This is a genomic window from uncultured Methylibium sp. (assembly GCF_902826655.1).
Taxonomy (GTDB): Bacteria; Pseudomonadota; Gammaproteobacteria; order Burkholderiales; family Burkholderiaceae_C; genus Methylibium.
This window is the reverse complement of record NZ_CADEFR010000023.1, coordinates 5,308-53,171: the sequence shown is the minus strand read 5'-3', so window position 1 is coordinate 53,171 and position 47,864 is coordinate 5,308. Positions and strand designations below refer to the sequence as shown.

47 protein-coding genes and 2 tRNA genes are annotated in these 47,864 nt (G+C 69.9%); 29 read left to right on the top strand and 20 right to left on the bottom strand.

Annotated elements, in window-relative coordinates; genetic code table 11:
* The coding region (locus QZV97_RS11515; RefSeq protein WP_295642007.1) for a hypothetical protein at nt 1–183 on the top strand (183 nt) is incomplete at its 5' end.
* Nucleotides 184–186: 3 nt separating this feature from the next.
* On the opposite strand, the gene QZV97_RS11510 is transcribed toward QZV97_RS11515, so the two are convergent.
* The 4 genes from QZV97_RS11510 to QZV97_RS11495 are packed head-to-tail and all read right to left on the bottom strand — an operon-like array spanning nt 187 to nt 2,870.
* On the bottom strand, nt 187–966 hold the full coding sequence (locus QZV97_RS11510) for a M90 family metallopeptidase (RefSeq protein ID WP_295642005.1): 780 nt from the start codon (nt 964–966) through the stop codon (nt 187–189).
* Nucleotides 963–1,784, bottom strand: a complete 822-nt coding sequence (locus tag QZV97_RS11505; RefSeq protein WP_295642003.1) for a UDP-2,3-diacylglucosamine diphosphatase — start codon at nt 1,782–1,784, stop codon at nt 963–965. The genes QZV97_RS11510 and QZV97_RS11505 overlap by 4 nt, the downstream gene beginning before the upstream one ends.
* A gap of 14 nt (nt 1,785–1,798) precedes the next feature.
* Complete coding sequence (locus QZV97_RS11500; RefSeq protein ID WP_295642001.1) at nt 1,799–2,302, bottom strand: peptidylprolyl isomerase; 504 nt, start codon at nt 2,300–2,302, stop codon at nt 1,799–1,801.
* 1 nt (nt 2,303) lies between these two features.
* On the bottom strand, nt 2,304–2,870 hold the full coding sequence (locus QZV97_RS11495; protein WP_295641999.1) for a peptidylprolyl isomerase: 567 nt from the start codon (nt 2,868–2,870) through the stop codon (nt 2,304–2,306).
* 157 nt (nt 2,871–3,027) lie between these two features.
* Between QZV97_RS11495 and cysS the strand changes: the two genes are divergently transcribed.
* The 8 genes from cysS (at nt 3,028) to QZV97_RS11455 (ending at nt 9,923) form a co-directional block, all read left to right on the top strand.
* Nucleotides 3,028–4,413 (top strand): cysteine--tRNA ligase, encoded by a 1,386-nt coding sequence (gene cysS / locus QZV97_RS11490; RefSeq protein ID WP_295641997.1) that lies wholly within the window; start codon nt 3,028–3,030, stop codon nt 4,411–4,413.
* Between the two features lie 35 nt (nt 4,414–4,448).
* Complete coding sequence (locus tag QZV97_RS11485; RefSeq protein WP_295641995.1) at nt 4,449–5,102, top strand: DNA-3-methyladenine glycosylase; 654 nt, start codon at nt 4,449–4,451, stop codon at nt 5,100–5,102.
* Nucleotides 5,103–5,158: 56 nt separating this feature from the next.
* Nucleotides 5,159–6,133: an acetyl-CoA carboxylase carboxyltransferase subunit alpha gene (locus tag QZV97_RS11480; RefSeq protein ID WP_295641993.1), complete on the top strand. Its 975-nt coding sequence runs from the start codon at nt 5,159–5,161 to the stop codon at nt 6,131–6,133.
* 25 nt (nt 6,134–6,158) lie between these two features.
* A complete protein-coding gene (tilS, locus tag QZV97_RS11475) occupies nt 6,159–7,436 on the top strand; it encodes a tRNA lysidine(34) synthetase TilS (RefSeq protein WP_295641992.1) in 1,278 nt (425 codons plus the stop codon).
* A gap of 89 nt (nt 7,437–7,525) precedes the next feature.
* Nucleotides 7,526–8,797 carry an aspartate kinase gene (locus tag QZV97_RS11470; RefSeq protein WP_295641990.1) on the top strand — a complete coding sequence of 424 codons (1,272 nt, stop codon included), beginning with the start codon at nt 7,526–7,528 and terminating at the stop codon, nt 8,795–8,797.
* A 17-nt stretch (nt 8,798–8,814) separates the two neighbouring features.
* Nucleotides 8,815–8,907: transfer RNA gene (locus QZV97_RS11465), tRNA-Ser, on the top strand.
* An 8-nt stretch (nt 8,908–8,915) separates the two neighbouring features.
* Nucleotides 8,916–8,989: transfer RNA gene (locus tag QZV97_RS11460), tRNA-Gly, on the top strand.
* Between the two features lie 37 nt (nt 8,990–9,026).
* Entirely contained in the window at nt 9,027–9,923 is an 897-nt protein-coding gene (locus QZV97_RS11455; protein WP_295641988.1) for a GGDEF domain-containing protein, read from the top strand.
* A gap of 4 nt (nt 9,924–9,927) precedes the next feature.
* Here QZV97_RS11455 and QZV97_RS11450 read toward each other — a convergent pair whose 3' ends face one another.
* Together QZV97_RS11450 and QZV97_RS11445 are read right to left on the bottom strand one after the other, a co-directional pair.
* Nucleotides 9,928–10,842: an aspartyl/asparaginyl beta-hydroxylase domain-containing protein gene (locus tag QZV97_RS11450; protein ID WP_295641986.1), complete on the bottom strand. Its 915-nt coding sequence runs from the start codon at nt 10,840–10,842 to the stop codon at nt 9,928–9,930.
* Entirely contained in the window at nt 10,839–12,317 is a 1,479-nt protein-coding gene (locus tag QZV97_RS11445) for an NAD-dependent succinate-semialdehyde dehydrogenase (RefSeq protein WP_295641984.1), read from the bottom strand. The genes QZV97_RS11450 and QZV97_RS11445 overlap by 4 nt, the downstream gene beginning before the upstream one ends.
* A 154-nt stretch (nt 12,318–12,471) precedes the next feature.
* Here QZV97_RS11445 and alaS point away from each other — a divergent pair, with 154 nt between their 5' ends.
* The 4 genes from alaS to QZV97_RS11425 all read left to right on the top strand — a co-directional run bounded on the left by alaS (nt 12,472) and on the right by QZV97_RS11425 (nt 16,444).
* Nucleotides 12,472–15,099, top strand: a complete 2,628-nt coding sequence (gene alaS / locus QZV97_RS11440; RefSeq protein ID WP_295641982.1) for an alanine--tRNA ligase — start codon at nt 12,472–12,474, stop codon at nt 15,097–15,099.
* A gap of 2 nt (nt 15,100–15,101) precedes the next feature.
* Nucleotides 15,102–15,644, top strand: coding sequence for a GNAT family N-acetyltransferase (locus QZV97_RS11435; RefSeq protein ID WP_295641980.1), 543 nt, complete (start codon nt 15,102–15,104; stop codon nt 15,642–15,644).
* A 5-nt stretch (nt 15,645–15,649) separates the two neighbouring features.
* Nucleotides 15,650–16,003 carry an HNH endonuclease signature motif containing protein gene (locus tag QZV97_RS11430; protein ID WP_295641978.1) on the top strand — a complete coding sequence of 118 codons (354 nt, stop codon included), beginning with the start codon at nt 15,650–15,652 and terminating at the stop codon, nt 16,001–16,003.
* A gap of 144 nt (nt 16,004–16,147) precedes the next feature.
* Entirely contained in the window at nt 16,148–16,444 is a 297-nt protein-coding gene (locus QZV97_RS11425; protein WP_295641976.1) for a hypothetical protein, read from the top strand.
* Between the two features lie 19 nt (nt 16,445–16,463).
* Here the strand turns inward: QZV97_RS11425 and mltB are convergent, their stop codons facing one another.
* The 4 genes from mltB to QZV97_RS11405 are packed head-to-tail and all read right to left on the bottom strand — an operon-like array spanning nt 16,464 to nt 21,617.
* The gene (mltB, locus tag QZV97_RS11420; RefSeq protein ID WP_295641974.1) at nt 16,464–17,555 is read right to left on the bottom strand and encodes a lytic murein transglycosylase B; all 1,092 of its coding nucleotides are present in this window, start codon (nt 17,553–17,555) and stop codon (nt 16,464–16,466) included.
* On the bottom strand, nt 17,552–19,642 hold the full coding sequence (locus tag QZV97_RS11415) for a DUF3488 and transglutaminase-like domain-containing protein (RefSeq protein WP_295641972.1): 2,091 nt from the start codon (nt 19,640–19,642) through the stop codon (nt 17,552–17,554). The genes mltB and QZV97_RS11415 overlap by 4 nt, the downstream gene beginning before the upstream one ends.
* Nucleotides 19,633–20,637 (bottom strand): DUF58 domain-containing protein, encoded by a 1,005-nt coding sequence (locus tag QZV97_RS11410; protein WP_295641970.1) that lies wholly within the window; start codon nt 20,635–20,637, stop codon nt 19,633–19,635. The genes QZV97_RS11415 and QZV97_RS11410 overlap by 10 nt, the downstream gene beginning before the upstream one ends.
* Before the next feature lie 59 nt (nt 20,638–20,696).
* Nucleotides 20,697–21,617 carry a MoxR family ATPase gene (locus tag QZV97_RS11405; RefSeq protein ID WP_295641968.1) on the bottom strand — a complete coding sequence of 307 codons (921 nt, stop codon included), beginning with the start codon at nt 21,615–21,617 and terminating at the stop codon, nt 20,697–20,699.
* A 55-nt stretch (nt 21,618–21,672) separates the two neighbouring features.
* Between QZV97_RS11405 and QZV97_RS11400 the strand changes: the two genes are divergently transcribed.
* Together QZV97_RS11400 and QZV97_RS11395 are read left to right on the top strand one after the other, a co-directional pair.
* Complete coding sequence (locus QZV97_RS11400; protein ID WP_295641966.1) at nt 21,673–22,614, top strand: histone deacetylase family protein; 942 nt, start codon at nt 21,673–21,675, stop codon at nt 22,612–22,614.
* Nucleotides 22,615–22,622: 8 nt separating this feature from the next.
* On the top strand, nt 22,623–23,957 hold the full coding sequence (locus QZV97_RS11395; protein WP_295641964.1) for a mechanosensitive ion channel domain-containing protein: 1,335 nt from the start codon (nt 22,623–22,625) through the stop codon (nt 23,955–23,957).
* 6 nt (nt 23,958–23,963) lie between these two features.
* Here the strand turns inward: QZV97_RS11395 and QZV97_RS11390 are convergent, their stop codons facing one another.
* The 4 genes from QZV97_RS11390 to QZV97_RS11375 form a co-directional block, all read right to left on the bottom strand.
* Nucleotides 23,964–26,273, bottom strand: a complete 2,310-nt coding sequence (locus QZV97_RS11390) for an ATP-binding protein (protein WP_295641962.1) — start codon at nt 26,271–26,273, stop codon at nt 23,964–23,966.
* Nucleotides 26,274–26,295: 22 nt separating this feature from the next.
* Nucleotides 26,296–27,033: a response regulator transcription factor gene (locus QZV97_RS11385; protein ID WP_295641960.1), complete on the bottom strand. Its 738-nt coding sequence runs from the start codon at nt 27,031–27,033 to the stop codon at nt 26,296–26,298.
* Between the two features lie 29 nt (nt 27,034–27,062).
* The gene (phnD, locus tag QZV97_RS11380) at nt 27,063–28,052 is read right to left on the bottom strand and encodes a phosphate/phosphite/phosphonate ABC transporter substrate-binding protein (RefSeq protein ID WP_295641958.1); all 990 of its coding nucleotides are present in this window, start codon (nt 28,050–28,052) and stop codon (nt 27,063–27,065) included.
* A 94-nt stretch (nt 28,053–28,146) separates the two neighbouring features.
* Entirely contained in the window at nt 28,147–29,124 is a 978-nt protein-coding gene (locus QZV97_RS11375) for an NADPH:quinone oxidoreductase family protein (RefSeq protein ID WP_295641956.1), read from the bottom strand.
* Between the two features lie 97 nt (nt 29,125–29,221).
* Here QZV97_RS11375 and surE point away from each other — a divergent pair, with 97 nt between their 5' ends.
* The 4 genes from surE to rpoS are packed head-to-tail and all read left to right on the top strand — an operon-like array spanning nt 29,222 to nt 32,782.
* The gene (gene surE / locus QZV97_RS11370) at nt 29,222–29,986 is read left to right on the top strand and encodes a 5'/3'-nucleotidase SurE (protein ID WP_295641954.1); all 765 of its coding nucleotides are present in this window, start codon (nt 29,222–29,224) and stop codon (nt 29,984–29,986) included.
* Entirely contained in the window at nt 29,983–30,792 is an 810-nt protein-coding gene (locus QZV97_RS11365; protein ID WP_295641952.1) for a protein-L-isoaspartate(D-aspartate) O-methyltransferase, read from the top strand. The genes surE and QZV97_RS11365 overlap by 4 nt, the downstream gene beginning before the upstream one ends.
* A 13-nt stretch (nt 30,793–30,805) precedes the next feature.
* The gene (locus tag QZV97_RS11360) at nt 30,806–31,732 is read left to right on the top strand and encodes a peptidoglycan DD-metalloendopeptidase family protein (protein WP_295641950.1); all 927 of its coding nucleotides are present in this window, start codon (nt 30,806–30,808) and stop codon (nt 31,730–31,732) included.
* Nucleotides 31,733–31,750: 18 nt separating this feature from the next.
* Nucleotides 31,751–32,782, top strand: coding sequence for an RNA polymerase sigma factor RpoS (gene rpoS / locus QZV97_RS11355; protein WP_295641948.1), 1,032 nt, complete (start codon nt 31,751–31,753; stop codon nt 32,780–32,782).
* Nucleotides 32,783–32,800: 18 nt separating this feature from the next.
* On the opposite strand, the gene QZV97_RS11350 is transcribed toward rpoS, so the two are convergent.
* The gene (locus QZV97_RS11350; RefSeq protein ID WP_295641946.1) at nt 32,801–33,472 is read right to left on the bottom strand and encodes a glutathione S-transferase; all 672 of its coding nucleotides are present in this window, start codon (nt 33,470–33,472) and stop codon (nt 32,801–32,803) included.
* A 53-nt stretch (nt 33,473–33,525) separates the two neighbouring features.
* Between QZV97_RS11350 and rlmD the strand changes: the two genes are divergently transcribed.
* Nucleotides 33,526–34,881, top strand: a complete 1,356-nt coding sequence (gene rlmD / locus QZV97_RS11345; protein WP_295641944.1) for a 23S rRNA (uracil(1939)-C(5))-methyltransferase RlmD — start codon at nt 33,526–33,528, stop codon at nt 34,879–34,881.
* A gap of 60 nt (nt 34,882–34,941) precedes the next feature.
* On the opposite strand, the gene QZV97_RS11340 is transcribed toward rlmD, so the two are convergent.
* On the bottom strand, nt 34,942–35,634 hold the full coding sequence (locus QZV97_RS11340; RefSeq protein ID WP_295641942.1) for a Bax inhibitor-1/YccA family protein: 693 nt from the start codon (nt 35,632–35,634) through the stop codon (nt 34,942–34,944).
* 131 nt (nt 35,635–35,765) lie between these two features.
* Here QZV97_RS11340 and QZV97_RS11335 point away from each other — a divergent pair, with 131 nt between their 5' ends.
* Nucleotides 35,766–36,170, top strand: coding sequence for a heme-binding protein (locus tag QZV97_RS11335; RefSeq protein WP_295641940.1), 405 nt, complete (start codon nt 35,766–35,768; stop codon nt 36,168–36,170).
* 2 nt (nt 36,171–36,172) lie between these two features.
* On the opposite strand, the gene QZV97_RS11330 is transcribed toward QZV97_RS11335, so the two are convergent.
* From QZV97_RS11330 to bfr, 3 genes are all read right to left on the bottom strand, one after another.
* Nucleotides 36,173–36,385 (bottom strand): hemin uptake protein HemP, encoded by a 213-nt coding sequence (locus QZV97_RS11330; protein ID WP_295641938.1) that lies wholly within the window; start codon nt 36,383–36,385, stop codon nt 36,173–36,175.
* A gap of 79 nt (nt 36,386–36,464) precedes the next feature.
* Nucleotides 36,465–36,686, bottom strand: a complete 222-nt coding sequence (locus QZV97_RS11325) for a (2Fe-2S)-binding protein (protein ID WP_295641936.1) — start codon at nt 36,684–36,686, stop codon at nt 36,465–36,467.
* Between the two features lie 100 nt (nt 36,687–36,786).
* Nucleotides 36,787–37,266 carry a bacterioferritin gene (bfr, locus tag QZV97_RS11320; RefSeq protein ID WP_295641935.1) on the bottom strand — a complete coding sequence of 160 codons (480 nt, stop codon included), beginning with the start codon at nt 37,264–37,266 and terminating at the stop codon, nt 36,787–36,789.
* Nucleotides 37,267–37,488: 222 nt separating this feature from the next.
* Here bfr and carA point away from each other — a divergent pair, with 222 nt between their 5' ends.
* The 5 genes from carA to QZV97_RS11295 all read left to right on the top strand — a co-directional run bounded on the left by carA (nt 37,489) and on the right by QZV97_RS11295 (nt 43,622).
* The gene (gene carA, locus QZV97_RS11315; protein ID WP_295641934.1) at nt 37,489–38,640 is read left to right on the top strand and encodes a glutamine-hydrolyzing carbamoyl-phosphate synthase small subunit; all 1,152 of its coding nucleotides are present in this window, start codon (nt 37,489–37,491) and stop codon (nt 38,638–38,640) included.
* A gap of 1 nt (nt 38,641) precedes the next feature.
* Nucleotides 38,642–41,896 carry a carbamoyl-phosphate synthase large subunit gene (gene carB, locus QZV97_RS11310; RefSeq protein ID WP_295641933.1) on the top strand — a complete coding sequence of 1,085 codons (3,255 nt, stop codon included), beginning with the start codon at nt 38,642–38,644 and terminating at the stop codon, nt 41,894–41,896.
* A gap of 74 nt (nt 41,897–41,970) precedes the next feature.
* Nucleotides 41,971–42,447: a transcription elongation factor GreA gene (gene greA / locus QZV97_RS11305; protein ID WP_295641932.1), complete on the top strand. Its 477-nt coding sequence runs from the start codon at nt 41,971–41,973 to the stop codon at nt 42,445–42,447.
* Nucleotides 42,444–42,899 (top strand): DUF4149 domain-containing protein, encoded by a 456-nt coding sequence (locus tag QZV97_RS11300; protein WP_295641931.1) that lies wholly within the window; start codon nt 42,444–42,446, stop codon nt 42,897–42,899. Before greA ends, QZV97_RS11300 begins: the two co-directional genes overlap by 4 nt.
* Before the next feature lie 36 nt (nt 42,900–42,935).
* Nucleotides 42,936–43,622, top strand: a complete 687-nt coding sequence (locus QZV97_RS11295) for a DUF502 domain-containing protein (protein ID WP_295641930.1) — start codon at nt 42,936–42,938, stop codon at nt 43,620–43,622.
* A 1-nt stretch (nt 43,623) separates the two neighbouring features.
* Here QZV97_RS11295 and QZV97_RS11290 read toward each other — a convergent pair whose 3' ends face one another.
* Nucleotides 43,624–44,094, bottom strand: coding sequence for a YhbY family RNA-binding protein (locus QZV97_RS11290; RefSeq protein WP_295641929.1), 471 nt, complete (start codon nt 44,092–44,094; stop codon nt 43,624–43,626).
* 32 nt (nt 44,095–44,126) lie between these two features.
* On the opposite strand from QZV97_RS11290, the gene QZV97_RS11285 reads away from it, so the two are divergent.
* From QZV97_RS11285 to folP, 3 genes are all read left to right on the top strand, one after another.
* Entirely contained in the window at nt 44,127–44,780 is a 654-nt protein-coding gene (locus QZV97_RS11285) for an RlmE family RNA methyltransferase (RefSeq protein WP_295641928.1), read from the top strand.
* Nucleotides 44,781–44,957: 177 nt separating this feature from the next.
* Nucleotides 44,958–46,877: an ATP-dependent zinc metalloprotease FtsH gene (gene ftsH, locus QZV97_RS11280; RefSeq protein WP_295641927.1), complete on the top strand. Its 1,920-nt coding sequence runs from the start codon at nt 44,958–44,960 to the stop codon at nt 46,875–46,877.
* A gap of 64 nt (nt 46,878–46,941) precedes the next feature.
* A partial coding sequence (folP, locus tag QZV97_RS11275) for a dihydropteroate synthase (RefSeq protein ID WP_295641926.1) occupies nt 46,942–47,864 on the top strand: 923 nt, incomplete at its 3' end.

Here is a 47,864-nt window from a genome sequence, read left to right as displayed (position 1 = left end):
CCGATGCAGCGCCTGATCCAGGACACGATCCGCCGCGCGCTGGCCGACGAGCTGCTGTTCGGTCGCCTGGTCGACGGCGGCCGCCTCACGGTGGACATCGACGCCGAGGGCCAGCCCGTGCTCGACATCACGCCCAGCAAGAAGAGCGACAAGCCCAAGGCCGAGCCGGCCACCGCCGACTGACGCCTAGGGCCGGGCCGCGGGGTCCTGCCTGAAGTAGCCGACGAACAGCTCGTACAACGCGGGCTGCTCGTCGCGCAGTGCGGCCGGTGCGACGAAGAAGGCCTCGGCCGCGACGGGGAAGAACTCCTCGATCGCTTCGGCGCCGTAGGGGTCGAGGAAGCTGTCCCGACCCTCGTCGAGGGCCAGGCAGAAGCGCCGGTAGGCGGCGTCCATGACCTGGCGCCAGTGCGCACGGGCCCCGCGATCGCGCAGCGGAGGCACGCCGTCGATCGCGCCATCGGCCATGTCGAGCACGTGCACGAACTCGTGGATCACCACGTTGTAGCCCTGCTCCGCGGTCAGGCCCGCGTCGGCGACGTCGCGCCAGGACAGCATCACCGGCCCGCCCTCCATCGCCTCGCCGGCCAGCACCTCCTCGTAGCGGTGCACGACGCCGTCCTCGTCGATGTGCTCGCGTTGCGCAAGCACCTCGTCCGGATGGACGACGATGCCGACGAAGCCGTCGTAGGCCGACAGGCCCAGCTCCAATTCCAGGATCGGCAGGCAGGCCTGCGCGGCGATCGCGACGGCGATCTCGTCGCTGAGCTCGAGCTCGCCGGTGGTGGAGAACCGCTTGCCGTCCAGGAAGAGGGTCGCCATGCGATGCAGCCGCTCGCGGCGGTCGGCGTCCAGGCGCTGGAGGAAGGGATACCGCAGCAACGTGGCATCCCACAGGCTCGGCGGGATGGCCCGCGTGCGCAGCGCGCGCGCCTCGCGGCGCCGGTGCCACCAGCGGGCGATCACGCGCGGTCCGCGAGCGCGCGGCCGGCCGGCGCGAGGCGTTGCAAACCGCGCGCGCTGAGGCGCAACACGCCGGCTCGCGGCGGGCCGTTGCCGTCGAGTTCCCAGTCGGTCAGGACCTCGCGCTGGTAGCCGGGAGCCAGTTGCTGCGAGCCCGGGCGGTGTGTGTGGCCATGCACCATCAGCGGCGTTCCCGCCTCGTGCATCCACTGGACCGTGGTGCCGGTGTCCAGTTCGGCCCAGGTCTCGGGCCGTTGCGCGCTCTGGTGCTGCATGCTGGCCTCGCGCATCTGCGCTGCCAGCGCGTGGCGCGCCGCCAGCGGACGCGCGAGGAAGGCGCTGCGCCACGCCTCGGTGCGCACCTCGGCGCGAAAGCGCTGGTAGTCGATGTCCTCGAGGCAGAGCGCGTCGCCGTGGGTCAACAGGACGCGCTCGCCGAAGGCGCGCAGCACCGTCGGATCGGACAGCGCCATGATGCCGCAGGCGCGCAGCAGATCGGCACCAACCAGGAAGTCGCGGTTGCCCGCCATGAAGGCCAGGCTGCGCCGCGCTGCGGCGTCCTGCAGGACCTCGGTGACTTCGGCCTCGAAGCCGCCGTGCCGGGCGTCGTCGCCGACCCAGGCCTCGAACAGATCGCCGAGGATGAAGACCGCATCGGCCTTCGTCTCGCGCAGATGCGTGGCGAAGGCCGCGAAGGTGCGCGGATGCGAGGCCTGCAGGTGCAGGTCGGAGATGAAGTCGATGGCCCGCCATTCGTCCGGGGCCTCGAACTCCCAGAACTGCGGCAGCACGCTGCCCGGCGGCGCGGCGAACTGCGGCACGGCGCCGGACCCGCTCAGCCGACTTCGACGGCGCGCGTGATCAGCACGTCCTCGACCGGCACGTCGTCGTACCCCCCCTGGCGACCGGTGCGCACCGCCTCGATCTTGTCGACCACGTCGGCGCCGTCGACGACCTTGCCGAACACCGCATAGCCCCAGCCTTGCGGGCTCTCGGACCGGAAGTTCAGGAAGTCGTTGTTGGTCGCGTTGATGAAGAACTGCGCTGTCGCCGAGTGCGGCGCGTTGGTGCGCGCCATCGCCAGCGTGTACTTGTCGTTCTTCAGGCCGTTGCCGGCCTCGTTGGCGATCGGCGCCTGGGTGGGCTTCTGGTTCAGGCCGGGCTCGAAGCCGCCGCCCTGGACCATGAAGCCCTTGATGACCCGGTGGAACACCGTGCCGTCGTAGTGGCCGGCCTTCACGTACGACAGGAAGTTGGCCACCGTGGCCGGCGCCTTGGCGTCGTCGAGTTCGGCGCGGATGAGGCCCAGCGTGGTGTGCAGTTCGACGGTCTTGGTCATGTCATTTCTCCAACGATGCCTTCTTGATGGTGATGGGGGTGAGCGGCACGTTCTGGTGCATGCCCTTGTTGCCGGTCGGTACGGCCTTGATCTTGTCGACGACGTCCATGCCGGCGACCACCTTGCCGAAGACCGCGTAGCCGTTACCGTCGCGCGAGGTCGGCTGGTCGAGGAAGACGTTGTCCTGCACGTTGATGAAGAACTGCGAGGTCGCCGAGTCCGGGTCGGACGTGCGTGCCATCGCGACGGTACCGCGCTCGTTCTTCAGGCCGTTGCGACTCTCCAGCGGGATCGGCGGTCGCGTCTTCTTCTCGTTCAGCTCCTTGTCCATGCCGCCGCCCTGCACCATGAAGGTCGGGATCACGCGGTGGAACACGGTGCCGTCGTAGTGGCCGGCCTTGACGTAGGTGATGAAGTTGTCGACGGTCTTCGGCGCTTTCTCGCGATCGAGTTGCAGCACGATGTCGCCCTCGGTGGTGGCGAGCTTCACCTTCTGCGCGAAGGCGGCGAATGGCACCGCCAGTGCCATTGCGACGGCGGCCGCGACGGGCCAGATTCGACGGTTCATGCGTGGGTCTCCAGCGGTCCTGCGTCGTGCGGCAACGACGCGCTGCCGCTATTGTCCACCGATCCAAACCCGGGGTGCTGCGCAGGGGCTGCTGGCTATACTGCGTCGCTCCGACCGTCGGCTGCCGCCTGACGCCACCGCCTCGCCGCCCCGATCGATGAGCCTGCGACTGCACAACACCCTGACCCGCACCGTCGAGGCCTTCGAGCCCGTCGTGCCCGGCGAGGTCCGCATGTACGTGTGCGGCATCACGGTCTACGACCTGTGCCACGTCGGGCACGCGCGCATGAACATCGTGTTCGACATGGTGCAGCGCTGGCTCAGGATCAGCGGCTACCGCGTCACCTATGTGCGCAACATCACCGACATCGACGACAAGATCATCAGGCGCGCCCTCGACCGTGGCATCACGATCCGCGCGCTGACCGACGAGATGACGGCGGCGATGCACCAGGACTTCGCGGCGCTCGGCATCGAGAAGCCCGACCACGAGCCGCGCGCGACCGATCACGTCGGCGGCATGATCGGACTGATCGAGACGCTGCAGCGCAAAGGCCTGGCCTACCGCGGCGACAGCGGCGACATGAACTACGCGGTGCGCAAGTTCCCCGGCTATGGCCGCCTGTCCGGCAAGTCGATCGACCAGCTGCGTGCCGGCGAACGCGTGGCCGTGCTGGAGGGCAAGGACGATCCGCTGGACTTCGTGTTGTGGAAGGCCGCCAAGCCCGAGGAGCCGGCCGACGCGAAGTACGACGCGCCCTTCGGCGCCGGTCGACCGGGCTGGCACATCGAATGCTCGGCGATGAGCCACGCGCTCCTCGGCGAGCGCTTCGACATCCACGGCGGCGGCATGGACCTGCAGTTCCCGCACCACGAGAACGAGATCGCGCAGAGCGACGGCGCCTTCCATCTGGGCACGGGCCACAGCTTCGTCAAGTACTGGCTGCACAACGGCTTCCTCAATGTCGACGACGAGAAGATGTCCAAGTCGCTGGGCAACTTCTTCACCATCCGCGATGTGCTGAAGCGCTACGACGGCGAGACGATCCGCTTCTTCATGCTGCGCGTGCACTACCGGAGTCCGTTCAACTTCAGCGATGCCGGACTCGACGATGCCCGCAACGGCCTGCGGCGGCTCTACACGGCGCTCGAGGGTGCGGATGCCGCCGGCGTGGCGGTCGACTGGAGCGAGCCTTACGCCGCGCGCTTCAAGGCGGCGATGGACGACGACTTCAACACGCCGATCGCCGTGTCGGTCCTGTTCGACCTGGCCGGCGAAGTGAACCGCACGCGGTCGGCGCCGGCGGCCGCCCTGTTGCGGGCGCTCGGCGGCACGCTCGGCCTGCTGCAGCAGTCGGCGGCGCAGTACCTGCAGGGTGGCGCCGCTGTCGACGAGGCACGCATCGCCGCGCAGATCGCCGCGCGGGCGGCCGCCAAGGCGGCCCGGGACTTCATCGAGTCCGACCGCATCCGCGACGCGCTGGCGGCCGAAGGCATCGTGTTGAAGGACACGCCCGCCGGCACGACCTGGGTCAAGGCCTGAGGCCGACCGCGTCCGAGCGCTTCACGCCCATCGCCATGTCGCCCCGCGGTTCCGGCCTCGTCACGCCCGCCTACTGGGACGAGGCGTGCAAGCACCTCGCCAAGCGCGACCGCGTGATGCGCAAGCTGATCCCGCAGTTCGGCGAGGGCCGGCTCGAAAGCCGCGGCGACGCGTTCACGACACTGGCGCGCTCGATCGTCGGCCAGCAGATCTCGGTGCCTGCCGCGCAGTCGGTGTGGGACCGCTTCGCCGCGCTGATGGGCGGCGCGCTGGCGCGCGTGTCGCCGACCGACGTGCTGGCGCTGGACACCCAGGCGATGCGCACGGCCGGGCTGTCGACGCGCAAGGTCGAGTACCTGCGCGACCTGGCCGGGCACTTCGACGCCGGCACGGTGCATGTCAGGGCCTGGGATTCGATGGATGACGAGGCCATCGTCGACGAACTGGTGGCGATCCGCGGCATCGGCCGCTGGACCGCCGAGATGTTCCTGATCTTCCACCTGATGCGGCCCAACGTGCTGCCGCTCGACGACCTGGGCCTGATGAAGGGCATCAGCCTCAACTACTTCAGCGGCGAGCCGGTGACGCGCAACGAGGCGCGCGAGGTCGGTGACGCCTGGGCACCGTTCCGCTCGGTGGCCACCTGGTATCTCTGGCGCAGCCTGGACCCGCTGCCGGTGGCCTACTGAGCGCGTGCCGCTTGGGCCACAATGCGCCCACCTTTCCAGCGAAAGGATCGTTCGGGATGAGCATCAAGAAGCACTTTCTCGAGTTCGAGCAGCCGATCGCCGAACTCGAAACCAAGATCGACGAGCTGCGCTATGTGCAGAGCGAGTCGGCCGTCGACATCTCCGAGGAGATCGACCGCCTGTCCAAGAAGAGTCAGCAGCTCACCAAGGACATCTACTCGAGCCTGAACCCCTGGCAGGTGACGCAGATCGCGCGCCATCCGCAGCGGCCCTACACGCTCGACTACATCGGCCAGGTCTTCACCGACTTCCAGGAGCTGCACGGCGACCGCGCCTTCGCCGACGACCAGAGCATCGTCGGCGGCCTGGCGCGCTTCAACGGCCAGGCCTGCATGGTGCTGGGGCACCAGAAGGGCCGCGACACCAAGGAGCGCGCGGCGCGCAACTTCGGCATGAGCCGGCCCGAGGGCTACCGCAAGGCGCTGCGCCTGATGAAGCTGGCGCAGAAGTTCGGGCTGCCGCTCTTCACCTTCGTCGACACGCCGGGCGCCTACCCCGGCATCGGCGCCGAGGAACGCGGCCAGTCCGAGGCCATCGGGCACAACATCTTCGAGATGGCGCAACTCGAGGTGCCGATCATCGCCACCATCATCGGCGAGGGCGGTTCGGGCGGCGCGCTGGCCATCGGCGTCGGCGACCAGGTGCTGATGCTGCAGTACTCGGTCTACTCGGTGATCTCGCCCGAGGGCTGCGCATCGATCCTGTGGAAGACTGCCGAGCGCGCCAGCGAGGCCGCCGAGGCGATGGGCATCACCGCGCACCGCCTCAAGGCCCTGGGCCTGGTCGACAAGATCGTCAACGAGCCGGTCGGCGGTGCGCATCGCGATCCCGCGCAGATGGCGGTCTACCTGAAGAGGGCGTTGAACGACGCGCTGCGCCAGGTCGCCGACCTCAAGCCGCGCGAGCTGCTGAACCAGCGCTACGAGCGCCTGAAGAGCTACGGCCGCTTCACCGACACCAAGGAGCGCTGAGGCGCCTCCGGCCCGGTCCGTCGCGGTGGCCTACAGCGGCGGCCGCGACTCGACCGCGCTGCTGCACGCGACGCTGAAGGCCGCGGCCGAACTCGGCCTGCAGGTGCACGCGCTGCACGTGCATCACGGCCTGAGCACCCACGCCGACGAGTGGCTCGCTCATTGCGCGACCCAGTGCGAACGATGGGCGCAACGGGGTCTGCCGGTCAGCTTCCACGCCGCCCATGTCCAGCTGATGCCGCGCCGCGGCGACAGCCTCGAGGCGCTGGCCCGACGTGCCCGCTACGCCGCCCTGCGCACCATGGCGCTGGAGCAGGGCACGCGGCTGGTGCTGCTGGCGCACCACCGGCGCGACCAGGCCGAGACGCTGCTGTTGCAGGGACTGCGTGGCGCGGGCGTCGCCGGACTGGCCGGCATGCCGGCGCAGGTCGAGCGCGACGGCATCACCTGGGCTCGCCCCTGGCTGGCCCGGCCGCGAGCCGCCATCGAGGGCTACCTGAAGCGCCACCGGCTGCGCCACATCGACGACGACAGCAACGACGACCCGCGCTTCGCCCGCAATCGCCTGCGCCTGCAGGTCTGGCCGGCGCTCGCGGCCGCGTTCCCGCAGGCCGAGGCAACACTGGCCGACGCGGCCACCTGGGCAGCGCAGGCCGCGGCCGGCATCGCCGACCTGGCGATCGAGGACCTGGGGCGCTGCGCCGATGCGAAGGGGCTCGACCTGGCGGCCTGGCGAAGCTTGCCGCCGCACCGTGCGGTGCACGCCTTGCGGGCCTGGCTGAGGGCGGCTGGCGCCCGGACCGTGAAGGCCAGCGACGTCGAGCGGCTGATGGCCGAGCTGCCGGCGCCGGGTGCCGCCCGGTGGGCGCTCCAGGGCGGCGAGTTGCGGCGCTACCGCGGCCGCCTGCGCTTCGAGCGCGCGTCGATGGCGAACACGCAGACGCAGGAGACGGCGCTGTCGATCGGTCGTGCCGGCCGCTACGCCTTGCCCGGTTGGGGCGGGGTATTGGTCGTGAAGGCCGTCCGCGAGGGCGGCGTCGCGCTGGAACGACTGGCCGCGCTGCAGCTGCTGCCACGCCAGGGCGCCGAGCGCTTCCAGCTGGCCCCGGGCCGGCCACCGCGCAGCTTGAAGAAGCAGTTCCAGGCCCGGGCCGTGCCCGAGTGGTCGCGCCAGGGGCCGCTGCTGCACGACGCGGGGGGGCGGTTGCTGTTCGTGCCCGGCCTGGGCATCGACGCGCGCGCTCTGGCGGCCCCCGGCACGCGCCAGATGGCGCTGAGCTGGCAGGACGCCGACCCGGCCTGAACGGTGCAGGCCCGCACGAGCGGCCCGCTAAAATGCGCGGTTCGCGGCGCGGGACATCCCGTCCAAAGCCAAGGCGCCGCAACCCCCGCATGGCATTGATCGTTCACAAGTACGGCGGCACGTCGATGGGCTCGACCGAGCGCATCCGCAATGTCGCCAAGCGCGTCGCCAAATGGGCGCGCGCCGGCCACCAGATGGTGGTCGTTCCGTCCGCGATGAGCGGCGAGACGAATCGCCTGCTCGGCCTGGCGAAGGAGCTGTCGCCGTCGTCGCACAGCGCTTCGCTGGCGCGCGAGCTGGACATGATCGCCTCGACCGGCGAGCAGGTGTCGGTCGGCCTGCTGGCGATCGCGCTGCAGGCCGAGGGCATGGATGCGGTCAGCTACACCGGCTGGCAGGTCCCGGTGCGCACCGACAGCGCCTACACCAAGGCCCGCATCGAGAGCATCGACGACGTCCGCGTGCGTGCCGACCTGGCCGCCGGCAAGGTGGTCGTCATCACCGGCTTCCAGGGCATCGACGGTGACGGACACATCACGACCCTGGGCCGCGGCGGCTCGGACACCTCGGCGGTCGCGGTCGCGGCCGCGCTGAGGGCCGCCGAGTGCCTGATCTACACCGACGTCGACGGCGTCTACACCACCGATCCGCGCGTCGTCCCCGAGGCGCGGCGCCTGTCGGCCATCAGCTTCGAGGAGATGATGGAGATGGCGAGCCTGGGCTCCAAGGTGCTGCAGATCCGCTCGGTGGAGTTCGCCGGCAAGTACCGCGTGCCGACCCGGGTGCTGTCGAGCTTCACCGACTGGGACATCCCGCTCGAGGTCGAGGCCAAGTCCGGCACCCTGATCACTTTCGAGGAAGACGAGAACATGGAACAAGCCATCGTGTCGGGCATCGCCTTCAACCGCGACGAGGCCAAGATCACCGTGCTGGGCGTGCCCGACAAGCCGGGCATCGCGTACCAGATCCTGGGGCCGGTGGCCGATGCCAACATCGACGTCGACGTGATCATCCAGAACGTCTCGCATGACGGCAAGACGGACTTCAGCTTCACCGTGCATCGCAACGACTACGCGCGCACGCTCGAACTGCTGAAGACCAGCGTGCAGCCGGCCACCCACGCGGCCCAGGTCAGCGGCGACCCGAAGATCTGCAAGGTCAGCATCGTCGGCATCGGCATGAAGAGCCACGCCGGCGTGGCCAGCACGATGTTCCGCACGCTGTCGGAAGAGGGCATCAACATCCAGATGATCTCGACCTCCGAGATCAAGACCTCCGTCGTGATCGACGAGAAGTACATGGAACTCGCGGTGCGCGCCCTGCACAAGGCTTTCGATCTGGACCAGCCCGCTGCGGCATAATCCGCAGCGCTGGCTCAGGAGACGTGACCGAGTGGCCGAAGGTGCTCCCCTGCTAAGGGAGTATGGGGCTTAAAACTCCATCAAGGGTTCGAATCCCTTCGTCTCCGCCACCTGACCTGCGGGCGTCGTTCAATGGCAGGACCTGAGCTTCCCAAGCTCAAGACGTGGGTTCGATTCCCATCGCCCGCTCCAGCATCGAGGCCCCTGTCTTCCCAGCCGTCCGGCCTGCATGTCTGCCGATTCCCCGCTCCTCGTCGTCGGCCCGGTCCCTGCCGGGCTGCAGCCTGAAGCCGTCTGCGCAACGCTGGGCGAAGCCACGGCGCGGCTCGCCGGCACGGTCTTCGACGCGGTGCTGATCGTGCAGGCCGACGCAGCGGCGTCGCTCGCGACCTGGCCGGGCCTGTCGCAGGCGTGTCTCGATGCAGCGGTGCTGCTGGTGACCGACGCGCCGACCCCGGAGCTCGCTGTCGACCTGCTGGCCCGCGGCGTCCAGGCCGTGCTCGCGACGGCCGACGCGAGCCCCGGCGCGCTGCAACGCGCGATCCACCAGGCCGTGCTGCGCAATCGCATCGAGCGCGAGGCGCGCAAGGCCTACGCCACCGACCTGGCGACCGGGCTGCCGAACCAGGCGCAGCTGCTCGAGCACATGAACCACCTGCTCGCGCTGCGCGAACGGGCGCCCGGGCCGATGGCCTTGCTGGTGCTGCGCATCGAGGGTCTGGCCAGTGCCGAGGCGGCGCTCGGTCCGGCGGCGGCCGGCGCCTTGCGCCGCAAGCTGGCGGTGCGCTTGCGAGCATCGCTGCGTGCCAGTGACGTCGTGGCCTCGATCGGGAGCGATGCCTTCGCGGCGCTGCTGGCGTGGATCGACGCGCCGGCCGCCGCCGAGCGGGTCGGTGCCAAGCTCGTGCGGGCCCTGCAGCGTCCGCTGCGCGTGGTCGACCGTGAACTCGCGGTCGCCGCCAGCGTGGGCATCGCGCACTACCCCGAGCAGGGCAAGGATGCGCAGACCCTGCTGCGGCTGGCCTTTGCCGGCGCCGCGGGGGCGGTCGCGATCGGCCGTGCGGGCTTTGCCAACATCGTCGAGCGCGGCCCGGCCAGCGCGGCCAACGACGAGGCCGCCGACTAGCTGTTCAGAAGAACAGCAGCCACAGCAGGCCGACGATCAGCAGCCACTTGCCGGCGTAGTAGACCTGCCGGTGGCTGGCCTTCAGGGCCTTGGCCTTGAGCCGCAGCTGGTAGGCGTAGAAGAAGAACTTGTTGATCGCGCCGACCGGCTGATCGCCTTCTTCGTTCTGCGACGACGCCGCGGCCATCACGTGGGTGGCGAAGAAGCGGTTGAACCAGCGCACCGGTGCGGCGTACAGGGGCCGCTCGACGTCGCAGAACAGCACCACGCGCTGCGACTGGGTCTCGTTGGCCGCGTGGTGGATGAAGGTCTCGTCGAACATCACCGGCTCGCCGTCCTTCCAGTGGTAGCGCTGGCCGTCGACCTCGATGAAGCAGCCGGGGTCGTTGGGCGTCGTCAGGCCGAGGTGGTAGCGCAGCGAGCCGGCGTACGGATCGCGATGCCGCACCAGCGTGGCCCCGGGCGGCAGCGACGCGAACATCGCCGCCTTGATCGTCGGGATGCTCTTGAGCAGCGCCACCGTCTGCGGACACAGCGCGTCGGCGCTGGCGAGGTCCTTGCCGTACCAGGTCAGGTAGAAGCGCTTCCAGCCGGTGCGGAAGAAGGAATTGAAGCCGATGTCGTTGTAGCTCGCCGCGGCGCGGATCTGGCCGTCGTCGTTGAGACGCAGCGCCTCGTCGCGGATCGTCTGCCAGTTCGCCTGCAGCGGCGCCAGCTCGGGAAAGTCGCGCGGGTCGAGGTAGGCCTTGGCCGGCACGCGCGAGAACAGGTACATCAGCGCGTTGACCGGTGCCAGCACGATGGTGAAGTCCAGCGCCCGCTTCAGCGGGAAGCGCACCTTGCCACGGAAGTGGATGAAGAGCGCCGACGCCAGGAAGACGATCAGCACCCAGTGGCGCGGTTCGAGCGAGAAGCTCATTTCTGGATATCGCCCAGGCAGAGGTACTTGATCTCGACGTAGTCGTCGATGCCGTGGTGCGAGCCCTCGCGCCCCAGGCCCGACTGCTTGACGCCGCCGAAGGGCACCTCGGCGGTCGAGATCAGCCCGGTGTTGACGCCGACCATGCCGTACTCCAGCGCCTCGCCGACGCGGAAGATGCGGCCGACGTCGCGGCTGTAGAAGTAGCTGGCCAGCCCGAACTCGGTGGCATTGGCCAGCGCAACGACCTCGGCCTCGGTCTTGAAGCGGAACACCGGCGCGACCGGACCGAAGGTCTCCTCGCGGGCGCACAGCATGTCGCTGGTCGCGTTGGCCAGCACCGTGGGTTCGTAGAAGGCGTCGCCGATCTTCCGGCCGCCAGCCAGCAGCTTCGCACCCTTGGCCAGCGCGTCGGCCACGTGCCGTTCGACCTTGGCGATGGCGGGGCCGTCGATCAGCGGGCCCTGGCTCACGCCGCTCTCGAAGCCGTTGCCGACCTTGATCGTCTTCGCCCTGGCGGCCAGCTTCTCGACGAAGGCGTCGTAGACGCCTTCCTGCACGTAGAGGCGGTTCGCGCACACGCAGGTCTGGCCGGCGTTGCGGTACTTGCTGACCATCGCGCCCTCGACGGCGCTGTCGATGTCGGCGTCGTCGAAGACGATGAAGGGCGCGTTGCCGCCGAGCTCCAGGCTCAGCTTCTTGATCGTCGGCGCGCACTGCGCGGCCAGGATGCGGCCGACCTCGGTGGAGCCGGTGAACGACAGATGCCGCACGGTGTCGCTGCTGCACAGGACCTTGCCGATCGCGATCGAGTTCTCGGCGTCGGCCGTCAGCACGTTGAGCACGCCGGCCGGCATGCCGGCGCGCTGCGCCAGCTCGGCCACCGCCAGCGCCGACAGCGGCGTCTGCTCGGCCGGCTTGATGACCACGGTGCAGCCTGCGGCCAGCGCCGGCGCCACCTTGCGCGTGATCATCGCGATCGGGAAGTTCCACGGCGTGATCGCCGCGCACACGCCCATCGCCTGCTTGATGACGAGGTAGCGCTTGTTGTTGTCGGTGGTCGGCACCGTCTCGCCGTAGACGCGCTTGGCCTCCTCGGCAAACCACTCGAGAAAGCTCGCACCGTAGCCGACCTCGCCCTTGGCCTCGGCCAGCGGCTTGCCCTGCTCGGCGGTCATGATGCGGGCCAGGTCGTCGGCGTGCTGGTGCAGCAGGTGGAACCACTTCATCAGGATCGCACCGCGCTCCCTGGCCGTCTTGCCGCGCCAGGCCGGCCAGGCCTTGTCGGCGGCGGCGATTGCGGCCTCGGCATCGGTGGCACCCAGGTTGGGCACCTGGGCCAGTTCGAGGCCGGTCGCCGGGTCGGTCACGGCGAAGCGGCTGCGACCACCCGCCCAGGCGCCGTCGATCAGCGCGTCGGTCTTCAGCAGCGTCGCATCGGCCAGCAGCGCCAGCGGCGAGGTCTTCATGTCCATGGCGATCTCCTCAGGCGCAAATGATAAGCGCCGACCCTCGACCGCGGCACCCATAAGGACTCCAAACCTATAATGAAAAAACTTGCTGAATCAAGCACTTGGCGCACCTCGCACGACGGCATCGCCGCGCGCTTGAACCCCGAACGAGCCCCGCATGAAAGCCTCCGAGATCCGCACCGCGTTCCTGAAGTATTTCGAGTCCAAGGGCCACACCATCGTGGCCTCGAGCCCGGTCGTGCCGGGCGACGACCCGACGCTGCTGTTCACCAACGCCGGGATGAATCAGTTCAAGGATGTCTTCCTGGGCTTCGACAAGCGCAGCTATGTGCGTGCGACCACCGCGCAGAAGTGCATCCGCGCCGGCGGCAAGCACAACGATCTCGAGAACGTGGGCTACACCGCGCGTCACCACACCTTCTTCGAGATGCTGGGCAACTTCAGCTTCGGCGATTACTTCAAGAAGGATGCGATCGCCTATGCCTGGGAGCTGCTGACCGAGGTCTTCAAGCTGCCCAAGGACAAGCTCTGGGTCACCGTCTACGCCGAGGACGACGAGGCCTACGAGATCTGGAACAAGCAAGTGGGCGTGCCGGCCGAGCGCATCGTGCGCATCGGCGACAACAAGGGCGCGCGCTACGCCTCGGACAACTTCTGGATGATGGGAGACACCGGCCCCTGCGGCCCGTGCACCGAGATCTTCTACGACCATGGCGAGGGCATCCCCGGTGGCCCGCCGGGCAGCCCGGACGAGGACGGCGACCGCTACATCGAGATCTGGAACAACGTCTTCATGCAGTTCAACCGCGACGAGGCGGGGGTGATGCACAAGCTGCCCAAGCCCAGCGTGGACACCGGCATGGGCCTGGAGCGCATCACCGCGGTGCTGCAGCATGTGCACGGCAACTACGAGATCGACCTGTTCGTCGCGCTGCTGGCGGCGGCGAAGAAGGCGGTGGACGGCGCCGGTGCCGGGGACTGCGACAAGGAGTCGCCATCGCTGAAGGTCATCGCCGACCACATCCGCGCCTGCAGCTTCACCATCGTCGACGGCGTGATCCCGGGCAACGAGGGCCGCGGCTACGTGCTGCGCCGTATCACCCGTCGCGCCATCCGCCACGGCTACAAGCTCGGCGCGCGCAAACCCTTCTTCCACAAGCTGGTGGGTGAGCTGGTCGTGCAGATGGGCGAGGCCTACCCCGAGCTGCGGCAGGCCGAGGCGCGCGTGACCGAGGTGCTGCGGCAGGAGGAGGAGCGCTTCTTCCAGACGATTGCCAACGGCATGGAGATCCTGGAAGCCGCGCTTGCCGGCGGGGCCAGGACGATCGACGGCGAGACCGCCTTCAAGCTGCACGACACCTACGGCTTCCCGCTCGACCTGACCGCCGATGTCTGCCGCGAGCGCGGCGTGACGGTCGACCAGGCCGGCTTCGACGCCGCGATGCAGCGCCAGCGCGAGCAGGCGCGCGCCGCCGGCAAGTTCAAGATGGCCGCCGGCCTGGAGTACAGCGGCAGCGCGACCACCTTCCACGGCTACGAGCACCTGGTGCACGAAGGCGCGAAGGTGACCGCGGTCTACGTGGACGGCACGCCGGTGTCCGCTGCCAAGGCCGGCGACGACGCCGTCATCGTGCTCGACCACACGCCCTTCTACGCCGAGAGCGGCGGCCAGGTCGGCGACGCCGGCGAGCTGCGCAACGGCAGCACGCGCGTGGTCGTCGAGGACACGCAGAAGATCCAGGCCGATGTCTTCGGCCACCACGGCCACGTGACCGAGGGCGAGGTCAGGGTCGGCGACGTCTTCACCGCCAAGGTCGACGGCGTGCAGCGCGCGCGCACCGTGCGCAACCACAGCGTCACCCACCTGATGCACAAGGCGCTGCGCGAGGTGCTGGGCGCGCATGTGCAGCAGAAGGGCTCGCTGGTCAACGCCGAGCACACCCGCTTCGATTTCGCGCACAACGCGCCGATGACGGACGCGCAGATCCGCGAGGTCGAGGCCAGGGTCAATACCGAGATCCTGGCGAACGCGCAGACGCAGGCGCGCGTCGTGCCGATGGAAGACGCGCAGAAGCTCGGCGCGATGATGCTGTTCGGCGAGAAGTACGGCGACGTGGTGCGCGTGCTCGACATCGGCACGAGCCGCGAGCTGTGCGGCGGCACGCACGTGCAGCGCACCGGCGACATCGGACTGTTCAAGATCGTGTCCGAGGGCGGCGTGGCCGCCGGCATCCGTCGCGTCGAGGCGATCACCGGCGACAACGCCCTGGCCTGGGTGCAGTCGCTCGAAGGGCAGCTGGGCGGCGTGGCTCAGGCGCTGAAGGCCGCGCCCGCCGAGGTGCCGGCGCGCGTGTCCGCGGTGCTGGAGCAGCTGCGCGGGCTCGAGAAGGAACTCGCCGCGCTGAAGGGCCGGCTCGCGTCCTCGCAGGGCGACGAGCTCCTGGCGAAGGCGGTCGACGTCAAGGGCCTGAAGGTGCTCGCGGCGACGCTCGACGGCGCCGACGCCAAGGCCCTGCGCGAGACCATGGACAAGCTGAAGGACAAGCTCAAGACCGCCGCGATCGTTCTGGCAGCCGTCGAGGGCGGCAAGGTCCAGCTCGCGGCCGGCGTCACCGCCGACAGCGTCGGCAAGCTCAAGGCCGGCGAGCTGGTGAACTTCGTCGCCCAGCAGGTCGGCGGCAAGGGCGGCGGCAAGCCGGACCTCGCCATGGCCGGTGGCACCGACGCGGCCGGCCTGCCGAAGGCCCTGGCCTCGGTCGTCGGCTGGGTGGGCGAGCGGGTCTGAGCATGGCCGCCGCGTCGTCGCCGATCACGGTGCGCCGCGCGACGACCAAGGACGCTGCAGCGTGGGCACGCATCCTGGGTGACCCGGCCGTCTACCCCGGCACGCTGCAGCTGCCCCATCCCAGCGAGGAGCGCTGGGCCACCCAACTGGCCGACATCCAGCAGCCCGGCAAGGCGGACCTGCTGCTGGTCGCCGAATGCGGCGGCGAGGTCGTCGGCAGCGCCGGCCTGCATCCGGTCGGGCCGTCGCTGCGGCGACGCCACGCGATGATGCTGGGCATCAACGTGCTGTCGACCGCGCAGGCACAGGGCGTCGGCACGGCGTTGATGCAGGCGCTGTGCGACTACGCCGACCGCTGGGCGCAGGTGTTGCGGCTGGAGCTGACGGTCTTTGCCGACAACGCGCGCGCGATCGCGCTGTATCGGCGCTTCGGCTTCGAGGTCGAAGGCACGCACCGCGCCTTCGCGCTGCGCGACGGCGTCTATGTCGACGCGCTGGCGATGGCCCGCCTGCACCCGAGTCCGCCGCGCCTGCCCGGCGCCTGATCGCGGTGGTCGCCAAACGCCGGCTGCGGGGCAGCGAGCCCTTCGGCGCCGCACCGGCCGCGGCAGTGCCCGACTGTCCCCTGTGCGGCCGCGCGATCGCCCCCGGCCCGTCGGCCGACCAGCATCACCTGCTGCCGCGCAGCGAGGGTGGGCGCACGGAACCCGGCAACCTGGCGCTGCTGCACCGCATCTGCCACCGCAAGATCCACGCGACCTTCAGCGAGCGCGAGCTGGCCAGCGAGCGCCGCGACTGGACCGCGCTGCGCGCGCACCCGGAGATCGCCACCTTCGTGCACTGGCTGCGCGGCAAGCCGCCGGAGTTCTACGACCGCAACCGCAGGCCGCGCCGACGGCGTTGAGGCCGGCGCGCAGCACCCCTCGCCCCCACTCCGGCGGCTCCTGTCAGCTTCCAGGGGCGCGGCGGATGTCCGCTTTGGCGGCCGCGCTCCGTGATACCGAGAACCCCGCCGAATGGTTCGGTGGGCAGCATCCTGGAGCGGAACATGAACTGGAACTTCCATCTGTGGGGCGCGGCCCCGAGAGAGCGGCGCGGCGCGCACGCGACGCAGCTCTTCGCGTGGTGCGTCACGGCCTCCCTGGTCGGCACGCTGCTGCTGGCGGCGCCGGACGAAGGCGGGCCTTCGATGGCGCAGGCGGACCGCGCGCCGGTCGCCGCACTGCCGGCGAGTGACGGCGTGCGTATCGAGCCGGCCGTGAGCGAGGCGACGATCGCCGTCGTGGCCGACGAGATCGCCGACCGCAACAGCGTCGAGGCCTCGGTCGCCGCCTACCTGAACTGAGCCGTCGTCGGCGACGGGCTCAGCGCGTCGACCTGACCACGGCGGCGACGGCCTGCCCCAGGTCGATCACGGCCATCGCGTAGTAGCTGGACCAGTTGTAGCGCGTGATCGCGTAGAAGTTCTGGGTGCCGGCGACGTAGCTCGGCGCGGCCTCGCCGTTCTGCAGCTCGACCAGCGCCAGCGGGCCGGCATGGTCGCGGCCGGCGGCGTCGAGCACCGCACCGCGTTCCGCGAACTGCGCGGCGCTGAAGCTCGGCAGGATGTCGGGCAGCAGCAGAGCCGCGCGATCACTCACGTCGGTCGGTGCGTTGACGCCGTAGTGGGTGGGCTGGCCCGGCTGCCAGCCGAACACCGCCAGGTAGTTGGCGACCGAGCCGATCACGTCGGCTCCGCTGGTGTCGAGGTCGATGCGCCCGTCGCCGTCGAAGTCGACGGCGTAGCGCAGCTGCGAGCTGGGCATGAACTGCGGCATGCCGCTCGCGCCGGCGTAGCTGCCCCTGGGGGCGAGCGGGTCGTGGTCACGCTGGCGGCACAGCAGCAGGAAGGCCTCGAGCTCGTCGCGGAAGAAGGCGCTGCGGTCGCGTCGGGCGTCCCTGGGGAAGTCGAGGCTCAGCGTGGCCAGCGCGTCGAGCACGCGGTAGTTGCCGGGGTGCCGGCCGTAGATCGTCTCGACGCCGACGATGCCGACGACGACTTCGGCCGGCACGCCGAAGCGCGCCTCGGCCTCGCGCAGCCAGGGCTCGTGCTCGCGCCAGAACGCGACGCCGGCGCGGATGCGCACCGGTTCGACGAAGCGCGCGCGATAGGCGGCCCAGTTCTTGGGCGTGCCGGGCGGCGCCGGCTGCATCAGGCGCACGACGCTGGGCACGTAGCGGGCCTGCGCCAGGGTCGACTCGACCCAGGCGGCGTCGAGCGCGCGGCGCTCGGCGATGCCGGCGGCGAGCGCCATCAGGTCCTCGCGGCGGCCGTAGGCGACGGCTTCGGCGGCCTGCGCATCGTTGACGGAGCTGGTCTTGCGTCCCTTGCCGGCGAACAGCTCGGTGGGCGTCAGGGCAGCGGTCAGCGCCAGCAGCGCGGCAAGCAGGGAGGGCAACGGCAGGCGGGTCGTCATCGGGAAGCTCGGGCAACAAGGGCGGCAGGTGATGGGGGCGGCAGCTCGCGCAGCGCGCCGACGGCGTCGGTGGCCAGTCGCCGTGCGCGGGCCGCGACGGCGCGTGCCGTCCGCGGTGCGCCGTGGGGCGCGTAGCGCAGACCTTCCAGCTCGTGCAGTGCCTGCTCGGCCGTTGCGGCTGCGGCGCCGTAGCGCGCACGCAGGGTCGCGGCCAGCGACCGTGGCGGCAGGGCGTCGCCGGCCGGCAGGCCGAGCGCCGCCGCGGCGCGCCGCACGCGCGCGTAGGCACGCAGCCAGGGGTCGCTGCGGCGCTGGTCCCACCAGGCCCAGGCCGCGCCGACCAGGCCGAAGCCCGCGATCATCGCGGCCAGCAGCAGGGCCACGTCCTCCCAGCGTGGCGACTGGTAGCCGAGCTGCCGCAGCAGGTCGAGCTGCGAGCCGCGCGAGTAGTTCAGGACCCACTGGTTCCAGCGATTGTTCGCCGCTTCCCACAGCACGCGCAGCTGCAGCAGCGCGCCGGGGGCGACACCGCCGAAGGCCGTGGCGACGAAGCCGGGCGCCGGGCGCAGCGGCCGGCTGCGGTCGATGCGCTCCGGCGCGACGGCGGCCGTCGGGTCGGCGCGCAGCCAGCCCACGCCCGGCTGCCAGTACTCGGCCCAGGCGTGCGCATAGCTCTGGCGCACCACCAGGCTGCCGTCGACCGGGTTCCGCTCGGCGCCCTGGTAGCCGGTGACGATGCGCGCCGGCACGTCGAGCGCCCGCATCACCACGACGAACGCGGCGGCGAAGTGCTCGCAGAAGCCGGTCTTGCGATCGAGCCAGAACTCGTCGACGCCGTCGCCGTTGCCGTCCTCGTCGTAGGTGCCGGGGGCGAGGGTGTAGCTGTAGCCCTCGTTGCGGATGCGCTGCATCAGCGCGGCGGCGAGCGTGCTCGCGTCGGCCTCCGCGTAGCGCGGCTCGCGCCTCAGCGCGGCCGCCCACTGCAGCGTACGCGGATTGGCGCCGGGAGGCAGGTCCAGGTCGTCCTGCAGTCCGACGACGGGATCGGTCGGTCCGTGCGCGAAGCGCGGCCAGGATTTCGCGGTGTAGCGGATGCGCTCGACGATCGGCCGCTCGGCGACCCAGTGCAGGTCGTCGCGCAGCAGGGCACGCACGTCGTCGATGGGCGGCAGCTCGGGCGTGGCTTCCAGCGTCGGGATGCTGGCCAGCCGCAGGGGTTCGAGCGTGACCTCGACTTCCACCGGCTCGCCCTCACGCCGCAGGTTCAGCGGCGGCAGCAGGCGTGCCGGGAAGCTCGGTCGGCCGACGCGCCAGGTCGTGCCGTCGAAGGCCGACAGCACCGGCCCGCGGAAGTACAGCGACTCCGGCGCCGGCGGCGAGCCCGACAGCACGCGCACGCGCATCGCGATGCTGTCGTCGGATGCCAGTTCGGCGATCAAGCCCATGCGCATCTCGCCCGACAGCCCCGTCTTCGCGCCGGCATCGCCGGGCACGCCCCACAGCGGGCCGACGCGCGGGAACAGCACGAACAGCAGCACCATCACCGGCGCGCCGAGCAACGCGAAGCGCCCGGCCAGCAGCCCGGCCTGGCGCAGGCCGGGCTGGCCGACCGGCATGTGCGCCAGCACCAGCGCCGTCAGCAGGCCCCAGACCGACACCAGCATCGCCGCGGCGATCGGCAGCGCCTGCGAGTACAGGAAGTGCGTGAGCACCAGGAAGAAGCCGAGGAAGAACACCGCGAAAGCGTCGCGCCGGGCCCGCAGCTCCAGCGTCTTGAGCGCCACCAGCACCACCAGCAGGGTGACGCCGGCCTCCTTGCCGAGCAGGGTGCGATGGCTGGCGAGCGTCAGCGCCAGCGCGACGACCAGCACGCCGGCCAGGACCCAGCGGCCGGGCAGCGGCGCGGCACGCACCGCGAGCGCGGCGCGCCACAGCAGCACCGTCGCCGTCAGCGCGGTGCACCAGACCGGCAGCTGGCCGACATGCGGCAGCACGGTCCACGCGATGACGGCCAGCAGGAACAGCGTGTCGCGCGCCTCGCGCGGCAGGTGCCGCCAACCTGGCCAAGTCCAGCGGTCTAAGCCCATAGCGCGAGCACCTCCAGCCCCTGCCGCTTGTGCGCCTCGCCCTGCGCCGGCGCGAGTTCACGGCCGGGCAGCCGCAGGCCCCAGTCGGCACCGCTGCGTTCGGCGGCCAGCACCCAGGCGCTCAGGCGCGAGAGGCGGTCCTCCGGTGCCAGCGCGCCGGTCGTGGCCCAGTCGAGCCACAGTTCGTGGCGCGCGGCGCTGCTGGTGTCGCGGCTGACGAGTTCGCCGCCGGTGTCGAGCGCGCGTGCAGCCTTCTTCCAGACCACCAGCTTCAACGGGTCGCCACGCCGGTAGCCGCGGATGCCCTCGAGTTCGCCGCCCTCGCTGCGGCGCGCGGTCGTGCTGCCGCTGCCGATCGCGCGTGCCGCGGGCAGCGGCGCCGCGGGTCGCTCGGGTCGCGGCCAGGCGAGCAGCATCGAGGCCGGGCGCCAGTCGCTCCAGGCACGGAACAGGCCGAGCGGGAAGCGCGTCTCGAGCCGGATCGTCGGCAGCACCTGCCGGCCGCGTCGCGGCGCGACGAAGCCGAGGCGGACGGTGGCCTGTCCGCCGGCGGCCACGTCGGTCCAGCTCCAGTGTGGTGCCCGCTCGGACTCGACCAGCCGCAGGCCGATGCCGTGGCGCGCGCGGGGCGCCATGCTGACCAGCACGCACTCGACCGTCGCCGCCTCGCCGGCGAACACCGCCTGCGGCGGGCGCAGGTGCAGGTTCAGGCCGCGCAGCGTGCTGTGCGTGACGTGCATCGCCACCACCGCGCTGCCGGCCAGCAGGAAGGTCAGGACATAGCCCAGGCTCAGCTGGTAGTTGATCGACGCGACCAGCAACACCCCGAGCGTCAACGCGAAGACCCAGCCGGCGCGCGTCGGCAGGATGTAGACGTTGCGCTGCGTCAGCTCCTGGACGTCGCGGCGCGGATGGCGTGCGTCCCACCACGCGCGCCAGCGCGCCTGCGCGCGCTGGCGCGGTGACCCGTGATCGGTGATCCGTGATCCGATCACGCCCGCTCTGCCTTCAACGGATCACCATTCACGGCTCACTGATCACTGATGACCGCCCTTCAAGGCAGCGCCACTGCCTCGACCATCGCCAGCACCTGCTCGCGCCGTCCGCGGCCCGCGCCGGCGACGGGGATCAGGCGGTGCGCGACGGCCTGGGCCAGCACGGCCTGCAGGTCGTCGGGCGCCACGTAGTCGCGGGCGTCGAGCAGGGCATGCGCCTTGGCGGCGCGCAGCAGCGCGATGCCGGCGCGCGGCGACAGGCCTTCGACGAACCACTGGCCGTCGCGGGTTGCGGCGATCAGGGCCTGCAGGTAGTCCAGCAGCGCGTCGCTCGCGTGCACGGCCAGCACGGCCTGCTGGGCCGCCTGCAGCTCGACCGGCGTCATCACCGGCTGCAGCGCGTGGATGATCTCGCGGCGGTCCCGGCCGGCGAGCAGCGCACGTTCGCTGGCGCGGTCGGGGTAGCCGAGGGTGATGCACATCAGGAAGCGGTCGAGCTGGCTCTCGGGCAGCGGGTAGGTGCCGAGCTGGTCGGACGGGTTCTGCGTCGCGATGACGAAGAAGGGCGCCGGCAGCGGGCGCGTCTCGCCCTCGACCGTGACCTGGTGCTCCTCCATCGCCTCGAGCAGCGCACTCTGGGTCTTGGGGCCGGCGCGGTTGATCTCGTCGGCCAGCAGCACCTGGGCGAACACCGGCCCGGCGTGGAAGACGAAGGCCTCCTTGCCGCGCTCGTAGACCGACACGCCCACCAGGTCGGAGGGCATCAGGTCGGCGGTGAACTGCACGCGCGAGAAGCGCAGGCCCAGCGACACCGCCAGCGCGTGGGCCAGCGTGGTCTTGCCGACGCCGGGCACGTCCTCGATCAGCAGGTGGCCGCCGGCCAGCAGGCAGGCCAGGCTGTCTTCGATCTGCGGGCGCTTGCCGACGATAATCGTGGCGATCTGATCGACGAGCCGGTGAAGCTGGGCGTGCAAAGTCATGGCGCGCACCATAGCCGAAAGCCGTGCCGCCGGAGACCACGAAAGACAAAGACGGATGGCGACCGCCTACTACTCCCACCCCGCGTGCCGGCTCCACGACATGGGTCCCGGCCACCCCGAGAGCCCGCAGCGGCTCGACGCCATCTCCGACCATCTGCGCGCGACCAGCCTCGACCTGGCGCTGCTGATGCGCGATGCGCCCCGGGCCGAGGACGCGCAGCTGAGCCGCGCGCACGAGGCCGGCTACATCGCCGAACTGCGCGACGCGATGAAGCAGGTCGAAGCCAGCGGCCGGCGCCGCGCGCTGGACCCCGACACGAGCGCCGGGCCCGGCACCTGGGAGGCCGCCCTGCGTGCGGCCGGCGCCGCCGTGGCGGCCACCGACGCGGTCATCGACGGCGAGGCCGAGAACGCCTTCTGCGCGGTGCGGCCGCCCGGCCACCATGCGACTCGCCGGCAGGCGATGGGCTTCTGCTTCCTCAACAACGTGGCGATCGCGGCGCGCCACGCCCTCGACGTGCGCGGCCTGCAGCGCGTGGCCATCGTCGACTTCGACGTGCACCACGGCAACGGGACCGAGGACATCATCGCCGGCGACGAGCGCGTGCTGATGGTCAGCTACTTCCAGCATCCCTTCTATCCGCATTCGGGCGGCGTGCCGCAAGGCACCAACATGGTCAACGTGCCGGTGCCTGCCTACACCAAGGGGCCGGCGGTGCGCGACCTGATCGACAAGGACTGGATGCCGCGGCTCGAGGCCTTCAAGCCGCAGATGATCTTCATCTCGGCCGGCTTCGACGCCCACCGCGATGACGACCTGGGCCAGATGGGACTGGTCGAGGCCGACTACGCCTGGATCACGCAGCGGCTCAAGACCCTGGCCGAACGACACGCGAAGGGGCGCATCGTTTCCTGCCTGGAGGGCGGCTACAACCTCGGCGCGCTGGCGCGCAGCGTGGCGACCCACGTGCGCGTGCTGGCGGGGCTGGGGACCTGACGCCGCCGATGGACGCCGCTGCCTCGTCCCCGATCGCCCGGCCGATGACGCCGGCCGAGCTGGAAGCGCTGGGTCGGTCGCTGCTGAGCAGCAGTGCGCTGATCGAGCTGGCCGTCCTGGCCGGCTGTCTGCTGCTGGCCTGGGCCGTGACACGGCTGCTGCGCGGCCGCAGCATCGCGGACAGGCACTCGGTGCTGTTCGGCGAGAAGCTGGTCGACGGCGCGCTGTTCCCGCTGCTGGCGCTGGGCTTCGCGGTGCTGGCGCGCCACACCGTGCTGGCGGGCGTGCCGCCGGCGGTGATGAAGCTCGCGGTCGCGCTGCTGTTCGCGCTGGCGATGATCCGTCTGGCGGTGCGCGTGCTGCGCGCGGCTTTCCCGGCGTCGGAGTTCGTGCGCATCGCCGAGCGCTGGCTGTCCTGGGGCGTGTGGATCGGGCTGATCCTCTGGGTCACCGGCGTGCTGCCGATGGTGATGGAGGAGCTGGACGCCATCAGCTGGAAGCTCGGCAGCAGCAGGATCAGCCTGCGTGCCTTGCTGGAAGGCGTGTTCAACGCCGTGATCGTCCTGATGCTGGCCCTGTGGGTCAGCGCGGCGATCGAGACGCGCCTGCTCAAGGGCCAGCTCGCCAACCTGTCGGTGCGCAAGATGGCGGCCAACCTGACGCGGGCGCTGCTGCTCTTCGTCGGCCTGCTGCTGGCGTTGTCGGCGGCGGGCATCGACCTGACGGCGCTCAGCGTGCTGGGCGGCGCGATCGGCGTCGGCCTGGGCTTCGGGCTGCAGAAGCTGGCCGCCAACTACGTCAGCGGCTTCGTGATCCTGGCCGAGCGTTCGCTGCGCATCGGCGACCTGGTCAAGGTCGACGGCTTCGAAGGGCGCATCACCGACATCAACACCCGGGCGACCGTGATCCGGGCCGCGAGCGGGCGCGAGTCGATCGTGCCGAACGAACTGCTGATCACGCAGCGCGTCGAGAACGCGTCGCTCAGCGACCAGGCCATCCTCAGCTCGACGACGGTGCAGGTCGCCTACGGCACCGACATCGCCGCATTGCAGCCCAAGCTGGTGGCGGCGATCCGCACCATCGACCGCATGCCGAAGGACGAGGAACGCAGCCCGTCCGTGCACCTCAACAACTTCGCCGCCGACGGGCTGGAGCTGACGATCTGGTACTGGAACGCCGACCCGGTCAACGGACAGTCCAACCTGCGCTCCGAAGTCAACCTCGCGATCCTGCGCGTGCTGGACGCCGAGGGCATCCAGATCCCGTTCCCGCAGCGGGTGATGCACCACCTGGGCGGCGCGGGGCCGGCCGACCCGGGCGCCGCCGCCGCGGCCGCCGACTGAGACGCCTCAGCCGCTCGCGGCCTGCGACCAGTGCGCGAAGCGCACGCGGCACTCGATGCCGCTCGGCACCGCCTCGCGCCACTCGACGTCGCCGCCGAGCTGCTTGACGCGCTTGCGCACCCCACCCAGACCCAGGCCGTGAGCCCAGACCTGCGGGTTGTGGCCGTGGCCGTTGTCGCGGACCAGCAGCTCGAGGCTGTCGTCCTGCAGGTCCAGTGTGATCAGCAGCTGCGTCGCCTGCGCGTGGGCGATCGCATTGCTGACGAGCTCGCGCAGGATGCGCGTCAGCGCCGACCACTGCACCACGTTGAGTTCGGTGTCGCGGTCCAGGCGTGCCTGCCAGTCCAGCCTGATGTTGGCGAGCTGCAGGCGCTGGCCGAGATCGGCCTTCCACTCGCCGGCGGCATGCGACAGCCGATGGCTGCTGACGGCGAGGCCGCGCGTCAGGGTCTTCAGGTCCTGCAGGGTGTGGCGGATGTACTCCTCCTGCTCCGGGCTGCGGGCCTGGTACATCAGCGTCAGCAGGCGTGCGCCGATGTCGTCGTGCAGGTCCTGCGCGAGGCGGCTGCGTTCCTCGCTGCGCCCGCGTTCCACGGCCTGGTCGAAGGCGACGGCGCGCTTGAGCTGGTCGACGATGCGGTCGGCGAGGCGCGCGTCTTCCTCGGTGAAGAGTCGCCGGCCGCGGTGCGAGAAGCGCAGGACCAGCGTCTCGTCGGCCCGGCCGCTGACGCGGCTGAGGTCGGGCACCGGCACGGCCAGCGTCGAACCGTCGCCGCTGGCGCGGGCGCGACGGCTGGCCTTGGCGGCGACGCCGGCTTCCAGCGGCTCGAACAACTCGCGCAGCAGGCCCAGCAGCGACCGCGAGGCGCGCTCGGGGTGGGCCTCGACTTCGCGCGCCATGCGATAGAGGCGCTCGAACAGGCGCTCCATCGTCAGCATGCGGCTGCCGCGCAGCTGGTTGAGCATCCACTGGCGCGCGCCGGCGTAGAGGCCCAGCGCCAGGAACACCGACAGCGTGATCGACGTGAACTGGCCGAACGAGAACGCGGCGACGAACAGCAGGTCGAGCGAGGTGGCGACGGTGCTGATGCCGGCGAGCAGCGAGAACTCGCGCAGCACCTGCTGCGACTTGGCCAGGAAGGGCACCAGCAGCAGCAGCGAAGCCAGGAACACGACCCAGATCATCGACCCGACGATCGCGATCCCGTACTGCGGGCCGGTTTGCTGGCTCACTGCGGCGACGGCGGCCGTCAGCAGGATCCAGGTGCCGACGGTGATGATGCCGAAGCGCCGCAGCACCATCGCGTACGGGTGCGGCTCGATGCGGTAGGACCAGCCGAGCAGGGCGATCGCGGCCAGACCGAGCGCCGCGCCGGCGCCCTGGGTCCACCACCAGGCCGAAGGCAGCTGGTGCCACTGCTCCAGCACGACCAGCGCGACCACCGTGCCCCAGGCCAGCACGGCCATCGCGCTGGCGTAGGGGAGGCGGCGCGGGTGCACAGCCGCGGCGTGCGCGATGGCTGCGGCGGTGACCAGGTCGAACAGCATCCTGGCCCGCATCTCCCAGCTCGCGAAACCGGCGGGCAGCGCGAGGTCGAGCGTGCTGGCCGAGGCGATGAACAGCAGGTTGCCGCTCTGCGCCAGCGCCATCAGCGCGTACAGGGTGTTGCGCAGCGTCGGACGGACCAGCACCACCACCATCGCGATGAGATACAGCACCAGGGCCAGGCCGGCCAGCAGCCAGTAGAGCAAGCCCAGGTGGAGGCTGCCGCGCGGGCCCAGCTTGAGCTCGGCCGTGCCGCCGTCGGCGAAGTACAGCCGCACCGGTTGCTGCGACAGCGCAGCGTGCAGTTGCGCGTGCAGCTCGCGATGGCGGGCGCGCTCGGCGTCGTCGGGCAGCCAGCGCGGCGAGCGCTGCAGCACCAGCGGATCGAGCACGGCGATCCGGTTGTCGCCGCCCATCACGCCCAGCAGCGCCCGGCCCACGAAGGGCGCGAGCGCCGGGTCGCCGCTGGCCGCGAGCTCGAGCTGCCCTTGCGGATTGGCGCGCCAGCTGGCGTCGATCGACGGCTGCGCTGCGAGCATGCGCGTCAGCAGGAACAGGCCGACGCAGCCGCACAGCGCCAGCGCGACCAGGGCTCGCAGCCGCCAGCCGAGCCAGCGCGAGTGCCGCACCCGCGACGGCAGCCATTGCTCGAGGACGCCGGTGTCGAGGCTGGAGTCGCCGCCGTCGCCGCGGCCGCTGCCGCGGTAGGCGCCGCGTCGGTCACGCGTCGGCGAAGGCCGGTTCGCGGACGCCGGAGGCAGGGTGCTCATCGGCGCGTCGCGTCGCCCCGCGTCAGACCAGGCCCTGCTTGCTGGCCAGCACCGCGGCCTCGGCGCGGCTGGACACGTTGAGCTTGCGGTAGATCGCCTTGATGTGGTCGTTGACGGTGAACCACTTGATGCCCATCAGCCCGGCGATCTCCTTGATCGTGAAGCCCTTGCTGAGGTAGGTCAGGACCTCGGTCTCGCGCGGCGTCAGGCGCTCGTGATCGGGCTCGGCATAGACCGGCGGCGCGATGCTGCGCGCGGGCTGGAAGTCGCCCGGCGCGATCGGCGCGTCCAGCGGCATCGATCCGGAGTCGGACAACCGGAAGTGCGACAGCAGCCGACGCGCGATGGCCGGCGACAGCGGCGGCTGGCCGCGCACGATCTTCTGGAGCTCCTCGACGAGCACCTCGAACCGGTCTTCCTTGAGCAGGTAGCCGTCGGCGCCGCATTGCAGCGCCGGGAAGAGGTGGTCGTCGTCGGAATACAGCGTCGTGACGATCTTGGTGGCGCCGTGACCGGCCATCTCGGTCAGCAGCTCCAGGCCGTTGCCGTCCGGCAGCTCGAGATCCACCAGCACCAGCTTGAACGGCTCGCTGCCCGGCGGCGGGCCGGCAAGTCCGCCGACGCCCAGGGCGCGCCGGGCGCCGGCGAGGTCGCTGACCTCGGTGATGCCGGTGACGTCCGAGAAGCTCTCGCGGACCACGCGCACGAGAAAGTGCCGCGCCACCGGGTTGTCCTCGACGATCAACACCTTGACAGCCATCGTGCTCTCCTCAAACGCGTGCCGGGCCGCTAGCGGCCGGCTTCGACGCCGGCCTGCACCGCGGTCGACAGACGGTTGTAGCGCTCGCGCAGGTCGGCGAGGCGCTCGTTCTTCTGCGGCTCGCTCATGCGGACATCGAGCAGCACCTCCGAGCGCTGGCGGAAGTCCTCGATGTCCAGCACGAACTTCAGCTGCTGGTTGGTCGACCGCTTGAAGCCGGCCAGGTCGAACATGCGCTTGAGCATGACCTTCTCCTCCACCGTCTTGCCGACGCCGAAGACAAAGGCCGCGATGCGGTTGCGCACCGACAGCGGCAGGTCGCGCCGCCACAGCAGCGGGTCCTTCGGGATCATCGCCGACTCCCAGAGCGTCTTGACCTGCGCGGCCTTGTGCGGTGCCTGCTCGCGCAGGCGGTGCAGTTCCTCGGTGTTGTAGGTGGCGGCGTGGACCTGGCCCGACAGCACGGCGTCGAGGGCCTGGGCATGGGTGCCGCGCAGCAGCGTCAGGAAGTGTTCCTCGGGCTTGATGTTGCGCGGCACGAACAGTGCGTATTCGAGCATCACCGCGCCGGACGTCGAGCTGCGCTCGCCCATCGCGAACCGCCAGCTGCGCGGCTTGCCGAGCAGTTGCTCGACCGAGCCGAGCGAGGCGTCGCGCCGTGCCACGATCAGCGATCGGTAGCCCAGCGCACCGGCCGAGTCGACGAGCTGGGCGAAGACCTCGACGTTGGCGCGCTCGATGCAGTCGAGCGCCGCCTTGTTGGAGACCCAGGCCAGCTGCGCGAGGTTGCTGACGACCGCATCGACGGCTTCCTCGTAGGTGGCCGGGTAGATGCCGCGCACGTCCAGCCCGGTGCTGCGTCGCATGGCTTCGAAGAACGGGTCCCAGGCGAGCTTGGTCTCGCTGACGCTGGTGGTCGTGATGACGCCGAAGGCGTAGGAGGGACGGTCCTGCGCGAAGGCGCGCCCCGCCGCGCCGGCCAGGGCCAGCAGGGGGAGCTTGAGCAGGGTTCGTCGCAAGGTCGGCGTCCTGGGGCGGGCAGGGCGCGATTGTGCACCGCAGCCCTCGGCGGCCGATGGCTCGCCGGAGGGCACTCCGACGGGGGGCGGCGTGTCAGTCGACGGTCAGCACCAGCTTGCCGCGCACCTGCCGTGCGGCCATCAGCTCGAAGGCGCGCGGCAGATCCTGCATCGCGAGCTTGCGCTCGATCACCGGCTTGATCTTGCCCTGGCCATACCAGGCAGCCAGTTCGGCCAGCGCTCCGGCATTGTTCTTCGGTTCGCGGCGTGCGAAGTCGCCCCAGAACACGCCGACGATGGAGGCGCCCTTGAGCAGCGTCAGGTTGAGCGGCAGGGCCGGGATGCTGCCGCCGGCAAAGCCGATGACGAGATAGCGGCCGCGCCAGCCGATCGAGCGGAACACCGGCTCGGCCAGGTCGCTGCCGACCGGGTCGTAGACGATGTCCGGCCCCTTGCCGGCAGTGGCGGCCTTGATCTGCTCACGCAGGTCGCCCTGGGCGTAGTTGATCGTCGCGTCGGCGCCCAGCTGCTTGCACAGCGCGCATTTCTCGTCGGTCGAGGCGGCGGCGATCACGATCGCGCCCGCGGCCTTCGCGATCTGGATCGCCGCGGTGCCGACGCCGCCGGCCGCGCCCAGCACCAGCACCGTTTCGCCGGCCTTCAGCTGGCCGCGGTCGATCAGCGCATGGTGGGTCGTGCCGTAGGTGCAGAGGAAGGCCGCGGCATCGTCGAAGGCGAAGCCCGGTGGCAGCGGCATCGCGAGCGCGGCGTTGACGCACACCTGCGTGCCGAAGCCGCCGAGTCCGCCGAAGGACGCCACGGCCATGCCCGGCTGCAGATGGCCGACGCCCTCGCCGACGGCTTCGACCACGCCCGAGAACTCCGAGCCCGGCACGAAGGGCAGCGGCGGCTTCATCTGGTACTTGTTCTGCACGATCAGCAGGTCGGGGAAGTTGAGGCTGGCCGCGCGCACGGCGACGCGCACCTCCCCGGCCTTGGGCTGCGGCGTGGGCAGTTCGGTCCACTTCAGGGCTTCGGGGCCGATCGGGTTCTCGCAGAGCCAGGCATGCATGGTCGTGTCTCCTCGGTGCGCCATGCCGGCGATGATAGGCAGCGCGACGGCGTCGTTCCGTCGCCGATGCGACGCAGGCGCTCCCTACAATCGGACGATGCGCATCCTGGTGTCCAACGACGATGGTTATCTGGCGCCGGGACTGGCGGCCCTGGTCGAGGCCTGCCGCGGTCTCGGCGAGATCGACGTGGTGGCGCCGGAGCAGAACTCGAGCGGCACCTCCAACGCGCTGACCCTGCAGCGGCCGCTGTCCGTCTGGACCGCGGCCAACGGCTACCGCTACCTCAACGGCACGCCGTCCGACTGCGTGCACGTCGCGCTGACCGGCCTGCTGGAGCAACGCCCCGACCTGGTGGTCTCGGGCATCAACAACGGCGCCAACATGGGCGACGACACGCTGTACTCCGGCACGGTCGCGGCGGCTATGGAAGGTTATCTCTTCGGCGTTCCGTCGATCGCCTTCTCGCTGGCCGAGAAGGGCTGGAAGCACCTGGACAGTGCCGCGCAGGTGGCGCGCCGGCTGATCGCCCAGGTCGTCGAGCAGCCGCCGGCTGCCGGCCCCTGGCTGCTCAACGTCAACATCCCCGACCGGCCGCATGACGCCTTGCTGCCGATCCGCACCACGCGGCTGGGCCGGCGGCACGCGAGCGAGCCGGTGATCCGCCAGAGCAACCCCCGAGGCGAGCCGATCTACTGGATCGGCGCGGCCGGCAACGCGCGCGAAGCCGGTGAGGGCACCGACTTCCATGCGGTCGCACAGGGTCACGTGTCGGTGACGCCGCTGCAGGTCGATCTCACCGACCACGGGGCGCTGCCGGCCTGGTCGGCATGGCTGCATCGCGACGCCGGGGCGGCGCGATGAGCGAGGGCAGCGGCCGCGCGCCGAAGTTCCCGCTGCGACTCGACCAGGTCGACACCCGGCCGACAGCCAGGGCGGCGCCCCTGCTGAGGCCGCAGCGGCCCGTGCGCGACGCCGCACTCGATCGCGAGCGACGCGCCACGCCAGCCGGCCTGGGACTGGACTCGCACAGCGTGCGCGAGCGCATGCTCGCGCGTCTGCAGGCCGAGGGCGTGCGTGACGCCCGCGTGCTGGCGGCGATGCGCGCGGTGCCGCGGCATGCCTTCGTCGACACGGCCCTGGCCAACCAGGCCTACGAGGACACCAGCCTGCCGATCGGCCTGGGACAGACGATCTCCAAGCCGTCGGTGGTGGCGCGCATGATCGAACTGCTGCTCGCGCCGCTGCCGCCGGCCACGCGGCCCCGGTTGCTGGAGATCGGCACCGGCTGTGGGTACCAGGCCGCGGTACTCGCCGCGCTGGCGAGGCAGGTCGTCTCCATCGAGCGGCTGAAGCCGCTGCACGACAAGGCGCGCGCCAACCTGGCGGCGCAACGGCTCGACAACCTGCGCCTGGTCTACGGTGACGGCCGCGTCGGCCACGCGCCCAACGCCCCCTACGACGGGATCATCGCCGCCGCCGGTGGCGAGGACGTGCCGTCGCCCTGGCTGGACCAACTGGCGCCCGGGGGGCGGCTGGTGGCACCGATGCACGACGTGCGCAACGGCGGGCAGGTGCTGGTAGTCATCGACCGGCTACTTGACGGAGCGCTGCGCCGTGCCTTTCACGAGCCGGTGCGGTTCGTCCCCTTAAAATCCGGCATCGATTGAACGGACGCGACGCATGCTCTTGAGCTTTCGATTTGCCACGGGCGGCTCCGCGCTGCGGGGAGCGGTGTGGCTGCTGCTGCTCGGGTCGCTGAGCGCCTGCGCACCGACCATTCTCCGCGTGCCACCGGTGGAGGATCGCACCACGCGCAGCCCGGCCGCGGCCGCAGCGGCAGGTGCTGCAGCGGTGCCCAACACGCCGGTTGCGGAACCGCCCAAGGTCCTGCCGGGCGCCGAGAACGCCGGCAAGCCGGGCTATTACAGCGTCAAGCCCGGCGACACGATGATCCGCATCGGGCTGGAGACCGGCCAGAACTGGCGCGACATCCAGCGCTGGAACGGGATGGACAACGCCAATGCGCTCGAGGTCGGCCAGGTGCTGCGCGTCGTGCCGCCGAATGTCGATCCCGGTGCGGTGGCGACGCGACCGGTGGCGGTCGCCAAGGTGGAGCCGCGGCCGCTCGACGCAAAGCCGCCTGCGGCATCGGCGCCGCAGGCCGGCGCCTCCGCGGCACCCGCGGCGCCGGCACCTGCACCCGCAGCCGCGCCGACGGCACCGGCGAGCCGCGACGACGACGAACTGAGCTGGGCCTGGCCGGCCGGTGGTACCGTGCTGGCGGGCTACGACGAGGTGCGCAGCAAGGGCGTGGTGATCGGCGGCAAGGCCGGCGACCCTGTGGTGGCAGCGGCGGACGGTCGTGTGGTCTATGCCGGTTCCGGTCTGCGCGGTTATGGCAATCTGGTGATCGTGAAGCACAACAGCACCTACCTGACGGCCTACGCGCACAACCAGGCGCTGGTGGTGAAGGAGGATCAGCCGGTGAAGCGCGGGCAGAAGATCGCCGAGATGGGATCGACCGATGCCGAGCGGGTGCAGCTGCACTTCGAGATCCGCAAGCAGGGCAAGCCGATCGATCCCGTCAGGCTGCTGCCGCCGCGCTGAGCGACGGACGCCAAGATCATGAGCAAGCGCACGCGCCCCACACTCAACGGGCACGCGCTTGCGGAGGTGGCGGCGAATCCGACCCCGCCGCTCCCCCTCGAGCCGACCGACGAGGATCTGGCTGCACTGCCCGGCAGTGAGGAGCCCGCCGACGTCGCGCGCGAAGTCGCGCCGCTGGCGGCCGGCGAGGGCGAGGTCGGCAACACTCTCCAGACCTACCTGCGCGAGATCCGGCGCGCACCGCTGTTGACGCCCGAGGAGGAGTTCGCGACGGCGACTCGCGCGCGCGCCGGCGACTTCGCCGCCCGGCAGCAGATGATCGAGCGCAACCTGCGGCTGGTGGTCAGCATCGCGAAGAACTACCTGAGTCGCGGCCTGCCGATGACCGACCTGATCGAGGAAGGCAACCTCGGGCTGATGCACGCGATCGGCAAGTTCGAGCCGGACCGGGGTTTCCGCTTCTCGACCTATGCGTCGTGGTGGATCCGCCAGAGCATCGAGCGGGCGATCATGCATCAGGCACGCCTCGTGCGGCTGCCGGTGCACGTCGTGCGCGAGCTCAACCAGGTCCTCAAGGCGCGCCGCGCGCTCGAGGCCGATGCTGCGGCGGGCACGGAGGGCCGCGCGGTGCGCGTCGAGGACATCGCGTCGGCGGTCGGCCGGACCGCGGCCGAGGTCAGCGATCTGTTGCGCTATGCCGAGCAACCCACGTCGCTGGACGCGCCGCTCGAGCGCCAGAACAGCGGCAACGGCGCCGAGACCGTGATCGACATGGTGGCCGACGATCAGGCCGCCGACCCGATGGGGCACACCCTGAGCCATGAGCTCGACGTGCTGCTGCAGCACGGGCTGGACGAACTGAGCGAACGCGAGCGCGAAGTCCTGACCGGCCGCTACGGACTGCACGACCGCGAGCCCGAGACGCTGGAGGTGCTGGCCGAACGCCTGGGATTGACCCGGGAGCGCATCCGCCAGATCCAGCAGGAGGCGCTGCTCAAGCTCAAGCGCCGGATGGCGCGCAACGGCGTGAACCGCGACTCGATCTTCTGAGTCAGCGCCTCGGCGCCGTCAGCGCATCAGCTCGTAGGGGCCGCCGGTCTCGAGGGCGCGGAGGTAGGCAGGTCGCGCGTGGATGCGCGAGAGGAACTGCGTCAGTCGCGGGCGGCCTGCGTCGAGCCCGCCGCGCGTCGCGGCAGCTTCGAGCGGAAAGCTCATCTGGATGTCGGCCGCCGTGAACTGCTCGCCGGTGAACCAGGGGCCTTGCGCCAGCTCGTTCTCCATGAAGTCGAGGTGACGCTTGATGTTGGGTTCGACCATCATGGCCTTGACCTTGCCGGCGATCGAGCGGGCGATCGGCTTGGCGAAGAAAGGCATCGGCGCGCGCTCGATGCGGTCGAACACCAGCTTCATCAGCAATGGCGGCATCGCCGAGCCTTCGGCGAAGTGCATCCAGTAGATATAGCGCATGTGAGCCGGCGTGCCGGGCTGCGGCGCCAGGCGGCCGGGGCCGTAGCGGGCCACCAGGTACTCGAGGATGGCGCCGGACTCGGCCAGCACGAGCGCGCCGTCGCTGATGACCGGCGACTTGCCGAGCGGGTGCACCGCCAGCAACTCGGGCGGAGCGAGCATGGTCTTGCGATCGCGCTGGTAGCGCTTGACCTCGTACTGCAGGCCGAGCTCCTCGAGCAACCACAGCACGCGCTGCGAGCGCGAGTTGTTGAGGTGATGGACGGTGATCATGGCGACGGGATTACAGCACGCGATGACGACAGTCGCACCGGGATAATCGGCGCATGACGGCACAGGATGAATGGCTGACGATCGAGTCCCTGGATCTCGAGGCGCAGGGCGTGGCGCGCAACACCGAAGGCAAGGTGGTGTTCGTCGAGGGCGCGCTGCCTGGCGAGCAGGTGCAGGTGAGCGTGAGTCGCCGCAAGAACAACTGGGAGCAGTCCGCAATGCGGGCGCTGCGGCGCGAGAGTTCACAACGGGTCACGCCGCGCTGCGAGTTCTTCGGCACCTGCGGGGGCTGCAAGATGCAGCACTTCCACGTCGCTGCGCAGGTCGCGGTGAAGCAGCGCGTGCTCGAGGACAACCTCTGGCATCTCGGCAAGGTCCGGGCGGAACGCATGCTGCGACCGATCGAGGGGCCGACCTGGGGCTATCGCTACCGGGCACGGCTGTCGGTACGCCACGTGGTCAAGAAGGGCAAGGTGCTGGTCGGCTTCCATGAGCGCAAGTCGAGCTACGTCGCCGACATGACGCACTGCGAGGTCCTGCCGCCGCACCTGAGCGGCATGCTGATGCCGCTGCGCGAGCTGATCGCTGCCATGGATGGCCGCGATCGCCTGCCCCAGATCGAGGTGGCGATCGGGGAAGGCCTCGAGGGCCTGGTCACGGCCCTGGTGCTGCGCCACCTGGAGCCGCTCAGCGATCCGGACCTGGCACGGCTGCGCGACTTCGGGGCCGCTCATGGCGTGCAGTGGTGGCTGCAGGCAAAGGGACCGGACTCCGTGCGTCGGCTCGACCAGGCACCGGGCGAGCTGGCCTACGCGCTCCCCGAGTTCGGCGTCGTGATGCCGTTCAAGCCGACCGACTTCACCCAGGTCAACCACGCGATCAACCGCGCCCTCGTGGTGCGAGCCCTGCGGCTGCTGGAAGTCCAGCCTGGCGAGCGCGTGATCGACTGGTTCTGCGGACTGGGCAACTTCACGCTGCCCCTGGCGACGCAGGCGCGAGACGTGCTCGGCGTCGAGGGCAGCGAAGCCCTCGTGGCTCGCTCGCGCGAGAACGCGCTTCGCAATGGGCTGGAAGGACGGACCCGTTTCGAAGCGCGCAATCTGTTCGAGTTGACGCCGACCGATGTGGCGAGCTACGGCGTCGCCGAGAAGTGGCTGGTCGATCCGCCGCGAGAAGGTGCCTTCGCGCTGGTGAAGGCGGTCGCTGACGCAGCGCAGGACCCGGGTCTGGTGCCTGGTTGGGCGCCGCCGTCGCGCATCGTCTACGTCAGCTGCAACCCGGCGACCCTTGCGCGCGACGCCGGCCTGCTGGTGCACCAGGCTGGCTACCGGTGCGCGCTGGCGGGCGCGATCAACATGTTCCCGCACACGGCGCACGTGGAGAGCATCGCGGTGTTCGAGCGCTCCTGAGCCGCCGGCAAGAAAAAAGGCCCCGCTGCGCGGGGCCTTTTCGTCCAGCGAAGCGCCGTGCTACTCGCGCTCGCCGCCGAAGATGCCGAGCAGGCTCAGCAGGCTCTGGAACACGTTGTAGACATCCAGGTAGATTGCCAGCGTCGCGGTGACGTAGTTCGTCTCGCCGCCGTCGATCACGCGCTTGATGTCGTAGAGCATGAAGGCCGAGAAGATCACGACGGCCAGCGCCGAGATCGTCGCCATCAGCGCCGGCATCTGCAGCCAGATGTTGGCGACAGCGGCCACGATGATGCCGATCGCACCGACCATCAGCCACTTGCCCATGCCGGACAGGTCGCGCTTGATCGTCGTGGCCAGCGATGCCATGCCGAAGAACACCACGGCGGTGCCGCCGAAGGCGAAGGCGATCAGCGAAGCGCCGTTGCTGAAGCCCAGCACCGCACCGATGAGCCGCGACAGCATGAGCCCCATGAAGAAGGTGAAGGCCAGCAACAGCGCGACGCCGATGCCGGAGTTCTTGAACTTCTCGATCGCAAAGAAGAAGCCGAAGGCGATGCCCATGAAGAGCAGGAAGCCGATGAAGGGGCTGCCGGCGAAGAAGCTGAAGCCCGTCGCCACGCCGACCCAGGCGCCGATCACCGTGGGGACCAGCGACAGGGCGAGCAGCCAGTAGGTGTTGCGCAGGACGCGGTTGCGCTCACCGGCCAGGGCCGTCGAACCGCCGTAACCGTTCTGCAGGATCTCGTTCATGCGGAAACCTCCTAGGGAGAAGAATGCTGGCTTGGAGCTGACAGCTGCATTGTAGTTCCAGCTGGCACCTTGACAGCCGATTCGCGCGGCGGCGACGGATAGAGTCGTGGTTCCTTGACCGAGAGGCTGCCATGCTGACCAAGCCCTGCCTGACCCTGGACGACCTGAAGCGCATCGCGGCGGCGGCCGAAGCCGAGGCCCTGGCCCATCAATGGGCCGTCACGATCGCCATCGTCGACGACGGCGGCCATCTGCTCTGGCTGCAGCGCCTGGACGGCGCGGCGCCTGCCTCGGCTCACATTGCGCCGGCCAAGGCCCATACGGCGGCACTCGGGCGGCGTGAGAGCAAGGTCTACGAGGAGATGATCAACCAGGGTCGGACGTCGTTCCTGAGCGCGCCGCAGTTGCAGGGCATGCTGGAGGGAGCCGTGCCGATCATGGTGCAGGGCCAATGTGTCGGCGCGGTTGGCGTCAGCGGCGTGAAGTCGTCGGAGGACGCACAAATTGCCCGCGCCGGAATCGCCGCCCTCGGCTGAAGCTACTTGGTGAGGATCAGCTTGCCGAGCCGCGTGCTGCGCAACTGATACAGCGCACCGTTGTGCTCGATCTGGACCACGCTGCGGCCCTGCAGCAGGGTCGTGCTGGGCACTGGTGACGCGGCAGATGTCGTGGGCGGAGAGGCGCTGCGGACCGGGGCAGGTGGCGGGTTGCCGGCCACTGCCTCTGCTCCATGGCAAGGGATTGCGCTCATCGATCGGCTCACGGTTGTCGCAGCACCCACCAAGCCCCCAGGACCACGATTGGCAAGCAGGCCAGGCACCACATGCGCTTCAGGCCAGGGCGACGGCATGCTGCAGGCCCGCGCCGCGTGCAGCGCCGGGGCATACGGAGATCTGGCGGACTTCGTCGAACACCGAACGCGCGCAGTCGCCGCAGCGGCCGCAGCCGGTGGCGACGCCGGTGTTCAGCTGCAACTCGTCGAAGTTGTCGCAGGCCAGCGCGTGGCGCTCGATCTCACGGTGGGAAATGCGGTGACAGACGCAGACGATCATGGGAGGCTGGTCGAAGTCCGATGGCCTCACTATAAATAGGAATGATTCGCAATACAAGCCCCATCCCGCCGGGAAGGTCTTCGCTCCCCGGCGCCTGGCTTCAAGAGGTGACGTCGCCCATCTGGGATTGCAGGTAGTTCTGCAGCCCGACCTGGTCGACCAGGCCCAACTGCGTCTCCAGGAAGTCGATGTGCTCCTCGGTGTCGTCAAGGATGCCCTGCAGCACCTCGCGCGAGACATAGTCGCGGACCGACTCGCAGTGCGCGATGCCCTCCTTGATCGTCTTCTGGGCCGCCTGCTCCAGCTTCAGGTCGCCGCGCATGGCTTCCACGAGGTCCTCGCCGATAAGCAGTTTGCCGAGGTCCTGCAGGTTGGGCAGGCCGTCGAGCATCAGGATGCGGTCCATCAGCTTGTCCGCATGCTTCATCTCGCCGATCGACTCCTCGTACTCCTTCTTCGCGAGGCGGTCGTAGCCCCAGTGCTTCATCAGCCGGTAGTGCATGAAGTACTGGTTGATGGCCGTGAGCTCGTTCTTCAGCTGCGCATTGAGGTGCGCGATGACCTTGGTGTCGCCTTTCATGGATCCTCCTGGGAGCGATGTAGCGGTCTTGATGATGATCTCCGCACCACGGGACGGACGGTGCGTCGAGCGCGGGCCCACGGCTATAATTTACAGGTTTACCCGCACCGACCCCGCTCGCGCAGACTCTCGCTCCCGAGACAGCACCGTCTCCCCCGAGGATCACCACCGAATGACGCTCTTCGACGAGCGGAGTCCGGCGCGTGCACAACGGAGAACCCCGTGCTGCCAGATCTGCCTTCCGCCCTCCTCGTACTTGCAGACGGCACGGTCTTCAAAGGACTTTCCATCGGCGCGACCGGACAGACGGTCGGCGAAGTGGTCTTCAACACGGCGCTCACGGGCTACCAGGAGATCCTGACCGACCCGAGCTATTGCCGCCAGATCGTCACGCTGACGTACCCGCACATCGGCAACACCGGCATCAACGACGAAGACGTCGAGTCCACGAAGGTCCACGCCGCCGGCTTGATCATCCGGGACCTGCCGCAGGTCGAATCGAGTTTCCGGAGCACCCGGACGCTGGCGCAGTACCTGCGCGACGAGGGCACGGTGGCGATTGCCGACATCGACACCCGCCGCCTGACCCGCCTGCTGCGCACTCGCGGAGCGCAGAATGGTTGCATCCTGGCTCTGCCCGCGGGGGTTGCGGCCACGCCGACGCATATCGAGGAAGCCCGCGCGCTGGCGAAGGCCATGCCCAGCATGGCCGGCCTCGATCTCGCCAAGGTCGTCAGCGCGGCGATGCCCTATGCCTGGACAGAGACCGAGTGGCAGCTCGGTGCCGGCTACGGGCAGCAGCAGGCTCCCAGGTTCCATGTGGTCGCCTACGACTTCGGCGTCAAGCGCAACATCCTGCGCATGCTGGCGAGCCGCGGCTGCCAGGTCACTGTCGTGCCCGCCACCACGCCGGCCGCCGAAGTGCTGCTGCTCAAGCCCGACGGCATCTTCCTCAGCAACGGCCCCGGGGACCCGGAGCCTTGCGACTACGCCATCGAGGCGACGCGACAGCTGATCGACACCGGCCTGCCCACCTTCGGCATCTGCCTGGGTCATCAGATCCTCGCGCTGGCATCCGGCGCGAGGACCTTCAAGATGAAGTTCGGCCATCACGGCGCGAACCACCCGGTCAAGGACCTCGACACCGGCCGCGTCAGCATCACCAGCCAGAACCATGGCTTCGCGGTCGACGAGAAGAGCCTGCCGTCGACGCTGCGGCCCACGCACATCAGCCTCTTCGACGGCACGCTCCAGGGCCTGGCGCGCACCGACAAGCCGGCGTTCTGCTTCCAGGGGCATCCCGAGGCCTCGCCGGGTCCGCACGACATCGGCTACCTGTTCGACCGTTTCGTTGCCTTGATGGAGAAACACTGAGATGCCCAAGCGCAACGACCTGAAGTCCATCCTCATCATCGGCGCCGGGCCGATCGTCATCGGCCAGGCCTGCGAGTTCGACTACTCGGGCGCGCAGGCCTGCAAGGCGCTGCGCGAGGAGGGCTACCGCGTCATCCTCGTCAACAGCAATCCGGCGACGATCATGACCGACCCGGACATGGCCGACGCGACCTACATCGAGCCGATCACCTGGTCGGTGGTCGAGAAGATCATCGCCAAGGAGCGCCCGGACGCCGTCCTGCCGACGATGGGCGGCCAGACCGCGCTCAACTGCGCACTCGATCTGCACCAGCACGGCGTGCTGGCGAAGTACGGCGTCGAGATGATCGGCGCCAACCAGCACGCGATCGAGAAGGCCGAGGACCGCCTCAAGTTCAAGGACGCGATGACCGGCATCGGGCTGCACTCGGCCAAGAGCGGCATCGCGCACTCGATGGACGAGGCGCTCGAAGTCCAGCGCCGCATCACGCGCGAGATCGGTGGCACCGGCTTTCCGATGGTGATCCGCCCCAGCTTCACGCTCGGCGGCACCGGCGGCGGCATCGCCTACAACCCCGACGAGTTCGAGGAGATCTGCAAGCGCGGCCTCGACCTCTCGCCGACCCGCGAGTTGCTGATCGAGGAGTCGCTGATCGGCTGGCGCGAGTTCGAGATGGAGGTCGTGCGCGACAAGGCCGACAACTGCATCATCGTGTGCGCGATCGAGAACCTGGACCCGATGGGCATCCACACCGGCGACTCGATCACCGTGGCACCTGCGCAGACGCTGACCGACAAGGAGTACCAGCTGATGCGCAACGCGTCGATCGCGATCCTGCGCGAGATCGGCGTCGACACCGGCGGCAGCAACGTTCAGTTCTCGATCAACCCCAAGGACGGGCGCATGGTCGTGATCGAGATGAACCCGCGCGTGAGCCGCAGCTCCGCGCTGGCATCCAAGGCGACCGGCTTCCCGATCGCCAAGGTCGCGGCCAAGCTGGCCGTCGGCTACACGCTCGACGAACTGCGCAACGACATCACCGGCGGCGCGACGCCGGCGAGTTTCGAGCCCAGCATCGACTACGTCGTCACCAAGATCCCGCGATTCGCGTTCGAGAAGTTCCCGGCCGCCGATCCGCACCTGACCACGCAGATGAAGTCGGTCGGCGAGGTGATGGCGATGGGCCGTACCTTCCAGGAGAGCTTCCAGAAGGCGCTGCGCGGCCTGGAGACCGGGATCGACGGGCTGACCGAGCGCAGCCGCGACCGGGACGAGATCATCGAGGAGATCGGCGAGCCCGGTCCCGAGCGCATCCTCTTCGTCGCCGATGCCTTCCGCCTCGGCATGACGCGCGCCGAGGTGTTCGAGGAGACGGCGATCGACCCCTGGTTCCTCGCGCAGATCGAGCAGATCGTCGGCGCCGAGCAGGCCTTGACCGGTCGCGCACTGAGCAGTCTGTCGAAGGAGGAGATGCGTGTCCTCAAGCGCCAGGGCTTCTCGGACAAGCGCCTGGGCAAGCTGCTGGGCAGCAACCAGCACGAGGTGCGTGCCTTGCGCCACGCCCAGGGCGTGCGGCCGGTCTACAAGCGCGTCGACACCTGCGCGGCAGAGTTCGCGACGCAGACAGCCTACATGTACTCGACCTACGACGAGGAGTGCGAGGCCGAGCCGTCGGACCGCAAGAAGATCATGGTGCTCGGTGGCGGTCCCAACCGCATCGGCCAGGGCATCGAGTTCGACTACTGCTGCGTGCATGCCGCGCTCGCGATGCGCGAGGACGGCTACGAGACCATCATGGTCAACTGCAATCCGGAGACGGTCTCGACCGACTACGACACCTCCGATCGTCTCTACTTCGAACCGGTGACGCTCGAGGACGTGCTCGAGATCGTCGACAAGGAAAGGCCCGTCGGCGTGATCGTGCAGTACGGCGGCCAGACGCCGCTGAAGCTGGCGCTGGACCTTGAGCGGGCCGGCGTCCCCATCATCGGCACCAGTCCCGACAGCATCGACATCGCCGAGGATCGCGAGCGTTTCCAGCAGCTGCTGCACACGCTGGGGCTGAGGCAGCCGCCGAACCGCACCGCGCGCACCGAGGAGCAGGCCCTGGTGCAGGCGCAGGAGATCGGCTACCCGCTCGTGGTGCGGCCGAGCTACGTGCTGGGTGGCCGCGCGATGGAGATCGTGCACGGCGACAAGGACCTCGAGCGCTACATGCGCGAGGCGGTCCGCGTCTCCGAGAAGTCGCCGGTGCTGCTGGACCGCTTCCTCGACGACGCGGTGGAAGTCGACGTCGACTGCATCTGCGACGGCGAGGACGTGATGATCGGCGCGATCATGGAGCACATCGAGCAGGCTGGCGTGCACTCCGGCGACTCGGCCTGCTCGTTGCCGCCGTATGCCTTGAGTGCCGCGCTGCAGGACGAGTTGCGTCGCCAGACCGCGCTGATGGCCCGCGCACTCAAGGTCGTCGGCCTGATGAACGTGCAGTTCGCGATCCAGGGCGAGGGCGATGCGGCGGTCGTCTACGTGCTCGAGGTCAACCCGCGCGCTTCCCGGACCGTGCCCTTCGTCAGCAAGGCGACCGGGCAGCCGCTGGCCAAGATCGCGGCACGCTGCATGGTGGGTCAGAAGATCGCTAGCCAGCGCGGGCTGGGCGGCCGGCCGCCGCGCGAGATCGTGCCGCCTTACTTCAGCGTGAAGGAGGCGGTGTTCCCGTTCAACAAGTTCCCCGGTGTCGATCCCATCCTCGGTCCCGAGATGCGCTCGACCGGCGAGGTCATGGGTGCGGGCCGCAGCTTCGGCGAGGCGATGCTGAAGAGCCAGCTGGGCGCCGGCTCGAAACTGCCGGCGAAGGGGACGGTGGTGATCACCGTGAAGAAGGGCGACAAGGAGCGCGCGGCGAAGATCGCCGTCGATCTGCAGGCGCTCGGCTTCGAGATCGCGGCCACGCGCGGCACGGCAGTCGCCATCGCGGCGGCCGGGGTGCCGGTGCGCACCGTGAACAAGGTCAAGGACGGTCGTCCGCACATCGCTGACATGATCAAGGCCGGGGAGATCCAGCTCGTGTTCACGACGGTGGACGAGACCCGCACCGCGATCGCCGATTCCCGCTACATCCGCACGGCAGCGCTGGCTCAGCGCGTCAGCTACTACACGACGATGGCCGGCTGCGAGGCCGCGGTCGAGGCCCTGAAGGTCGACGACGAACTGACCGTGCTTTCCCTGCAGGAACTGCACGCGGAACTCCACTAGACTCGCGCAAAACGTCGGCCGCCCCGGCTTCCCGGGGCGGCTGAATTTTTTGCGCTGCAATGCAAGAGAACGCGATGGCCACGATACCGCTCACCAAACGCGGCGCCGAGAAGCTCAAGGAAGAGCTCCAGCGCCTGAAGTCCGTCGATCGCCACGCCGTGATCCAGGCGATCGCGGAGGCTCGCGCCCAGGGTGACCTGTCGGAGAACGCCGAGTACGAGGCCGCCAAGGACAAGCAGGGCTTCATCGAAGGCCGCATCCTCGAGATCGAGAGCAAGCTCGCGGCCGCCCAGGTCATCGACCCGGCGACGCTGGATGCCGGAGGTCGGGTCGTCTTCGGCTCGACCGTCGACCTGGAGGACGAGGCCTCGGGTGCCCAGGTGACCTACCAGATCGTCGGCGACGACGAGGCCGACCTGAAGCTGGGCCTGATCTCGGTCAGCTCGCCGATCGCACGCGCGATGATCGGCAAGGAGGCCGGCGACGTGGCCGAGTTCCAGGCGCCCGGCGGCACGCGGCGCTACGAGATCGTCGGCGTCCGCTACCGGTGAGCGCGCGCGCCGCAGCCGTCGCCGAGCGCCTGCGGCGCCTGCTTCCGGCGATGTGGCTGGGGCTGATGCTGGCATTGGGGGCCGTCGCGGCCCCCAGCCTCTTCGGGCTGCTCGATCGGCCGTCGGCCGGGCGCGTCGCGGGTCGTCTGTTCGCGATCGAGGCCCAGCTCAGCCTGCTGCTGTGCGTCGTGCTCGGTCTGATCGAGCGCGCCCGCGCGGCACGCCTGGCGCAGGGCGGAGGCGGGTCGCGCTTCAGCGGAGAGTTGCTGCTGATCCTGGGCGCGCTGTTCTGCACGGTGCTGGGCCACCACGCGCTGCAACCCATGCTGGAGGCGGCGCGCGCGGGGCAGGGTGTCTGGTCCTTCGCGACGCTGCACGCGGCGGCCAGCGGCCTGTTCGGGCTGAAGGCCCTGATCGTTGCAGCGCTCGCCTGGCGAGCGGCCCGGCCCTGACCGCGGCGCCGAGCCGGCCTCCGGAGGAAACGAACGATGCCCGAAGACCGATCGACCCCACCGGCGCGACCGACGATCGCCGGCATCTTCCTGGCCGGCCTGCTGGCGGCGCTGCCGCTGGCGGCGACGCTGCTGATCGTCGTGTGGGTGCTGCGGCTGCTGCTCGAGTACGTCGGCCCAGGCAGCTTCGTCGGGCGCGGGCTGGTCGCGCTGGGCTTGCGTGGCGACAGCTCCGAGGTGGTCGGCTACCTCATCGGGCTGGCGATCGTCGCCGCGGCGGTCTTCGTGCTGGGGCTGCTGGTGCAGACGCGCCTGCGGGCATGGATCGGCCTGGCCGTCGACGCCCTGGTCGAGCGCATCCCGGTGGTGCGCGGCATCTATGGCATCGCACAGCGGCTGGTCGATCTGCTGGGGCCGCGCGATGCCGACGGGCTGCAGTCGATGCGACCCGTGTGGTGCCACTTCGGCGGGCCGGGCGGCGCGGCGGTGCTGGGGCTGTTGTCCTGCGCCGAGCCGGTGCTCGTCGGCGGGGTGGCCTGCCACGCGGTGCTGGTGCCGACCTCGCCGGTGCCGGTCGGCGGCGGCCTCATCTACGTGCCGCAGGACTGGGTCACGCCGGCCGATATCGGCATCGAGGCGCTGACCAGCATCTACGTGTCGATGGGGGTCACGTCGCGCGAACACCTGCCCCAAGCCGCTGCGGCGGAGCCGGGGCGGCGCTGACTCAGCTGCCGGCCTTCTTGCTGCCGGTGACGCGCTTCTTGGCGCGCTTCACGATGCCGCCGGCGGTGAGGCGCTGGTTGCCCAGCACGGTGAGCTTCTTGACCTGCGCGCGATGGTTGCCGCTCTTGGAGAACTTGAGGATCTTGACCACCTTCGGCCCGGGCTTGCGATCCTCGCGCTCGACCTTCTCCTTGGGTGGCAGCGGGCGCCACAGCACCAGGAGCTTGCCGATGTGCTGGATCGGCGCGGCGTCCAGGCGCTCGGCCAGGTCGGCGAGCAGCTGCTCGCGGCCCTCGCGATCGTCGGACAGCACGCGCAGCTTGATCAGGCCGTGGGCGTTGAGCGCGGTGTTCGTCTCCTTCAGCACCGCCGGGGTCAGCCCGTCGCTGCCGATCATCACGACCGGATCGAGGTGATGGGCGTCCGCGCGGTGGGACTTGCGTTGGGCAGGCGAGAGCTGAAGGGCAGGCATGCCCGGATTATCGACGCGACAATCGACATCCGATGAAGGTCAAGACGAAAAGCAAGAAGGTCAACAAGGCGTGGTTGAACGACCATGTCAACGACCCCTACGTGAAGATGGCGCACAAGGACGGCTATCGCGCCCGCGCCGCCTACAAGCTCAAGGAGATCGACGAGGCGCTGGGGCTGATCCGGCCCGGCCAGCTGGTGGTCGACCTCGGGGCAGCGCCCGGCGCCTGGAGCCAGTACCTGCGCCGCCGCTTCGCGGCGCCGGGCGGCGGGGCGCTCAACGGCAGCATCATCGCGCTCGACCTGCTGGACTTCGAGCCGGTCGATGGCGTGCAGTTCATCCAGGGGGACTTCCACGACGAGGCGGTGGCGGCGCAGCTCGAGGCGGCGGTCGGCGGCCGGCCGGTGGACGTCGTGGTGTCGGACATGGCGCCCAACCTGTCCGGGATCGCCTCGTCCGACTCTGCCCGGGTCGCGCTGCTGGTCGAACTGGCGGTCGACTTCGCCGGCGCCCACCTGCGGCCCGAGGGCGCCCTGGTCTGCAAGGTCTTCCACGGCAGCGGCTACAGCCAGCTGGTCGAACTCTTCAAAAGGCGCTTCCGGGTGGTCAAGCCGATCAAGCCCAAGGCCTCGCGCGACCGGTCGTCCGAAACCTTTCTGGTCGGCATCGGTCCGAAGAAAGCGTGAAAAGCGGGCGAAACCGCTGAAACGAGCGGTCACCAGCTATCGCCGGGCGTCGCAAAGCCGATCGGCGCCAGGACTTGACTGGACTAAACTCGTCCCCAATTTCCCGCGAGAGCGAGCGCGTTCGGCGCTGCAAGGGCAGGACGGCCATCTCGGGCCGATATCGGTGAAGGAGCCGCGGTGAACAATCAATGGTTCTCGAAGATCGCCGTCTGGCTGGTGATCGCACTGGTGTTGTTCACCGTGTTCAACCAGTTCAACCGGACGGCGACCGCCGGCGGCCAGATCGGGTATTCCGACTTCCTCGAGGAAGTCCGGAGCAAGCGCATCGCCTCGGTCACGCTGCAGGACGGCGGCATGGGCGCCACCGAGATCCGCGCCCAGACGACCGACGGCAAGACCCTGCGCACGACCGCCACCATCCTGGACCGCGGCCTGGTCGGCGACTTGCTGAACAACGGCGTCAAGTTCGATGTCAAGCCGCGCGAGGAGCCGTCGATCCTGATGAGCATCCTGCTCAGCTGGGGGCCGATGCTGCTGCTGATCGGCGTGTGGATCTACTTCATGCGCCAGATGCAGGGCGGCGGCAAGGGCGGCGCGTTCAGCTTCGGCAAGAGCAAGGCGCGCATGCTCGACGAGGCCAACAACACGACCACCTTCGCCGACGTCGCCGGCTGCGACGAGGCCAAGGAAGAGGTCAAGGAACTGGTCGACTTCCTGAAGGACCCGCAGAAGTTCCAGAAGCTCGGCGGCCGCATCCCGCGCGGCGTGCTGCTGGTCGGCCCTCCGGGCACCGGCAAGACGCTGCTGGCCAAGGCCATCGCCGGCGAGGCCAAGGTGCCGTTCTTCAGCATCTCGGGCTCCGACTTCGTCGAGATGTTCGTCGGCGTCGGCGCGGCGCGCGTGCGCGACATGTTCGAGCAGGCCAAGAAGAGCGCGCCCTGCATCATCTTCGTCGACGAGATCGACGCGGTCGGCCGCCATCGCGGTGCCGGCCTGGGCGGCGGCAACGACGAGCGCGAGCAGACGCTGAACCAGATGCTGGTCGAGATGGACGGCTTCGAGACCAACCTCGGCGTCATCGTGATGGCGGCCACCAACCGGCCCGACATCCTCGACCCGGCGCTGCTGCGTCCGGGCCGCTTCGACCGGCAGGTCTACGTGACCTTGCCCGACGTGCGCGGCCGCGAGCAGATCCTCAACGTGCACATGCGCAAGGTGCCGATCGGCCAGGACATCCGGGCCGACATCCTGGCGCGCGGCACGCCGGGCTTCAGCGGCGCCGATCTGGCCAACCTGGTCAACGAGGCGGCCCTCTTCGCCGCGCGGCGCAGCGCGCGCGTGGTCGAGATGGTCGACTTCGAGAAGGCCAAGGACAAGATCATGATGGGCCCCGAGCGCAAGTCCATGGTCATGCCCGAGGAAGAGCGCCGCAACACGGCCTACCACGAGGCCGGCCACGCGCTGGTGGCGCGCCTGATGCCCAAGACCGACCCGGTGCACAAGGTCACCGTCATCCCGCGCGGCCGCGCGCTGGGTGTGACGATGCAGCTGCCCGAAGGCGACCGCTACAGCCTGGACAAGGAGCGGATGCTGTCGACGATCAGCGTGCTGTTCGGCGGCCGCATCGCCGAAGAGGTGTTCATGAACCAGATGACCACCGGCGCCAGCAACGACTTCGAGCGCGCCACGCAGCTGGCGCGCGACATGGTCACGCGCTATGGCATGACCGACGAGCTCGGCCCGATGGTCTATGCCGAGAACGAGGGCGAGGTGTTCCTCGGTCGCTCGGTCACGAAGACGACCAACATGTCCGAGGAGACGATGCGCAAGGTCGACTCCGTGATCCGCCGCATCATCGATGAGCAGTACACGGTGGCGCGCAAGCTGATCGAGGACAACCAGGACAAGATGCATGCGATGGCCAAGGCGCTGCTCGAATGGGAAACCATCGACGCCGACCAGATCGACGACATCATGGGCGGCAAGCCACCGCGGCCGCCGAAGGACTGGACGTCGGCCAGCGCGGCCGGCGTCAACGGCGGGGCCGGCGGCGGCTCGCCGGGCGTCAGCACCGATGGAGCGCCCGCGGCGGTCTGAGCGTCGGGTCATCTGAATCGCGGCGGGGCTTCGGCCCCGCTCGCATTTGCGGCGAGGCCTTGCGATGCACTGGCGCACCACCCGGTACGAGATCGACCTGACCCGTCCCCGGGTCATGGGCATCGTCAACCTCACGCCGGACTCGTTCTCCGACGGTGGACGTCATGCCGGCACGCGCGGCGCGCTCGCGCACTGCGAGCGCCTGTTGCGCGAGGGCGCCGACCTGCTCGACATCGGCGGCGAGTCCACCCGCCCCGGGGCCGATCCGGTATCGCTCGACGACGAGCTGGCGCGTGTGCTGCCGGTGCTGCGCGAGGCGGTCGGGCTCGGCGTTCCGGTCTCGCTGGACAGCTACAAGCCCGAGGTCATGCGCGCGGCGCTCGACCTGGGCGTCGACATCGTCAACGACATCAAGGCCCTGCGTGAGCCGGGCGCGCTGGACGTGGTGGCGGCCCACGCGACATGCGGCGTCTGCCTGATGCACATGCGCGGCATGGAGCCCCGTTCCATGCAGGACGGAGACCCGCAGTACGACGACGTCGTTCACGAGGTCGGCGGCTTCCTCGGCGAGCGCGTCGCCGCGGTGCGGGCGCGTGGCGTCGAGGCCCGGCGCCTGGTGCTCGATCCGGGCATCGGCTTCGGCAAGCGCAGCGAGCACAACTGGGCCCTGCTGGCGCGCCAGCGCGAGCTGCTCGACCTGGGCCTGCCGCTGCTGGCCGGCTGGTCCCGCAAGGGCACGCTGGGCCGCCTGATCGGTCGCGACGACGTCAGTGAGCGGCTCGTTGCCAGCGTCGTCGCGGCGCTCGCGGCCGTGCAGCACGGGGCGCGCATCGTCCGCGTGCACGACGTGGCCGCGACGGTCGACGCGCTGAAGGTCTGGCGAGCCGCCGGGCTGGCCGACTCAGCGCCGGCGGCGGCGACCGCAGGGGCACAATCGCCGGCCATGAGCAGAACCTACTTCGGCACCGACGGCATCCGCGGCACGGT

Coding starts and splice junctions, on each gene's coding strand:
- QZV97_RS11385 (WP_295641960.1), bottom strand. CDS start 27,033: ATGGCTGTCAAGGTGTTGATCGTCGAGGACAACCCGGTGGCGCGGCAC.
- QZV97_RS11350 (WP_295641946.1), bottom strand. CDS start 33,472: ATGATCACCGTCCATCACCTCAACAACTCGCGCTCGCAGCGCGTGCTG.
- surE (WP_295641954.1), top strand. CDS start 29,222: ATGCGCATCCTGGTGTCCAACGACGATGGTTATCTGGCGCCGGGACTG.
- QZV97_RS11340 (WP_295641942.1), bottom strand. CDS start 35,634: ATGAACGAGATCCTGCAGAACGGTTACGGCGGTTCGACGGCCCTGGCC.
- QZV97_RS11435 (WP_295641980.1), top strand. CDS start 15,102: ATGGCCGCCGCGTCGTCGCCGATCACGGTGCGCCGCGCGACGACCAAG.
- cysS (WP_295641997.1), top strand. CDS start 3,028: ATGAGCCTGCGACTGCACAACACCCTGACCCGCACCGTCGAGGCCTTC.
- QZV97_RS11500 (WP_295642001.1), bottom strand. CDS start 2,302: ATGACCAAGACCGTCGAACTGCACACCACGCTGGGCCTCATCCGCGCC.
- rpoS (WP_295641948.1), top strand. CDS start 31,751: ATGAGCAAGCGCACGCGCCCCACACTCAACGGGCACGCGCTTGCGGAG.
- QZV97_RS11295 (WP_295641930.1), top strand. CDS start 42,936: ATGCCCGAAGACCGATCGACCCCACCGGCGCGACCGACGATCGCCGGC.
- QZV97_RS11480 (WP_295641993.1), top strand. CDS start 5,159: ATGAGCATCAAGAAGCACTTTCTCGAGTTCGAGCAGCCGATCGCCGAA.
- QZV97_RS11400 (WP_295641966.1), top strand. CDS start 21,673: ATGGCGACCGCCTACTACTCCCACCCCGCGTGCCGGCTCCACGACATG.
- QZV97_RS11330 (WP_295641938.1), bottom strand. CDS start 36,385: ATGAGCGCAATCCCTTGCCATGGAGCAGAGGCAGTGGCCGGCAACCCG.
- QZV97_RS11425 (WP_295641976.1), top strand. CDS start 16,148: ATGAACTGGAACTTCCATCTGTGGGGCGCGGCCCCGAGAGAGCGGCGC.
- carB (WP_295641933.1), top strand. CDS start 38,642: ATGCCCAAGCGCAACGACCTGAAGTCCATCCTCATCATCGGCGCCGGG.
- rlmD (WP_295641944.1), top strand. CDS start 33,526: ATGACGGCACAGGATGAATGGCTGACGATCGAGTCCCTGGATCTCGAG.
- QZV97_RS11325 (WP_295641936.1), bottom strand. CDS start 36,686: ATGATCGTCTGCGTCTGTCACCGCATTTCCCACCGTGAGATCGAGCGC.
- QZV97_RS11445 (WP_295641984.1), bottom strand. CDS start 12,317: ATGGACATGAAGACCTCGCCGCTGGCGCTGCTGGCCGATGCGACGCTG.
- QZV97_RS11375 (WP_295641956.1), bottom strand. CDS start 29,124: ATGCATGCCTGGCTCTGCGAGAACCCGATCGGCCCCGAAGCCCTGAAG.
- QZV97_RS11455 (WP_295641988.1), top strand. CDS start 9,027: ATGTCTGCCGATTCCCCGCTCCTCGTCGTCGGCCCGGTCCCTGCCGGG.
- QZV97_RS11360 (WP_295641950.1), top strand. CDS start 30,806: ATGCTCTTGAGCTTTCGATTTGCCACGGGCGGCTCCGCGCTGCGGGGA.
- QZV97_RS11290 (WP_295641929.1), bottom strand. CDS start 44,094: ATGCCTGCCCTTCAGCTCTCGCCTGCCCAACGCAAGTCCCACCGCGCG.
- QZV97_RS11335 (WP_295641940.1), top strand. CDS start 35,766: ATGCTGACCAAGCCCTGCCTGACCCTGGACGACCTGAAGCGCATCGCG.
- QZV97_RS11470 (WP_295641990.1), top strand. CDS start 7,526: ATGGCATTGATCGTTCACAAGTACGGCGGCACGTCGATGGGCTCGACC.
- QZV97_RS11285 (WP_295641928.1), top strand. CDS start 44,127: ATGAAGGTCAAGACGAAAAGCAAGAAGGTCAACAAGGCGTGGTTGAAC.
- QZV97_RS11390 (WP_295641962.1), bottom strand. CDS start 26,273: ATGAGCACCCTGCCTCCGGCGTCCGCGAACCGGCCTTCGCCGACGCGT.
- QZV97_RS11415 (WP_295641972.1), bottom strand. CDS start 19,642: ATGGGCTTAGACCGCTGGACTTGGCCAGGTTGGCGGCACCTGCCGCGC.
- QZV97_RS11405 (WP_295641968.1), bottom strand. CDS start 21,617: ATGACTTTGCACGCCCAGCTTCACCGGCTCGTCGATCAGATCGCCACG.
- QZV97_RS11365 (WP_295641952.1), top strand. CDS start 29,983: ATGAGCGAGGGCAGCGGCCGCGCGCCGAAGTTCCCGCTGCGACTCGAC.
- mltB (WP_295641974.1), bottom strand. CDS start 17,555: ATGACGACCCGCCTGCCGTTGCCCTCCCTGCTTGCCGCGCTGCTGGCG.
- QZV97_RS11485 (WP_295641995.1), top strand. CDS start 4,449: ATGTCGCCCCGCGGTTCCGGCCTCGTCACGCCCGCCTACTGGGACGAG.
- alaS (WP_295641982.1), top strand. CDS start 12,472: ATGAAAGCCTCCGAGATCCGCACCGCGTTCCTGAAGTATTTCGAGTCC.
- QZV97_RS11395 (WP_295641964.1), top strand. CDS start 22,623: ATGGACGCCGCTGCCTCGTCCCCGATCGCCCGGCCGATGACGCCGGCC.
- bfr (WP_295641935.1), bottom strand. CDS start 37,266: ATGAAAGGCGACACCAAGGTCATCGCGCACCTCAATGCGCAGCTGAAG.
- QZV97_RS11495 (WP_295641999.1), bottom strand. CDS start 2,870: ATGAACCGTCGAATCTGGCCCGTCGCGGCCGCCGTCGCAATGGCACTG.
- QZV97_RS11450 (WP_295641986.1), bottom strand. CDS start 10,842: ATGAGCTTCTCGCTCGAACCGCGCCACTGGGTGCTGATCGTCTTCCTG.
- greA (WP_295641932.1), top strand. CDS start 41,971: ATGGCCACGATACCGCTCACCAAACGCGGCGCCGAGAAGCTCAAGGAA.